General features: G+C 61.4%; 41 protein-coding genes, 2 pseudogenes and 1 CRISPR repeat array (1 of these 44 running past the window's edge). Of the genes and pseudogenes, 15 read left to right on the forward strand and 28 right to left on the reverse strand.

Features of this window, described 5'->3' with window-relative positions; genetic code table 11:
- The first annotated feature begins 32 nt into the window (after positions 1-32).
- Positions 33-1439: a CRISPR direct-repeat array (repeat unit 28 nt; unit sequence CTTAACTGCCGAATAGGCAGCTTAGAAA).
- Between the two features lie 112 nt (positions 1440-1551).
- Positions 1552-2892, forward strand: coding sequence for an LPD3 domain-containing protein (locus AXK11_RS02205; protein ID WP_156469145.1), 1341 nt, complete (start codon positions 1552-1554; stop codon positions 2890-2892).
- Positions 2893-3079: 187 nt separating this feature from the next.
- Here the strand turns inward: AXK11_RS02205 and AXK11_RS02210 are convergent, their stop codons facing one another.
- From AXK11_RS02210 to AXK11_RS02220, 3 genes are all read right to left on the reverse strand, one after another.
- Positions 3080-3673, reverse strand: a complete 594-nt coding sequence (locus tag AXK11_RS02210) for a peroxiredoxin (RefSeq protein WP_082780769.1) — start codon at positions 3671-3673, stop codon at positions 3080-3082.
- 428 nt (positions 3674-4101) lie between these two features.
- Positions 4102-5190: a Gfo/Idh/MocA family protein gene (locus AXK11_RS02215; protein WP_068628910.1), complete on the reverse strand. Its 1089-nt coding sequence runs from the start codon at positions 5188-5190 to the stop codon at positions 4102-4104.
- Between the two features lie 59 nt (positions 5191-5249).
- Positions 5250-6341, reverse strand: a complete 1092-nt coding sequence (locus AXK11_RS02220) for a Gfo/Idh/MocA family protein (protein ID WP_068628912.1) — start codon at positions 6339-6341, stop codon at positions 5250-5252.
- 320 nt (positions 6342-6661) lie between these two features.
- Here AXK11_RS02220 and AXK11_RS02225 point away from each other — a divergent pair, with 320 nt between their 5' ends.
- A complete protein-coding gene (locus AXK11_RS02225; RefSeq protein ID WP_068628976.1) occupies positions 6662-7747 on the forward strand; it encodes a Gfo/Idh/MocA family protein in 1086 nt (361 codons plus the stop codon).
- A 439-nt stretch (positions 7748-8186) separates the two neighbouring features.
- Here the strand turns inward: AXK11_RS02225 and AXK11_RS02230 are convergent, their stop codons facing one another.
- Positions 8187-9632, reverse strand: coding sequence for a replication-associated recombination protein A (locus AXK11_RS02230; protein WP_231865723.1), 1446 nt, complete (start codon positions 9630-9632; stop codon positions 8187-8189).
- A gap of 169 nt (positions 9633-9801) precedes the next feature.
- Positions 9802-10446 carry a peroxiredoxin gene (locus AXK11_RS02235; protein WP_068628914.1) on the reverse strand — a complete coding sequence of 215 codons (645 nt, stop codon included), beginning with the start codon at positions 10444-10446 and terminating at the stop codon, positions 9802-9804.
- Positions 10447-10620: 174 nt separating this feature from the next.
- Between AXK11_RS02235 and AXK11_RS02240 the strand changes: the two genes are divergently transcribed.
- The 3 genes from AXK11_RS02240 to AXK11_RS02245 all read left to right on the forward strand — a co-directional run bounded on the left by AXK11_RS02240 (position 10621) and on the right by AXK11_RS02245 (position 14287).
- On the forward strand, positions 10621-11622 hold the full coding sequence (locus AXK11_RS02240) for a PfkB family carbohydrate kinase (RefSeq protein ID WP_197456764.1): 1002 nt from the start codon (positions 10621-10623) through the stop codon (positions 11620-11622).
- Positions 11623-11839: 217 nt separating this feature from the next.
- Positions 11840-12943: an acyltransferase family protein gene (locus tag AXK11_RS09220; RefSeq protein WP_082780771.1), complete on the forward strand. Its 1104-nt coding sequence runs from the start codon at positions 11840-11842 to the stop codon at positions 12941-12943.
- Between the two features lie 66 nt (positions 12944-13009).
- Complete coding sequence (locus AXK11_RS02245) at positions 13010-14287, forward strand: SGNH/GDSL hydrolase family protein (protein ID WP_156469146.1); 1278 nt, start codon at positions 13010-13012, stop codon at positions 14285-14287.
- 40 nt (positions 14288-14327) lie between these two features.
- Here AXK11_RS02245 and AXK11_RS09225 read toward each other — a convergent pair whose 3' ends face one another.
- Together AXK11_RS09225 and folE2 are read right to left on the reverse strand one after the other, a co-directional pair.
- Complete coding sequence (locus AXK11_RS09225) at positions 14328-15389, reverse strand: acyltransferase family protein (protein ID WP_082780773.1); 1062 nt, start codon at positions 15387-15389, stop codon at positions 14328-14330.
- A gap of 120 nt (positions 15390-15509) precedes the next feature.
- Positions 15510-16484: a GTP cyclohydrolase FolE2 gene (gene folE2, locus AXK11_RS02250; RefSeq protein ID WP_068628916.1), complete on the reverse strand. Its 975-nt coding sequence runs from the start codon at positions 16482-16484 to the stop codon at positions 15510-15512.
- An 84-nt stretch (positions 16485-16568) separates the two neighbouring features.
- Between folE2 and AXK11_RS02255 the strand changes: the two genes are divergently transcribed.
- A complete protein-coding gene (locus AXK11_RS02255) occupies positions 16569-17573 on the forward strand; it encodes an MBL fold metallo-hydrolase (RefSeq protein ID WP_068628918.1) in 1005 nt (334 codons plus the stop codon).
- Positions 17574-17663: 90 nt separating this feature from the next.
- Positions 17664-19124 (forward strand): pyruvate kinase, encoded by a 1461-nt coding sequence (gene pyk / locus AXK11_RS02260; protein ID WP_068628984.1) that lies wholly within the window; start codon positions 17664-17666, stop codon positions 19122-19124.
- A 90-nt stretch (positions 19125-19214) separates the two neighbouring features.
- Here pyk and AXK11_RS02265 read toward each other — a convergent pair whose 3' ends face one another.
- The 5 genes from AXK11_RS02265 to rnhC form a co-directional block, all read right to left on the reverse strand.
- Positions 19215-21332, reverse strand: coding sequence for a TonB-dependent copper receptor (locus tag AXK11_RS02265; protein ID WP_082780774.1), 2118 nt, complete (start codon positions 21330-21332; stop codon positions 19215-19217).
- A gap of 269 nt (positions 21333-21601) precedes the next feature.
- The gene (locus tag AXK11_RS02270) at positions 21602-22006 is read right to left on the reverse strand and encodes a hypothetical protein (protein ID WP_156469147.1); all 405 of its coding nucleotides are present in this window, start codon (positions 22004-22006) and stop codon (positions 21602-21604) included.
- A 479-nt stretch (positions 22007-22485) separates the two neighbouring features.
- Positions 22486-23706, reverse strand: a complete 1221-nt coding sequence (locus tag AXK11_RS02275) for a two-component system sensor histidine kinase NtrB (protein WP_068628923.1) — start codon at positions 23704-23706, stop codon at positions 22486-22488.
- A gap of 60 nt (positions 23707-23766) precedes the next feature.
- On the reverse strand, positions 23767-24543 hold the full coding sequence (rnhB, locus tag AXK11_RS02280; RefSeq protein WP_068628925.1) for a ribonuclease HII: 777 nt from the start codon (positions 24541-24543) through the stop codon (positions 23767-23769).
- 65 nt (positions 24544-24608) lie between these two features.
- Positions 24609-25646 carry a ribonuclease HIII gene (rnhC, locus tag AXK11_RS02285; protein ID WP_068628927.1) on the reverse strand — a complete coding sequence of 346 codons (1038 nt, stop codon included), beginning with the start codon at positions 25644-25646 and terminating at the stop codon, positions 24609-24611.
- Between the two features lie 91 nt (positions 25647-25737).
- Between rnhC and AXK11_RS02290 the strand changes: the two genes are divergently transcribed.
- Complete coding sequence (locus tag AXK11_RS02290; RefSeq protein WP_068628988.1) at positions 25738-26796, forward strand: A/G-specific adenine glycosylase; 1059 nt, start codon at positions 25738-25740, stop codon at positions 26794-26796.
- A gap of 442 nt (positions 26797-27238) precedes the next feature.
- Here AXK11_RS02290 and rpsU read toward each other — a convergent pair whose 3' ends face one another.
- A complete protein-coding gene (gene rpsU, locus AXK11_RS02295; protein WP_068628929.1) occupies positions 27239-27436 on the reverse strand; it encodes a 30S ribosomal protein S21 in 198 nt (65 codons plus the stop codon).
- Positions 27437-27632: 196 nt separating this feature from the next.
- On the opposite strand from rpsU, the gene dnaE reads away from it, so the two are divergent.
- Positions 27633-31403: a DNA polymerase III subunit alpha gene (gene dnaE / locus AXK11_RS02300; RefSeq protein WP_068628990.1), complete on the forward strand. Its 3771-nt coding sequence runs from the start codon at positions 27633-27635 to the stop codon at positions 31401-31403.
- Between the two features lie 270 nt (positions 31404-31673).
- Here the strand turns inward: dnaE and AXK11_RS09975 are convergent, their stop codons facing one another.
- From AXK11_RS09975 to AXK11_RS09630, 3 genes are all read right to left on the reverse strand, one after another.
- Complete coding sequence (locus AXK11_RS09975; RefSeq protein ID WP_197456765.1) at positions 31674-34007, reverse strand: DUF2264 domain-containing protein; 2334 nt, start codon at positions 34005-34007, stop codon at positions 31674-31676.
- Positions 34008-34387: 380 nt separating this feature from the next.
- Complete coding sequence (locus AXK11_RS02315) at positions 34388-36787, reverse strand: DUF2264 domain-containing protein (RefSeq protein ID WP_082780775.1); 2400 nt, start codon at positions 36785-36787, stop codon at positions 34388-34390.
- Positions 36788-37213: 426 nt separating this feature from the next.
- Positions 37214-38857 carry a hypothetical protein gene (locus tag AXK11_RS09630; protein ID WP_156469148.1) on the reverse strand — a complete coding sequence of 548 codons (1644 nt, stop codon included), beginning with the start codon at positions 38855-38857 and terminating at the stop codon, positions 37214-37216.
- 330 nt (positions 38858-39187) lie between these two features.
- On the opposite strand from AXK11_RS09630, the gene AXK11_RS02320 reads away from it, so the two are divergent.
- Complete coding sequence (locus AXK11_RS02320; RefSeq protein WP_082780776.1) at positions 39188-40021, forward strand: class I SAM-dependent methyltransferase; 834 nt, start codon at positions 39188-39190, stop codon at positions 40019-40021.
- 137 nt (positions 40022-40158) lie between these two features.
- On the opposite strand, the pseudogene AXK11_RS10340 reads toward AXK11_RS02320, so the two are convergent.
- A pseudogene (locus AXK11_RS10340) lies at positions 40159-40347 on the reverse strand (hypothetical protein); the annotation flags it as partial.
- Positions 40348-40831: 484 nt separating this feature from the next.
- Between AXK11_RS10340 and AXK11_RS02330 the strand changes: the two are divergent.
- Positions 40832-42520 (forward strand): peptidyl-prolyl isomerase family protein, encoded by a 1689-nt coding sequence (locus AXK11_RS02330; RefSeq protein ID WP_156469149.1) that lies wholly within the window; start codon positions 40832-40834, stop codon positions 42518-42520.
- Positions 42521-42975: 455 nt separating this feature from the next.
- Here AXK11_RS02330 and lpdA read toward each other — a convergent pair whose 3' ends face one another.
- On the reverse strand, positions 42976-44373 hold the full coding sequence (lpdA, locus tag AXK11_RS02335; protein WP_068628942.1) for a dihydrolipoyl dehydrogenase: 1398 nt from the start codon (positions 44371-44373) through the stop codon (positions 42976-42978).
- A 212-nt stretch (positions 44374-44585) separates the two neighbouring features.
- Here lpdA and AXK11_RS02340 point away from each other — a divergent pair, with 212 nt between their 5' ends.
- The 4 genes and pseudogenes from AXK11_RS02340 to AXK11_RS02355 form a co-directional block, all read left to right on the forward strand.
- Entirely contained in the window at positions 44586-44999 is a 414-nt protein-coding gene (locus AXK11_RS02340; RefSeq protein WP_068628943.1) for an RrF2 family transcriptional regulator, read from the forward strand.
- 165 nt (positions 45000-45164) lie between these two features.
- Positions 45165-46118 (forward strand): cysteine synthase A, encoded by a 954-nt coding sequence (gene cysK, locus AXK11_RS02345; protein WP_068628945.1) that lies wholly within the window; start codon positions 45165-45167, stop codon positions 46116-46118.
- Between the two features lie 445 nt (positions 46119-46563).
- Complete coding sequence (gene epsC / locus AXK11_RS02350) at positions 46564-47493, forward strand: serine O-acetyltransferase EpsC (protein WP_068628947.1); 930 nt, start codon at positions 46564-46566, stop codon at positions 47491-47493.
- Positions 47494-48256: 763 nt separating this feature from the next.
- Positions 48257-49216, forward strand: a pseudogene (locus tag AXK11_RS02355) (acyl-CoA desaturase); the annotation flags it as partial.
- 593 nt (positions 49217-49809) lie between these two features.
- On the opposite strand, the gene AXK11_RS02360 reads toward AXK11_RS02355, so the two are convergent.
- The 10 genes from AXK11_RS02360 to AXK11_RS09640 form a co-directional block, all read right to left on the reverse strand.
- Complete coding sequence (locus AXK11_RS02360; RefSeq protein ID WP_156469150.1) at positions 49810-50310, reverse strand: hypothetical protein; 501 nt, start codon at positions 50308-50310, stop codon at positions 49810-49812.
- 25 nt (positions 50311-50335) lie between these two features.
- Entirely contained in the window at positions 50336-50818 is a 483-nt protein-coding gene (locus AXK11_RS09635; RefSeq protein WP_156469151.1) for a hypothetical protein, read from the reverse strand.
- Positions 50815-51315: a hypothetical protein gene (locus AXK11_RS02365; RefSeq protein WP_156469152.1), complete on the reverse strand. Its 501-nt coding sequence runs from the start codon at positions 51313-51315 to the stop codon at positions 50815-50817. The genes AXK11_RS09635 and AXK11_RS02365 overlap by 4 nt, the downstream gene beginning before the upstream one ends.
- Positions 51316-51329: 14 nt before the next feature.
- Entirely contained in the window at positions 51330-51803 is a 474-nt protein-coding gene (locus tag AXK11_RS02370) for a hypothetical protein (protein ID WP_068628955.1), read from the reverse strand.
- A gap of 222 nt (positions 51804-52025) precedes the next feature.
- Complete coding sequence (locus AXK11_RS02375) at positions 52026-52955, reverse strand: RluA family pseudouridine synthase (RefSeq protein WP_231865725.1); 930 nt, start codon at positions 52953-52955, stop codon at positions 52026-52028.
- Positions 52956-53019: 64 nt separating this feature from the next.
- Positions 53020-53616 (reverse strand): TlpA family protein disulfide reductase, encoded by a 597-nt coding sequence (locus tag AXK11_RS02380; protein ID WP_068628960.1) that lies wholly within the window; start codon positions 53614-53616, stop codon positions 53020-53022.
- A gap of 39 nt (positions 53617-53655) precedes the next feature.
- A complete protein-coding gene (locus AXK11_RS02385; RefSeq protein WP_068628962.1) occupies positions 53656-54543 on the reverse strand; it encodes a LysR family transcriptional regulator in 888 nt (295 codons plus the stop codon).
- Between the two features lie 473 nt (positions 54544-55016).
- Positions 55017-55787 (reverse strand): triose-phosphate isomerase, encoded by a 771-nt coding sequence (tpiA, locus tag AXK11_RS02390; protein ID WP_068628964.1) that lies wholly within the window; start codon positions 55785-55787, stop codon positions 55017-55019.
- A 135-nt stretch (positions 55788-55922) separates the two neighbouring features.
- Complete coding sequence (gene pgk / locus AXK11_RS02395; RefSeq protein WP_068628966.1) at positions 55923-57167, reverse strand: phosphoglycerate kinase; 1245 nt, start codon at positions 57165-57167, stop codon at positions 55923-55925.
- Positions 57168-57393: 226 nt separating this feature from the next.
- Positions 57394-57671: the 3' end of a hypothetical protein gene (locus AXK11_RS09640; RefSeq protein ID WP_156469153.1), read on the reverse strand. Its footprint extends 286 nt past the window's final position; 278 of the gene's 564 nt are visible here — the last part of the coding sequence; its start codon lies off the right edge, out of view; its stop codon occupies positions 57394-57396.

Genomic DNA, 57671 nt, shown 5'->3' on the forward strand with positions numbered 1-57671 from the left:
ATATAATCTTTGGAGCCGTCGTGACTGAGCAGCTTAACTGCCGAATAGGCAGCTTAGAAATGCGCGCGTTTGATGAGGTCGTAGAGGTGGCCCTTAACTGCCGAATAGGCAGCTTAGAAAAGAACTGGAAGTCGTGCGCGGTGCGTTGGTCTCTTAACTGCCGAATAGGCAGCTTAGAAAATTCGGGCTTTCTTTCTTCTGGCGCGGGCTGGCTTAACTGCCGAATAGGCAGCTTAGAAAGTCCACGTGCCACTCTTCCACTCCCTGATCACTCTTAACTGCCGAATAGGCAGCTTAGAAAGGCACATACGTCACTCGCGACCCCGTCCACGACTTAACTGCCGAATAGGCAGCTTAGAAACTTGGTTTTAGTCGCCCGCCTGGTCTGTCAGGCTTAACTGCCGAATAGGCAGCTTAGAAATCGCCGACCTCGGAGACGACGACGGTGAAGATCTTAACTGCCGAATAGGCAGCTTAGAAAAAAGGCCAGATCCGCGACTTCCTCCCCGACCCCTTAACTGCCGAATAGGCAGCTTAGAAAAGTCCCCGGCCGCCGCGACCGCTACGCGGCCACTTAACTGCCGAATAGGCAGCTTAGAAACGCTGCCCCCGCGCACCACGGCCGTATAGCGCCTTAACTGCCGAATAGGCAGCTTAGAAACTTCGGAGCCCTGCGCCTGCGCCCACCGCTAGCTTAACTGCCGAATAGGCAGCTTAGAAACGATGATCTGGAAGAGCCACACGCTGGTCTCGCTTAACTGCCGAATAGGCAGCTTAGAAAAGAGTCGCTGGCCAGGGGTGAAGGTGAGGCCGACTTAACTGCCGAATAGGCAGCTTAGAAATGCTGGAGGGCACGGGCAAGCTGGCGGAGCAGCTTAACTGCCGAATAGGCAGCTTAGAAATTCTCCAGGCTGGCTTTGATGTACATGCAGAACTTAACTGCCGAATAGGCAGCTTAGAAAGGTACGCAGTGGATGGGCTGCGCTGCATAGAACTTAACTGCCGAATAGGCAGCTTAGAAATCCCAGTCGTCATCAGCGGCGGCTTGGGCGGCCTTAACTGCCGAATAGGCAGCTTAGAAAAGCGCCATGACCTCGGCGAGCGTGGCCTGCTTCTTAACTGCCGAATAGGCAGCTTAGAAATTGGAAGAGATGAGCAAGGCGGTGCTCAACTTAACTGCCGAATAGGCAGCTTAGAAATCAGGCCAATCAGCAGTCAGCTCCTTTGGTTTCTTAACTGCCGAATAGGCAGCTTAGAAAGATGGGCAGTTCGACGATGTTGCGCATGGCGACTTAACTGCCGAATAGGCAGCTTAGAAACTCGGCCCAACCGTGGGTGAGCAGATGCTCGGCTTAACTGCCGAATAGGCAGCTTAGAAATTCCGCAATAATCCCGCACGCTCAATATCCTTCTTAACTGCCGAATAGGCAGATTTAAAACTATCGCATAGTCAGTCCAGTTGCCGAAAAGCCTTAACTAGTTTGGCGAAGTAACCGGGTGCACGGTGCGCTTTCCTTCGGCGATGGTGGGCAAGGTCGCGCGCGACAAGGGGTGTCTGCTCACAGGATTTCGGCAGGCTTTGACCGGCTATTCCGTGACGGTAGTGCCGATGTACTCGGAGGATACCCGAGGCTATCTGGCGCCTATGATGCGGCGCAGGCCGAGGGCCGCACGAAGCTGGGTTACGGGCAGTGGCTCTCCGTGCGCACACCGGAGTTCAGGCAGCAGTTCGGCGACTGGGAGGCACTGCGCGCGCAGCAGAAGCTGGACGCGATGGAGCCGGTGAGTATCGCGGTGCCAGAGGGGTGGGAGGCGATGAGCAGGGAGCAGTGGCGCTCCGAGATGGTCGGGCGTCTTGAGTTGTTGATGGAGGACAAGGCAAATGGTCGCTCGGCGACTCCCATCGTGCACCCTGAGCTGGGGGAGATCTTTGTAAATCGGGATGGGATCAATAAAACAAAGAGTGCGTCGGCTGATCCTGCAAAAATCCTGGTCGCGGCCCATGTGAAGGATGTGCTCCCGCAGGCGATTTATGCGTACAGCAGGCCGCTGAATAAGCCAAAAAGGGATGTCCGTATTGAGGGTTACGCGACGCTCTACGCAAAGGTAGAGGTGGGCGGGGTGCCCTTGATCGCGGTCTTCACCGTCGAGCGCAAAACGGATGGCAAGTGGTACTACAACACCGTGATGCGGCTGGCGGCGTCTGAAGACGAAAAGACCCGCAAGTTTCAAATAGGCGGCATGACTGGCAAGCCAGTTCAGGGTACGCCCCTTGCGGGTCTGGCTGAAGGCAAGCGCGATGTACTGCGCCGTGTCAAGGCCGAATCGGTGTCGCAGGCGGTGGATCCTGACACGGGCGCGCCGGTGGCGCAGCTCACGGGCAAGGAGTTTGCAAGGGCACCGGGGGCTCTGGCGGATCGTGTGGCCAAATGGTATGCCAAGAATAAAGTCTCCAAAGTTGAAGTAGAAGGGGTTGGGCCAGTGAGCCTCGACAGGCGAGCGGTGCAGAACAGTATTTCTCACGGGCTGGGGAGAGCCAAGGTAGTCGCGTTTGCCGCTGTGCCCAACATCCTGCGCAAAGGAAGAATCGTGCACGAGGAGTCTCTGCGTGGAACCCGCGATGGGGATTACATACATATCGCTGCGCCCGTCCATATCGCCGGTGAGCCTCACATCGTGGATGTAGACGTAAAAGCTGACCGCAATGGCAGCCGGATGTATCTACACGACGTGGAGGCCAGGGAGGTACTCCGGCTATCTGCCTACGCAAGCGAGGGAACCCCGCGCGGTGGTGATGTAGCATCAAGTACTACAGAGCAGCAGTCCGCATCAGCAGATGCCGGAGTGGTCGAGACGTGCTGCGGCCTATCTTCTCTGTCAAGGCCGATATAGAATGGCACCCACCAGCTGCGGCTGATCGGCGAGCAGGGCGCGGACCGGCTGCGGGTGCGCGCCGAGGAGTCGCTGAGCGCGGCCGAGCGCGAGGGGGGCGAGCATGGAGGAGCTGGTCGAGGCGGAGCTGGAGCTACTGGAGGCGCAGGCAGCTCGAAAATTAGCTGTGTGCGAGTGAGCTCGGGGACTAGCTCTCCAGGTTGGCGATTACTTTGAGGACGTCGGCGGCTTGTTCGGTGGTGCTGGCTTTATAGTCGGCCCAGACGACTTTGCCGCCTTTAATCAGGAATGCCTGGCGCTGCGCGTAGTTGGTGCCGCGATATGAGGGGACGCCGAAGGCGTGCATCACTTTCTTATCGGTGTCGGCAATGAGCGTGAATGGATAGCTCTGAGCTTCTTTAAACGCGCGCTGTGCCTCCACGCTATCGGTACTCACTCCGATCACTGCGACGCCGCGGTCTGTGAGCTCTTCGTAAGCATCGCGCAATGAGCAGCCCTGCGCCGTGCAACCGGAGGTTCCTGCCTTGGGGTAGAAGTAAACCAGCGTGTAGCGTTGACCTGCGTAAACACTGGCAAAGTTGACCACAGCCCCGCTATCGCCGAGCGCAACCACAGCCGGTGCAGCATCACCAACGGCCAGAGGTGATTTGGCGCCACTTGCCGCGAAGCCCGGTAGCAGGAACGAGAAAAAGGCGGCCAGCGCTGCGCAAAAGCGACCACGCCCGCGCGCAGAAGAGGTGCCGGACACCGCAGAGTTTTCGGGAGTTTTGGGGGAGTTCATGGTGCGCACCGTAAGCGACGGGGCTGCATGCGCAATTCCCCCCGGTACACTTTTCCAGCCATTTTATCGCGGGGCACATGCGATCTCTCTAAAGATCGCAAAACACCGCCACACGCCCGCGCGGAACAGAGCGGAACGGGGCCGCATGGCGTGACAGAAACCGCCCTCCTCCCGCGCGCGCAGTAGAGGCGCTACAACACATACGCAGTCTTTCAAGGTATGCGCGGGGCCCGCAGCCGTGCTCAAAAAGGCGCGACATACCGCCCAGCTAAACACAAAGCCGAAAACTCCACCTCGCCCGCACGCGAGGAGTGGGGGGCAGGGCGGGCAGTGCCAGCGTGTCTGTCTACCCACCCCGTCCGCCCATTCGCGGGAGCGGGAGCAGGCTCTCAGCGCGGGCGAGTACTCCAGGGCTGAAGGAGCGCAGACTAAGTCGCAGGCGGCGAGATCACGCGGGCCGCGGCTTGGGCTTTGAGGCAGAGCTCGGCGGCTTTGAAGGCGTGGGCCTGGGTCATCGCTTTTTCGGTGCGGTTCAGGCAATCGAGGATCAACTCACCAAAAAAACGGAAGCCGACTTTGCCCGCGACGTTGATGAAGTGCTCTCCCTTTTCATCGACAAGGATAACGTTGTCGCCCGCCGGATCGCGGGTGACGTCGATGTACTTGCGCAGTTCGATATAGCCCTTCGTCCCGAGGATGATCGTGCGGCCATCACCCCAGGTGCCCAGGCCCTCGGGCGTGAACCAGTCGACGCGGATGTAGTTGGACGCACCGTTATCGCCGATGAGCGAGGCCTCGCCGAAGTCTTCGAGCTCGGGCGTATCGGGGTTGGCGAAGTTGCCGACTGCGGCGCTGGCGACAGTCGCGTCCTGCGCCCCACTGTAGTAGAGGAACTGCTCAAACTGGTGGCTGCCGATGTCGCAGAGGATGCCGCCGTACTGCTCCTTGTTAAAAAACCACGCGGGGCGCGTCGGCTTGTTGAGCCGGTGCGGCCCGAGGCCGATGACCTGGATCACGCGGCCAATCGCCCCGCCGTGCACGAGATCGCCCGCGTACATCGCGCTCTCCACATGGAGTCGCTCGCTGAAGTACACCATGTACTTGCGGCCTGTCTCGCGGGTGAGCGCGCGCGCCTCCTCAAGCTGCGCGGCTGTGGTGAAGGGCGTCTTGTCGGTGAAGTAGTCCTTGCCCGCGCGCATGACGCGGCAGCCGAGCGGGCCGCGCTGGTTGGGGATCGCCGCCGCAGCCACGAGCTGCACTTCGGCATCGTCCAGAACCTCGTCGAGGCTGCGCGCGACCTGCACCTGCGGGTAAGCCTTGCGAAAGGCGTCCACCTTTTGCGGATCGGGGTCGTAAACCCACTTGAGCGTGCCGCCCGCCTCGCAGAGCCCGTTGCACTGGCCGTAGATGTGGCCGTGGTCGAGGTGCGCCGCCGCAAAGACAAACTCGCCCGGGCTGACCACGGGGCGGAGCTCGCCCTTGGGCGCGTAGTTCATGCCGTCTTTTTTTTGTGTCATGGGATTTCTTGTTGGGGAGATGGCGGGGACGGAGAGCGAGCGGCTCGCAGCGCGCGAGGCTAGGCAGCAGCAGGCCCGGCGATCACACGCGCGGCGGCCTGGGCCTTGAGCGCGAGTTCGGCGGCCTTGAATGCGTGCGCCTGAGTCATGGCGTTTTCGGTGCGGTTCAGGCAATCGAGGATCAGATCGCCATCGAAGCGCAGGCCGATCTTGCCGGAGACGTTCATGAAGTGCTCTCCCTTTTCGTCGACGAGGATGAGGTTGTTGATCTGCGTCTTGCGGGCGACGTCGGTGTACTTGCGCAGCTCGATGTAGCCCTTCGTCCCGAGGATGATCGTGCGACCGTCGCCGAAGCTGTCCTTCAGTCCGGCAGGCGTAAACCAGTCCACGCGGATGTAGCTGGAGGTGCCGTTGTCGCCGATGATCGAGCACTCGCCGAAGTCTTCGAGCTCGGGCGTGTCGGAGTTGGCGAAGTTGCCCACCGCCGAGCTGGCGACCGTGCCATCCGTCGCGCCGCTATAGAACAGGTACTGGTCGAACTGGTGGCTGGCGATATCGCAGAGGATGCCGCCATACTGCTCTTTGTTAAAAAACCACGCGGGGCGGATCGCCTTACTGAGCCGGTGCGGCCCGAGGCCGAGCACCTGAATCACGCGGCCAATCGCGCCGCCCTGCACCAGATCGCCCGCGTAAACGCCGCACTCCACGTGAGTGCGCTCGCCATAGAAAACCATGTACTTGCGGCCCGTCTCGCGCGCGACGACACGCGCTTCCTCAAGCTGCGCGAGCGTCGTAAATGGCGCCTTGTCCGTGTAGTAGTGCTTGCCGCCACGCATGACGCGACAGCCGATCGGGCCGCGCTCGTTGGGGATCGCCGCAGCGGCCACGAGCTGCACCTCCGGGTCGTCCAGAATCTCGTCGAGGCTGCGCGCGACCTTCGCTTGGGGGAACGCTTTTACAAAATCGGCGACGCGCTCCGGCTGCGGATCGTAGATCCACTTGAGCGTGCCGCCCGCCGCGATGAGGCCGTTGCACTGGCCGTATACGTGGCCGTGATCGAGGTGCGCTGCCGCAAAGACAAACTCGCCCGGCTTGACCACGGGGCGCGTCTCGACTGTCGGAGCCGCATTCATGTTGTATCGTTTTTCCATTGGGTGTGTGGGGAGAAAGGGTTTGGGAAAATCGGGGAGGTGGGGAAAGCCGCGCGAGCGCACCGTCGCTTCAGTGTGTCTACAAGAAGTGGAGGCGAAGTCGGGGGCCGGTCTGGGGCGGGCTTTATGGGAACTTGCGAAAGCGTGTAAAGGAGCCTGCGCCTGTTTTATTCAATCAGCAGGAAACCTGCTCCCCTCGACTGGCTGAACTAACGCGGATACCCGCCGGAACCCGTTGGCTCGCCTCTGGCAGAAAAGTCTGCGGAAAAAGGACTGCGCGCTCCCTTGATGTGGGGGCGCATTTCTCTTGGCTGGCGGGCATGGCAGCTCCCCAAAGCAAGTCCCCTCAACACTCCACGCTGGGCTTCGGCATCATCGGCAGCGGGATGATCGCCCGATTTCACGCACGCGCAATCAATGGCGCACAGGGCGCCCGCCTGGTCGGCGTCGCCAGTCGCAATGCCGAGACCGCGCAAACGCTCGCCGCCGAGCACGGCGCGGCGCTCCACACAACGCAGCTCGACGAGCTGCTCGCGCACCCCGGCCTCGACGTAGTCTGCATCACTACGCCCAGCGGAGCCCACCTGGAGCCCGCCCTCGCGGCGATTGCAGCGGGCAAGCACCTCGTCATCGAAAAGCCACTCGAAATCACTCCGGCCCGCATCGACTCGCTCCTCGCCGCGGCGCAGAGTGCGGGCGTAGTCGTCGCACCGATTTTCCAGGCGCGCTTCGGCCAAAACGCCCAGCGGATCAAGGCCGCGATCAGCTCAGGCCGCTTTGGGCGAATCGCGCTGGCGAGTGCTTACGTAAAGTGGTTTCGCGCGGCCGAATACTACAGCGGCTGGAAAGGCACGCGCCTGCTCGATGGCGGCGGCGCGACGATGAACCAATCGATCCACGCGGTTGATTTGCTCCAATGGTTTGCCGGCATGCCAGCCGAGGTCTTCGGGCGGACGACGCGCCGCGTGCATCTGGGCATCGAGTGTGAGGATACGGCGGTCGCCAGCCTGCGCTACGCAGATGGAGCGCTCGGCACGATCGAGGCCAGCACGGCGGCCTACCCGGGCTGGGAGCGGCGCATCGAGATCTGCGGCGAGCACGGCTCGGTCGCCCTCGAAGACGACACGATCACGCGCTGGGACTTTCGCCACGCACAGCCGGAGGACGCCGCCATCCGCGCTGCGGGCGCGAGCGGCGGCGGCTCAGGCGCGAGCGACCCGAGCGCGATCACCCACGAGCGCCATCAACTCCAGATCCAAAACCTCGTCGATCACCTGCTCGCCCAGCGCGAGGGCCGCGCGCCGCAGCCGCTGGGCATCGACGGCCCCGAAGCACGCAAAGCCGTCTCGCTGATCTGCGCGCTCTACGAATCAGCCGCAACAGGCCGCCCCGTAACGCCCGCGTAAAAGTGCCACTACGCGTGGAGCGGCCCTGCGCGGGCGGCGGGGGACGATGTCCCCTTCCATTTTTACTGTATGGTTTGCTTGGCGGGCGTTCCGCCCGCCAAGCAAACCATACAGTAAAAAGGTCCCGACCAAAGGTCGCGGTCGTTGACCGATTTTCTGGCGAGGCCCTCGCTGGGGCCTCGTCCGGTGCTGCACTTCTACCCGTTAACCAACGAAATCGGGCCAAATGGGTTTCCCGCTCCATCCGCATTTGATGCCCCACTCCCTGTCGCAACGCGACAGGGGGATGGCCCGTTAAATTTGGGAATCGTGCTTCGGCACGCAGTGCCGAAGCCGATTCCCAAATTCAATGGCACGTGGCGCCCCGCCACCGCCCCACGCGCAGTGGAGTCTTCGACCGTTTCATTTGCCGAGGCGGCGTTGCGGCCTCGTTGGCGGATCAACGCGAGCCGGTTTTCATCGCGGCCTTCAGCTCCGCCCAGCGGGCGAGCCGCTCGGCGATCTTGGCCTCCCAGGCCACCCGCTTCGGCGTGTAGAGCGAGAGTGGTTTCTCCAAAAAATCCTGCCCCGAAATATTTTCCGGATAGTCGTGCGAATAACGGTAGTCGCGCCCGTGGCCGGCCTCCTTGTTCGCCTTGCCGCTCTTGTCACGCAGGGCCAGCGGGACGGGTTGCATAGGGCCTTTTTTTAACGCGGCACGAGCGGCAGCGATTGCGAGCGTAGCCGAGTTCGATTTGGGCGCAGTGGCGATGTACAGCGTGGCGTGAGCGAGCGTGAGCTCCGCCTCGGGCAGCCCGATGAAGTCCACTGCTTGTTGCGCAGCTACAGCGAGTGGCAGCGCCATCGGATCGGCAAGGCCCACATCTTCGCTGGCCAGAATCACGAGCCGGCGCGCCACGAAGCGCGGGTCTTCTCCGCCTGCCAACATCTTCGCCAGCCAGTACATCGCGGCATCGGGGTCGCTGCCGCGGCAGCTTTTTATGAAGGCCGAGATCGTGTCGTAGTGCTCGTCCTCATCGGCATCGTAGCGGATGCGCCGCTCGCGCGCGAAGACCTCGATATCCGCCGCAGTGATCGCCGCCGCTTCGTCGAGCCCGAGCACGATCACCTCCAGTGCATTGAGCGCGCGGCGCAGGTCTCCTTCGCAGAGCGCCGCCAGGTCGAGCAGGATTTTCTCTTCGGCCGTGCAGCGGCGCGCGCCGAGCCCGCGCTCCGTATCGGTGAGGGCGCGCTGCATCACGGCCGCGATTGCGGCAGGCGCGAGCGGCTCCAGGCGGAACAGGTGGCTGCGCGAGAGTAGCGGCGGGTTCACATAAAACCCGGGGTTGTGCGTCGTCGCCCCGATCAGGCGCACGTGGCCCTCCTCCACGTCGGGCAGCAGCAGGTCTTGCTGCGATTTATTAAAGCGGTGCAGCTCGTCGATAAACAGAATCGTGCGCGCGGCGGGGTTGGCCCGCGCAGCGGCGAGGATCTGGCGCAGCTCGGCCACGTTGCTCATCACCGCGTTGATGCGCACGAAGCGGCCGCCCGACTCGGCGGCAATCGATTCGGCTAGACTCGTCTTTCCGCAGCCCGGCGGGCCGTAGAAAATCAAGCTGCCGAAACGATCTTGCGCGACCAGGCGCGGCAGCAGCGAGCCCGCGCGCGTGATGTGCTCCTGGCCGACCACCTCAGCGAGACAGCGAGGGCGCATCCGCGCCGCCAGCGGCTGCGTGCCGGGAGAGGCACCATGCAACGCGGCACGCGGCGTATGCGATTCGGTCAGCTCGCCCTCTGCCGCAGGGCCGCCTCCGGCCTCGGCTGACTTCCCGCGCGCGATATCGGCGCGACCAAAGGGCGGCGGCGCAGGCGCGAAAAACTCGGTCTGATCTTCGGGGAAAGACACGGGGCGCAAGCTGGCTTCGCCACAGCGTCAACGCGAGCCCACAGCCCGCAAAAAAAAGCGGACGTGGATTCACGTCCGCTTTTGCGCGGTGGCGACGCGCGCGTCACACATGCCGCGCCGCCAAGGGGGGAAGAGCAAACTGCTGCGGCTCCGTCAGGTGGAAGCTCGCTTAGTTGCTCGCCAGATATTCGGCGACGCCCTCGCGGGTGGCACGCATGCCGGATTTGCCGCGCGTCCAGTTGGCCGGGCAAACCTCGCCGTGCTCCTCGAAGAATTGCAGCGCATCGACCATGCGCAGCACCTCGTCGACATTGCGGCCCAGCGGCAGGTCGTTGATCAGCGAGTGGCGGACGATCCCCTTGCGGTCGATCAGGAACAGCCCGCGGTAGGCGATCAGCTCCGCCGTCGCGTTGAGCGTGATGCGGCCATCGAGCTCTTCGTCGAACTCGTACTCGCCAGTCAGCACGCCGTAGGCCGCCGAGATCGTCTTGTTCGTGTCGGCGACGATCGGGTAGGTGACACCCTGGATGCCGCCCTGATTCTTCGGCACCTGCAGCCAACCCCAGTGCGATTGCTCGGTGTCGGTCGAACAAGCGACGACAGCCGTGTTGCGCGACTCAAACTCGGACAGCGCCGCCTGGAAGGCGTGCAGCTCACTCGGGCAAACGAAGGTGAAGTCCTTCGGGTAAAAAAACAGGACGACGTATTTCTCGTCCAGGTAGCGACTCAGCGAGAAGTCGCTCACGATTTCGCCGCCATTAACGACGGCCTGTGCAGTAAACGCGGGTGCGGGTTTTCCAATGATTGCGGTCATAAGTGGCGCAGAGAGGAAACACCCTTGCGCACATCCGCAAGTCTGTAGCCGATGCTACGAACGCAGATTTCCCGTATCACCTTTCGCAGCAAAATCGGGGGGGGCAGTGCCCGCGTGAGCGAAACCTTGGCAAAGACCGCGCGACCAATAGAAGCCTCTGCGCCCCAAACAGCCATGAGTGATCTTAAAACGGACTCCCCACAGCAAACCACCACCAGCAGCAGCAACGCGGGCGCCCCCCATCCGCCCACTGCCACCGATGCGCACGCCGCGCGAGCCGCACACGCGCCGCGCGCGAAACGCGGGGCTACGCTCCTCTGTTTTGGCGAGCTGCTCTGGGACTTCCTGCCCGACGGGCTCTTCCCCGGCGGCGCGCCCTTCAACGTCGCCTACCACCTCCACCAACACGGCCTCGACGCGCGCATCCTCACCGCGGTCGGGCGCGATATTTTGGGCGAAGAGTTTCTGCGCCGCATCAAGGCCTGGGGACTGCCGACCGACACCATCGCACGACACCAGGAGCTGCCCACCGGCTATGTCCGCGCCGAGCTCTCCGCGAGCGGCGAAGCCCGCTACGCCTTTGCCGACAACGTCGCCTGGGACCAGATCCCCATCAACGACGAGGCCCAGCACGCCGCGATGCACGCGCGCGGAGCCGTCTTTGGCTCGCTCGCCCTGCGCTCCATTTCCAACCGCAACTCGCTTGAGCGCCTGCTCGCGATCCTGCCTGCGGACGCGTGGCGCGTCTTCGACGTCAACCTGCGCGCCCCGCACGACGATCTGGAGCTCGTCGACCGGCTCGCCCCCAAAGCCACACTCGTAAAACTCAACGCCGCCGAAGCCGCCCGGCTCGCGCGCGACGCAGCCGACGAAACCCCGGGCCGCGAAGAGGCCGACGCCCGCACCCTCGCCGCCCGCTGGGGCCTGCGCCGCCTCTGCATCACCTGCGGCGCGCGCGGCGCAGGGCTGCTCCACGAAGGCCAGTGGCACTACGAACCCGGCCGCCCCGTCGCCGTCGCCGACACCGTAGGCGCAGGCGACTCCTTCCTCGCCGCACTGCTCGCCGCGCTACTGGAAGGCGAAACTCCGCAACGCGCCCTCGCCCAGGCCGCCCGACTCGGCGAATGGGTCGCCAGCCAGCGCGGCGCCACCCCCAGCTACGCCAATCGCCGCTAAACTCGCGCCCCTCCCTCCAAGCCACCTGCCGACTCAACGCGAAGACGATTTTCGGTAATTCCCCGCAGGAAAGCAGAAAGCGTGAACACCTGACTCCCCACTGCGGAACCAGCACGACCAAGAGCGCCTCACCCGAAGCCGCAAGTGCCCCTGCCTCTACAGTGTCTTGGGCGCGGTTTCGTGGCACCGAGAGGCCGACGGCCTGTCTGCGCCGCGCATGCCCACCGAGCAGATAAGTTCTCCCGCCGCGCCCACTGCCTTACCGCAAAAGACACGCTTTGCCGAAATAGACAGCCTGCGCGCAATCGCATGTGCGCTGGTGATCATTTCCCACACTTTCGCCCTCTTTGAGAAGGTAACAAGCAATAACCCAGAGCTGCTTGCCAGATTGAAATGGGGAGGAGGACTGATGGGTGTTTATATATTTTTTGCGATTAGCGGATATGTCATTCCCAGCTCACTACGGGGAGATAGATCCTCCGGCTTAAAGCGTTTCGCAATACGGAGGTTCTGGCGCCTTTACCCTCCATTCTGGGCAAGTCTGCTAGCTTTTTATGCTGGCAATGCCTCTAAGTACACGATCAGTAATCTTGCGTTTGGTGTCACGATGTTCCCTGGCCTTTTCAACGCCAGACGTATGGGAGGCTACTTCTGGACTCTAGAAATTGAGCTCTTTTTTTATGTAATCATCACCTTAGCATTTCTAATCTTCGGACGACTAAACTTAAAAGTAACTACAGCACTCTTTCTCTTAACGCTTATTTGGTGCTGGTCTTGGTTTAAGCTCCCCGGTGAAGGAGGATACTGGACTCGCCCTTCTCTCTGCCTCACTGTCATGCTATGGGGGAGCTGTTGTCGTAATTTTATAAATAAAAAGGAGCGGTGGGGCTCTCCCAAATGGGGAATTTCTTTAAATACTCTATCTTTGGGAGTCTCCACAGGGCTTGTTTCCATATGGCCCACCCAAGGAGCCTATTTCAGCTTCCTATCGGAAGGTTTCCACAGTGCAAAAATCTCATTGGCAGTGCTCTCTGGCATATTGGCATTTCTATTTTTTGCTATACTCACACCAATCCGCTGTGGCTGGTTAGCGCGCATAGGGAGATGGACATACTCAACCTATTTATTCCACGGAGTAATCCTATACTCTATATTAGAAAAGTGCACCAAGGCATTATCCGGCTGGCCAATGCCGGTTTACATGGCAGGAACACTACTGCTATCTTTTACGCTCGGAGCACTACTCTATCGCTACCTGGAGCAGCCCAGTGACCGGATCGGCAAACGGTTATCGAGCAGGGATAGAAACATCACCAGATAGCTGAGATTGGGGCTTGAGTGCCAGCTCAGGAAGTTACTCAATCCCGGTCTCATCCCCTGTTTCTCTATGCTTATCCCCCCAATTGCTCCTCCCAAACTGCTCACTGCGACAATCGTCCTCAGCTTGCGTAGCTCACTACTGCAACTCCTTGTTATTTGCCTCATTGCACTGGCTCCTCGCTTACATGCCACGATTGACACCCAGGCCGACGAGCACTTTGTCGCCACTTGGGCGACCACGATACTCCCCATTAAAGCAGAAGCCCTTGACGACACCATACTGATCCAAAACGTCCGAATTTCCGCAGGGGGTGATCGAGCGCGCCTTCACCTTAGCAATCTCTACGGTGAGAGTGAACTAGTCATTGCGGCCGCATCGCTCGCACTCCTCCCCGAAGGCCATACGAAGGCAACTGAGCCCAAAGCGCAGCACACCCCGCTCACCTTTGGTGGCCAAAGCGAATTTACAATCCCCGCCGGGCAAAATGCGGTGTCCGACCCAATTGACTTTCCCGTTTCCGCACTCAGCGACGTCGCCATTACATTGCACATTAAGAAAGCCCCAGAAAGATACAGCGGCCACGGTAGCGCCCCAGCCGTATCAAGGAGCTTTTATCGCTCCACCCAAGCCCCCCACTCCGCTCAATACGAGCGCGTGAGACGCTGGTTTTTCATTCACGCTCTCGATGTTACCACAACCGCTCCAAGACAGGGTGCCATTGTGCTTCTGGGTGACTCCATTACCGACGGCGGAGGAGGTCCCGCCTCCCACTTGCGCTGGGGAGATGAACTCGCCCGTCGTTTACACGGCACAGGAAAGACAAACGGCATCGGGGTTGTTAATAAAGGTGTTTCGGGCAATCGCCTTCTACGCGAAGGTGGAAGAGCTCCCTCTGCCCTAGATCGCTTCGAGCGCGACGTACTCCAGACGAGTGGTGCGCGTTGGGTCATTGTCCATATTGGCATAAACGACTGCGGTACCCTCTCTCGCCAAGACGAAGGCCCGCCCCCTACCGTGTCAGAATTTATCGCCGCCTACGAACAACTGATTGATCGTGCACACGCCGCCGGGCTCAAAGTTTACGGATCAACGCTCCTGCCCTTCAAAGGCGCGGGGTACTGGACAGAGATTGGAGAGGAGTACCGCAAAGCGATTAACGAATGGGTACGCAATCACGCTCCTTACGATGCCATCATCGACTTTGATGCCGCCCTACGTGACCCGGATGATCCTGACTACCTCGCTGAGCACTATGACGGGGGCGACTACTTGCACCCCTTCGTAACAGGTCTCCACGCAATGGCACACGCCATTGACCTTGGACTGTTTGATTTAGACAAATAACAGTCCTCCCCCCAAGGCTCGAAGGCTAGCAAATGATCAGCTAGCTTTCGCCCGATAAGCGTTTTCCGATTCGGTCGCTAGGTTGCTCAATCCAGCGATAAAGCAGGCCGCCCAGTGAAAAGGACAGGACTAGGGCTCCTGCAACATAGGCTGGCAAAGACCATCCGACAAACCTTCCCGGCAACAAATAAAGTGCCACTCCGTGAAATAGATAGGTTGAGTATGTCCAGCGCCCCACACGGGCCAGCCAGCTAATACGAACAGGAGTTAACACAACCCAAAACAGAAAGCCAAGTATTGCAGCAAGTATCACCACAGCAGCCTTCACATGGTAGAGCTCTCCTGACAAAAAACTGAAATAAGCTCCTTGAACAGGCCATATAGAAACAAGACCTGTCGCAACACCGATCAATATGGCCCGGATGGACACCTGTACCCTCCCCAGACTCCAATATCCTTTCTTTTGGACAAAAGTCCGGCACGAAGCCCCAAAAAACATAAGGGCAAGAAACACTGAGAGACGAATCCAGTAGCCCCCTGCACCGGGAAGATTGGGCCAAGCCCAACACCAAGCGAGGGAGGTGGTGAATAGTGCTACAGTTAGTTTTGTGCTCAACCGGCCAAAAATCAGAAATGCCACGGCGACTATTACATAAAAAAAAAGTTCAACCTCCAAGGTCCAAAAATAGCTTCCGACAGAGCTTATACCAAAGAGACCAGGAAACATTGTCATGCCGAAAGCAAGCTGCTCCCCCGAGTACTTGGAGGCATTGCAGAAGTAGAGAGCAAATAAGCTGACCCAAAATGGCGGCCAAAGTCGCCAAAATCGCCGTATTGCAAATCGCTTAAAACCAACAAACCGGGCCCCACGTAATGAGCTGGGGATGACATAGCCGCTAATAATAAAAAACACTAACACGCCTAATACGCCTCCGCCTCGTCCCGCCCCACTAAACAACTCTACCCTGTGACTACCTCCAAAAACCGCTGCTGAATGAAAAATAATCACGAGCGCACATGCAATTGCGCGTAAACTATCCACTTCGCTAAAACGAGTCTTTTCCTTGGGTAAAACTGGAAGCTCAGTACGGGAAGAGTCCATTAAAGCGAAATATACAAATTGGGCAATCGCAGGTGACTAAAAAAAATAACACAGCCAAATCAAAGTACGACAGCTTAGGCGACAAATGAGTGACCTATCAGACAAAAGTCTCTGTGAGCCTCAGCACAGTAGTTGGGCGTAGTCCATGAAGTCGGGCTGGAAGCCGCCGGGCACGCCTTTGGTGATGGTGCTCACGGCGTCGTGCGAGTGCAGCGACTCCAGGTGGGTGCAGGCCACGCGGAAGTCGGCGATGCGGCGCTCGCGGTCGAGTTCGGCGTAGAGCAGCCGCGCGGCGTCTTCGACAAACTTCAAATAGGCACCGTTGAGCTCGGCAAAGGCCTGCTCGTCTTCGCGCTTCACCATCACTTGTGTCTCGGTTTGCAGCGCGCGCAGACACAGCGCGTGCAGGTCCTCAATCGCGAGTTTCTTCCCCTTCTTCAGCTCCACGCTCACGCGCGCCTTGCTGCGCTGCGAGTGCGGTATGCCATAGGCCCCGCGTTGCTCGCGCGCATGCTCGCTGAGCTCGGCAGCGCAGGGACAGGCCGAGGAGTAAACGAAATCGAAGTGGATGTAGCGCCGGTACTCGCCGGTCTCCGTCAGCACGCCTTCAAAAGCAGTCGCATAGTACTGGTAGCCCTGCATCCCGCTGCGCAGGCTTTCGCGCAGCATCGGGTAGGAGAACGCGAGGCGCAGCCGCGCGGACTTGGTCTCGATCTTGCGCAGGTAGCTCTTGAGCACGCGCCCGATCGACTCGCAACTCACCGGCTCGTCCTTGTGCGCGTAAAATTCGCGGATGATCCGGCTCATGTTGATGCCCTTCGCCTCGGCCTCCACGGAGACCGTGCCCGTGACGCTGGTCTCCAGCGTGAGCAGCTCGCCCGCAGCCGTCTGGTAGCGCAGCGGCAGCCGGAAGTTGTGGATGCCGACTTGCTGCTGCGGCCGGTGCTCGCCGCGCGGCACCACGTGCTCCGCCTCCAGCACATCGGGCATTGAGTCGCGGTAGCTGTCGCTCGCGCGAAACTTCGTGTCGTAGTTGCGCGAGAGCTTCGGCCGCTGGCCCTCCGCCGTGCGGTGCAGATACATCTGTTTTGCCATAGGACGGGGGCGAGTGACGGGTGCCTCCTACGTACAGGCAAATAAAAACTCGAAGCCCCCTGCCCGCCTCCCAACTTTCGCCCGATGCGGTTTTGCATCTTAGGCAGTGGCAGCTCGGGCAACAGCGCCCTACTCCAAACAACTCACGCAAACGTACTCATCGACGCCGGCCTCTCCGCACGCCGCCTCGGCCTCCTGCTCGCCAATCACGGGCTCTCGCTGGAGCAGATCGACGCGATCTTCCTCACCCACGAGCACGGCGACCACTGCGCCGGAATCGACGGCCTGAAGAAGCACCCGCACATCCGCCTTTTCGCCAACCTGCCCACCGCGCGCGCCATCCAGGCCAAGCTCAAGCACCGCCCCCACTGGGTGCACTTCGAGACCGGCGCGTGCTTCCACTACCGCGACCTCGCCATCACCAGCTTCAGCGTCCCGCACGATGCGCAGGAGCCCGTCGGCTTCCGCATCGAAGTCCGCCCCGAGGGGATTGCGAGCGGCGACGGGGCAACCGACAGTGCGCCCCCCGCTACGGACCCCGGCACCGCGCCTCTTGCCGGAAACGCCCAGAATACCGCCCGCTCGCTCGTGTGGCTGACCGATCTCGGCTACGCCCCGCCCGGGCTGCATCAACACCTCGCGCAGTCGGACATCATCGTCGTCGAAGCCAACCACTGCCCCGAGCTGCTTAAGGCCGACACCAAGCGCCCCTGGTCGCTCAAGCAACGCATCGCAGGTCGCCACGGCCACCTCTCCAACCACGCCACCGCCGAGCTCCTCGCCGCCACAGCCAGCCCGCGCTGGCGGCACATCTACCTCATCCACCTGAGCCGCGACTGCAACAGCCCCGAAGCCGTCCACGCCGCGCTCGGCCCGCTCCGCGCCCAGCTCGCCCCGCAGGGCTGCGGCTTCACCATCGCCGCGCCTGGCGAAGGCACCCCCCTCCTAGATTTTGGCGAGATGCCCCACGCGGCGGCCACCGCCGCGCCCGCCCGAGCCCCAAGCGCCGAACGCGAAAACGCCCGCGCGGCATACGCGCCCCAGCACGCCCCGCTATCTCCACTAACCCCCGTGCCCGCGCTCGCCTGATAAACCAGCGCGCACGCCGGGCCCGTTTTCACTTCGTGCCCACTTTCATCCAAACGCACAGCGCACATCATGCCTCAAAACCCGCTCTCCATGCTCGCCCCGCAGCCCACTGCCCCCAAACGCCGCTACCGCTCGCGCCGCACAAAGATCATCGCCACACTCGGCCCCGCCACCGAGAGCGAAGCCACCCTCGAAGCGCTCATCCGCGCCGGCACGGACGTCATCCGCCTCAACATGGCGCACGCCAACCACGAGTGGACGCGCAGCATCCTGCGGCGCATCCGCGCCATCAGCGCACGCGTCGGCCGCGACATCGCCACCCTCATGGACATCAAAGGCCCCGAAATCCGCACGGGCGATCTCGACACGCCGCTGGAGCTAAAGGTCGGCGAAATCTTCGACTTCACCGTAAAGCCCGGCTCCGACCGGCTCGACGCCGAAGAGGTCCGCTCCGTGGACGTCAACTATCGCGACCTCGTCAACGACATCCGGATCGGGGACACCGTCCTCGTCGATAACGGCCTGATCACCCTCGAAGTTTTAGAGAAGCACGACGCCCACATCCGCTGCCGCGTCCTCGTCCCCGGCGAGCTCAAGTCGCGCCGCCACATCAACCTGCCCGGCGTCACCGTAAACCTGCCCTCGCTCACCGATAAAGACCGCGCCGATGCCACAGTCGGCATCGAAGAAGGCATCGACTTCATCGCCCTGTCCTTCGTGCGCAGTGCTGCCGACATCGCACTCCTGCGCGACTTCCTCGCCGCGAAAAAATCCAAAGCGCGCATCGTCGCCAAAGTCGAAGACCAGTCCGGCATCACCAACCTCGACGAAATCGTCCTCGCTGCCGATGCCCTCATGATCGCCCGCGGCGACCTCGGCATCGAGTGCCCCCTCGAAGAGCTCCCCATCATCCAGCGCCGCGCCGTGCGCGCCTGCCTCAGCCACGCGCGCCCTGTGATCGTCGCCACCCACATGCTGGAGTCGATGATCACCCAGCCCATCCCCACCCGGGCCGAGATCACCGACGTCTCCAACGCCGTCTACGAACTCGCCGACTGCGTCATGCTCTCCGGAGAGACCACCATCGGCCGCTACCCGCTCGAGAGCGTCCAGACGCTCGACAAAATCGCCCGCCGCATCGAACACGAGACCGAGGGCCTCCCCGAAAGCATCCCCCCGTTTAACGGCGAACGCATGAAAGTCCTGCACTCCGCTGTCGTCCTCGCCAACCAGCTCCCCGACTCGAAGATCCTCACCTTTACCCGCCACGGTTTCATGGCGCACGGGCTCGCCGCGCTGCGCCCCGCCAAGGCCCCCATCCTCACCTTCACCCCGCACGAGCAGCTCTTCCGCCAACTGCGCCTCCTGCGCGCCGTCGAGCCCTACCTGATGCCCTTCGCCGGCGAGCCCGACATCACGATAGAAAACGCCATCGCCGTCCTGAAAAAAACCGGCCGCGTCACCGCTGGCGACAAGCTCGTCGTCGCCACCGACATCCTCTCCCACGACCGCCTCATCGACAGCGTGCAACTGCGCACCGTCTTCGATTAAAGACGCGCGAAAGCGCGCGCGCCGGACAACGAGCGCGCGCCGATCCCCCCCTCACGAAAACCGGCGAGCGCCCGCGTACCGATTGCCGTTCTAGAAGCTCAGGTTGAGCGAGGCCCACAGCGTGCGGCCCGGCTCGTTGATTCGCGTCGTCGTCGGGTAACCCGCTACGGTGGCTCCAGCACGGCTGAGGTGCTCGGCGTAGGTTTTGTCGAAGACGTTATCCACGCCCGCAGTCAGCGTCGCCCACTCGGTTACCCGCCAACCCGCGTTTAGCGAGTACACGGCAAAGCCCGGCGTCGCGCCGATGTCCTGTCCGGCAATCGTGCCCTGCCCCGCGGCCACGCGGTTTTGCGCCGCGACAAATCGGGCCAGCCCGCCGACCGACCACTTCGGCGCAGCGTAAGTCAGGCTGAGGCGCCCCTCCAGCGGCGGTTGCTGCGCGAGCGGCGTCCCGTCGCTGCGGTTGCGCCCGCGCACAGCCGCGAGGCTCGCATCCGCCTGCCAACGCTCCGCCCACGTGTAGCCCAGCCCCGCTTCGCCGCCCCACGACTCGGCATCGACACTGCGCACCGCAGTCACCGTGCGCATTCCCTTCTGCACGCCGTTTTGAAGCAAGATGAAGTCGTCCACACGATTCGCAAAAACCGCAGCGAAGGCCCTGAAGTCGCCGCTCGTGTAGTTGAGCCCGAGGTCGAGCTGCGCGGTCTTTTCGCTGTGCGTGCCAAACGCGCTGCGCGAGCCGAGGCTCTCGTGCCGGATCAGCTCCCAGTAGTCGGGCGCGCGCTCCGTGTAGCCGATCCCCGCGTAGCTCGTCAGGCCGGCGGCATCTTGCTCGCCGTGTTCGTAGCGCAGAAAACCCGCCCCGAGTGTCGAGCGCCGCTTCTGGTTTGCCGTGGGGTTGGGCACCGCACCGCCGCCCATCATCCCGCCCGACAACACCTGGCGCCGATCACGGGCACGCCACGTATCGACCCGCCCGCCGAGCACGACCCGCGAGCGCGGGCCAAAGGCCTTTTCCGCTTCGCCGAAGAGCCCTGCGCTCTCCGCCGTCGCGTCGTCCACCCAAGTGCCCGTGTCGCGCGAGCGGTGCCTCCCGTCGCGGAAGTCACCGCCCAAGCTCAGGCCCAGCGACTCGCCCAGCGCGAGCTCGCCCAGCACCCGCCCACTCCACACTTGATGGCCCGGGCGGGACTCCATCGCCATCATCCCCGGCGGGCGCAGCCGGAAGTTATCCATGATGTGATCCGCCGAGTTGTAGGCGACCTGCGCCTCCACGCGGGAGACGCGCTCGGTGAGGTTTCGCCTCTCCACGCGCAGGCTGAGGTTTTCCCGATCCAGCTTCGTGGCGTCCATCCCCCCGTGTCCGTAAGCCGCTTCGCCCTGGCCAAGGTTCCCCGAAAGCTCGACCAGAGTCTGCTCGTCGGGAGTCCAGCCCAGTGCCGCCTGGAGGCTCGCACGCTCGTATTGCGAATGCACCCGGCGGCCATCCCCGTCCTCATAATCTGCCGCGCGGGTGTGATTCAGCGCGAGCTCGCCATAGCCCCAAGACTCCCCCGCGCGGACATTGAGCGTCCCATCCCGGCGCCCGAAGCTCCCCATCGTCGCCACCGCCTCGGCCTCGATCGTGCGCTGCGCGTAGTGCCGCGGCTCGCGCTCAAAGAGGACGACGCCCGCCGAGTTTCCCGGGCCGTAGAGCACGGACTGCGGCCCCTTGAGCACCGTCACCCGATCAAAGGCTCGCGGGAAAACATAGGCCGTCGGCGGGTCCATCCGGTTGGGGCAGCCGCCGAGCACGCTCTGCCCATCGAGCAGCAAATCGAGCCGCGAGCCCGCTTGCCCGCGCAAGGTGACCTCGCCACCCGCACCGCCTTTTCGCCCGACAGAGATGCCCGCAATCGTCTTCAAGCTATCCGCCCCATCTTGCGCCGGGATCGGCTGCGCAGGCGCGCGCAGGGAAGAAACCACCGTGAGCGGCCGAGAGGCCGCGCGCACACTGGTGACCACCAGCGGGTCGAGAATCTCCGCCGCGTCGCTTCCGGCTGTCGGCTCCGACTCGTGACACTCGCAACCCTCATCGGCTGCGGCGGCATGAGCATGAGCGTGAGCAGGCGAGCGATTGGTACCGTGCCCGCCCGAGTGATTGTGAGACTGTGCGGCTGCGCTCAGCGCCACCGCCAAAGAACTTAAAATTCCTAAAAAAGTTTTCATTATAATTTCCCAAGATTTTATTAATAATATAGTTATAAATTCGGAGTGCCGGGGGGGGCGCTCCTCTCGCGACACACGCGGTGGGCCCCAAAGCCGGCTTCCGTGCGAACAGGAAAAACAACGCCGCGCGGCGTGCAGCACACTCGCATCAACCGCAGCGAGCCAAAGACGCCGTCATGAAAAGTCGCAGCGACAGGCCGCAGCATTATCGGCAAGCCAGCCTGATGCGCCGCCCTGACGAGCGGCGCGCGTTTATGAAACCAAACAGGCTAAGCCACCGACTTTCGCGGCGGGGGCGATGGAGGCGCGCCACGCTCCGCAGAGCGCGCGACCTGATCGCCAGACGACCACTTGCCCGCAGCGAGCACGGGCACTTCGGCGACTTCGATTTCGACCGCCGAGTAAACGCTCAACATCGGCTTGTCCGCCTTTCGGCTCGCAGCCGTGTTGGCGGGCAAATCGGGCGACTGCCTGGCCTCATCGACCGCCGCGCAGAATTCGCACAACTCACCGCCAAAGGTGTTTTCCAGTGCCTCCCCCAAAGTCGCGCCCGCACTCGTCGCTTGCACAAACATCCGCCCCCAGGCCAAGCCTTGCACCAGATCCCACTGCGCACCCGTTGTCAGAAACGCGGCGAGCAAAACGGCAATAAGCTGGAAACGCTTGGAAATCACGAGGGGAAGCAGAGGGTAGCCATCCACATGAGCCGCACACGCGACAACGCAAGAGCTGCGCCCTGCCTAATCCGTAAGCGCAGCCACTTATTAGCCCCGCACACCGGAGCCATTAGCCTGCATTTTAGAGCAGGCTGCGCCGGAGTTCACGGTCTTCATCCACTACGCGTGGGGCGGCAGGCGGTGCCTGCACCCATTTACTGTGCGGTTTGCTTGGCGGGCGTTCCGCCCGCCAAGCAAACCGCACAGTAAGGACCTCCCGACCTCCAGTCGGGCAAGAGATTACTCATAAACTCAAAAATTCGCCCCAATGGGTTCCCGCTTCATCCGCGTTTGATGCCTCACTTCCTGTCGCAACGCGACTGGAGGAGGTACCGTTAAATTTGCGATTTTGTTCGGGCGCACAGCGCACGGGCAAAATCGCAAATTCAATGGCACGTGGCGCCACGCCACCGCCCCACGCGTAGTGGAGAAAAGAGTTACGGGGCGAGCATGCGGATGCGGCGATCTTTGCGGGGGAAGCGCAGGGTCACCACGGTGCCCAGCCCTTCCTTGCTCTCGATGCCGATCTGGCCGCCGTGCTCGCGCATGATCCGTTGCACGACCATCAGGCCCAGCCCGTGCCCGCCTGCCTTTGTGGTGTGGTAGGGCTGGAAAAGGCGCGTGAGGTCTTCTTGCTTGATGCCTGCGCCGCTGTCGGCGAAGGCGAGGTACACGGCCTCGTCGTCCGCGTGTGTCTTGATCCGCAGGTGGCCGCCGGGTGGCATCGCCTCTACCGCGTTTTTAATCACGTTGAAGAAGACCTGCGTCACCTGGTTGCGGTCGGCCATGACGGGGGCGAGCCCGGCGCTGGTCTCGGCCTCGACTTCGATTTCGCGGTCGGCCAGCTCGCGCTGCTGAAAGGCGAGCACCTCGGCGAGGAGCTCGCCCAGATTGGTCTCGCGCAAGTCGGGTGGCTGCGGGCGGATCGCTTCGAGGAAGTGGGTGATGATGCCGTCGAGCCGTTTGACCTCCGCTTCGCAGATGCGGATCGAGTCGGCCACGGCATCGACCTCGCGCGCGGCAGGTGCCTCGCCTGCCAGTCGGCGCAGCTTTCGGTTAATCAATTGCAGGTGGATCGTGAGAGAGTTGAGCGGGTTGCCCAGCTCGTGCGCCACGCCTGCCGCCAGAAGCAGGATTGAGGAGGTGCGCTCGTTTTCGATCCGCTCTTCGGTGCTCTGCTTGGTGCGCGTGATGTCGGTGAGGATCACGGTCGAGCGCGGCGCACCCGCATGCTGATCGGCAAAGGGCACGAGGTAGAGTTGCACGGTGCGCGGCTCGGGATAGCTGAGCTCAAACTCGCGCGTCATGACGGGCAACGCGGCGGCACCAGCCTCGCCCGCTTGCGGCGGCGAAGACGAGGCCTCCGCCGCTACCTCAATGCCGAGCGAAGCCTGAAGCCCGGGGACGAGCCGCCACAGCTCTTTGCCCAGCAGGCTGTCGTCGGCCTGGCCGAGGAGCTGATGCGCGGCAGCGTTGGCGTACTCGATCTCGCCGCTGGGCGAGATGACGAGCACGCCTTCTTGCAGGGTGTTAAAAATCCCCTCGAAGAGGCTGCGCTCGCGGGCGAGCCGCTGCACGAGGTTGGTGAGGTTTACCGAGTCGAGCATGTCGATACGGCCCAGGACTCGATCCAGAGAGGAATGTTTAATCGGAGGCATCGGGGAGGAAGCGGTTCTGGTTACGGTTACGTGGGAACAGAGTTCCCACATAAGAGCCGCTCAATCGCTCGATACTGAAGCGAGAAAGTCGCCTTGGCCGGGATCGACGCGGCGCGCGAAGAGCTTGCGCAGGAAAACCTCCCGATGCTGCGGCGAGCGCCCGTGGGCGAGCAGAGCCTCGCGGTGCTGCTCGGTGCCGTAGCCCTTGTGCTGCTCGAAGCCGTACGCGGGAAACTCGCGCGCGAGCTCCCGCATGAGCCGGTCGCGCTTCACCTTGGCGACTACGGAGGCCATCGCGATACACAGCGAGCGGGCGTCGCCCTTGACGATGCCCACGTGCGGATAGGGGAAGTGGCGCAGCGCGAGCCCATCGATCAAGATCTGCGCGTTGGCGGGCGGCTGGTAAGCGCTCAGTGCCTCCGGCCCCGAAAACAAGTCCGGCTCCGGCGGGCGCTCGGGTGCAAAGGCCGAGGGCGGATAGAGCCCCTCCAGCGCGCGGCGCATCGCGAGCTTGGTCGCGCCCAGGATGTTGAGCTGCGCGATCTCGTCGACATCGGCCAGGCCCCAATGCAACCGCAACTGCGCCTGACCGGCGAGCACCTCGAAGTCGAAGCACAGGGCCTCGCGCTCAAGCGCGCTCAGCTGCTTCGAATCGTTCACACGGCCCGCGTTGGCGAGCGCCCAGCGCCCTTCCAGAAAGTCGCGCGTGACGAGCACCGCGGCTGCCACCACTGGCCCCGCCAGCGCACCGCGCCCCGCCTCGTCCACGCCGATCAGCCCCGCGTAGCCTGCGATTTTTTTAAGATCAAAACTGCGAAGCTGTCGCCGCCTGGCCATCGTGCTCGGGTTGCTGCCGCCTGTTCTGCCGGTCGTCGCGCGGGAGGAGGAGCTGGTGGGACGCGTCAGCCCTGGCGCTCCAGCTTCGGTGCCGGTGGCCGCAGCGGCAGCTCGTCCAGTTTGCCGAGGTCGGCCACCACTTCGTAAGCGGTGCGGAAGTGCAGTTTCGCAAAGTCGCCCAGTGCCCGCGTGCCAAACTTTTCGATGATCTGCGCGGCCTGTTTTTTCACCAGCGGGCCTGCGCCCTTTTGCAGCGGCTCGCCAAACTTTTCGGACAGCGTGTGCATCTGCCGCACATACTCGGCGCGCGCGATGATTGAGGCTGCCGCGACGACTGGATCGGCCTCCGCCTTCGGCCGCATCTTCAGCTCAAAACCGACCGGCAGCTCGTCCTGGAATTTCCGCAACTCGCGCTGCACGAGCGGTTGCTCGCTGAATTGGTCGAGCAAACCCCACTCGACAGGCCGCACCTTCAGTGCCTCCGCCAGTGCCTTCGCGTGCTGCCAGCCGAGGAGCCGGTTCAGGTTCGCACTCGGGCGCGACATCAGCGCGTTGTACTTGGCCATCGTTTTACAAAAACAGGTACGCACGACCACGCCGCTGCTCGCCCGGATCAGCCGATCCAGTGCTACGATCCGCCCGTCGGTCATCTTCTTGGAGTCCTGCACGCCGGCCTCGCGCCACGCCTCAATCGCGTCCCGATTTGCGATAACGGTGGCCGCAATGAGCGGCCCGAAGAAGTCGCCCTTGCCGCTCTCGTCGAGCCCCGCATGCGGCTCAAACCACTCAGGATGCTGGAGCTCCTCGTAGCCGAGCTGCGCCTCGCCGGTGATCTCTGGCTCTAGCACGTTTTTGACAAAGTCCTCCGTGCCCTTGCCCGCGATGACGACCTTGTCGCTCGTGTACGCGGCGATGTTGAGCCGCGCCTCAGCCGACTTGAATGCGAAGTGCGTGTAGGCCAGCTCCACGCGCTCCCAGCCGCGCGACTCGCAATACGCGCGCAGTTTCTGCTGCTGCGACAAATCGAGCTTTATCGTGTAGAGACTGAGAGTTTTGGGCGCCGGAGCATCACCTGCCCCAGCACTCGCCGCGCGTTTAGCCATGCCTCACGACTAGCCACGGTTTCGCCAACAAGCACAAAGAGAAAATGCCCGCTGGCGCGGACGCCCGTTTTCGCCCTTGCTCGCCCGCCTCTTGCCCGACCGCCCCGACAACCCTCAAGCCGCCCTCATCGCCGCCGCCGCCCCATTTCGCGCAGCCCTGCTCGACTGGTACCGGCGGCACGCGCGCGTACTCCCGTGGCGCAACGCGCCCTCGCTCTACAAGACGGTCGTCAGCGAGTTCATGCTCCAGCAAACGCAGGTCAAAACCGTGCTCCCGTACTTCGCACGCTGGATCGCCGCGCTGCCCGACTTTGCCGCACTGGCAGCCGCGCCCGAAGCCCAAGTTCTAAAACTCTGGGAGGGCCTCGGCTACTACAGTCGCGCGCGCAACCTCCACAAACTCGCCCGCGCGCTGGCCCCGCTCCCCGAACCGCCGCGCCGCCCCGAAGAATGGCTCAGCCTGCCGGGCATCGGGCCCTACACCGCCGCCGCGATCACGAGCATCAACTTCGGCGCGCACGCCGCCGTCGTTGATGGCAATGTCGTGCGCATCCTCGCCCGCCTGAGTGCCGACGGCACACCCTACCGCGACAGCAGCACCGCCGCCAAGACCTTCGCGCCGCTCGCCAGCGCACTGCTCAACACCGCCGCCCCGGGTGATCACAACCAGGCCATGATGGAGCTCGGCGCGACCCTGTGCCTGCGCCGCAAGCCGCTCTGCCTCACCTGCCCCGTGCGCACACTGTGCGCCTGCCACTCGCGCGGACTTGAGCCCGAAAACTATCCGCGCCTCGCGCCCAGGCAGATCGAGAAACTCACGGTCGCGCGGGCTTGGTGTGTGAAAAACGGGAAGCTCCTCCTGCACCGCACACCGGCAAAATCCCGACGGCTCGCCCACCTCTACGAACTGCCCAGCGCCGAACAACTGGGAACCCGCGCAGGCGATTTTTTTGGCACAACGGCAAAACCCCTTCTCACCAAAAAACGCGGCATCACCCGCTATCAGATTACGGAAAACATCTTCGCCGCCGAAGCGCCCGAGCCGCTCCCCGCCGACTTGGAGTGGATCGCTCTCGACGAGCTGGAAGCCATCACCCTCTCCGGCCCACACCGCCGTTGGGTGCGCGAACTCTTGAGGGCAACGCCCTAAGTCGTGTGCTCAATAGATTTGAAAAGGCCCCACTACGCGTGAAGCGGTGGCGGGGCGCCACATGCCATTGAATTTGCGATTTTGTCTGGGCGCTTCGCGCCCAGACAAAATCGCAAATTTAACGGGGCATCCTCCCTGTCGCTTTGCGACAGGCGAGGAATCCCAAAGCGCGGATGGAGCGAGAAACCCATTGGGGCGCAGCGAAAAAGTTTACGGATAAACGTTGCTCTGACGCGCGTCGGCAACGACGACGCGCAAAAAGAGACGGTCGAAGACCGCGACCGGAGGTCGGGAATTCCTTACTGTGCGGCTTGTTCGTCGGGCGTTCCGCCCGACAGAAAGCCGCACAGTAAATGGAAGTGGTCACCGACCACCGCTGCCCGCGCAGGGCTACCCCTCTCTCCCGCCCCACGCGCAGTGGGTGGGACTGGCGACTCCAGTGCTACTCGGCGTAGCGGCGGCGCAGCATCTGGGTAAAGGCCTGCACCTTGTTCTTGCGACGGCGCTTCTCGCAGGGCTTCTCGTAGTAACGGTTTGCACGGACGCCTTTGATGATGTTCTCGCGGTCGAGCTTCTTCTTCATCCGGCGAATCGCACGGTCGATAGGCTCGTTTTTGCGGATCTTGATTTCGATGGGCATGGAAGAGTGGCGGAGTCGTTACTGGGAAGCGGGAAAAGTCGGGCAGCAAGCGACAGCCACCCGCGCCCGTCAACGGTTTTTTGGGGGGCCGCCAGCCGCTTCCCCCGCGCAGTCCGCAGGGGCGCGCGCAAGCGGCGGCCAAAGGCAGCCTTGAGACTTGCGCGCACCCAACCTCGGTTTTGGGCTCTGCGGCCAAGTGTCCGCGACCGATCAAAACTTCGTCCACCTCCACGTCCACACCGACTACAGCGTACTCAACGGAGCCTGCCGCATCGACCGCTTGATGAAGCGCACCACCGAGCTGGGCATGTCCGCTCTGGCAATCACTGATCGCGGCAACCTCTTTGGCGCGATAGCGTTTTACGAGGCCGCGCGCGCCAAGGGCATCAAGCCGCTCATCGGTTGCGATATGAATCTCGTAGAGACCTCCCGACTCGAAAAAGCGGGCCACGCCGATGATGCCAAAACCGAGGGGAAAACCACTTTCCAGCAAGGGCTGCTCGCGCGCGACCTGGAGGGCTACCACAACCTGCTCAAGCTCGTGTCCGATGCCCACCTGCGCGGCTTTTACTACAAGCCGCGCACGGACATGGAGATACTCGCTGCGCACGCGCGCGGTTTGATCGGCTTCACTGGCGGCCTCGCCGCGCTCATCCCGCAGCACCTTTTGCATGATCGCGAAGAGGAGGCACGCCGCGCTTGCGCGCGCTTTGTCGATATCTTCGGTCGCGAGAATTACTTCGTCGAACTGCAAGACCACGGCATCCCCGAGCAAAAGAAAATCATCCCCGGGCTGCTCCGGCTCGCCGAGGAATTCGACCTGCGAGTCGTCTGCACAAACGATGTGCACTACATCAACGCGAGCGACGCCAGCCCGCACGACACGTTGCTGTGCATCCAGACCGCGGCCAAACTCAGCGACCCTGGACGCTTCAAATTCAGCACCACGCAGTTTTACCTGAAATCGCGCGACGAGATGGCGCGCGTCTTTAGCGAAGTGCCCGAGGCGCTCAGCAACACACAGCTCGTGGCCGACATGTGTAACCTCGAAATCCCCTACCCCAAGGGCTCCGAGCGCTACCCCAAATACCCGCTCCCGCCCGAGATCCGCAGCGAAAAAACGCCCGCCCAATATCTCCACCAGCTCTGCGTCGAGGGCCTGCGAGCGCGCTACCAGGTCGACTACGAGCAAGTCTGCACCGAGCCCGCCGCGGCCGGGCGCCTCGACCTCATCCACAATCGGCCCGAGGGCCAAAAACCGCAGCCGCCCGACTACGCCGGACTCACGCGCGAGCAGGAGCTCGTCGTGCGGCTCGGCTACGAGCAGGCGATCATCGAAGTCACCGGCTTCGTAGACTACTTCCTCGTCGTCTGGGACTTCATTTACTGGGCCAAGCAGCGCGACATCCCCGTGGGCCCCGGACGCGGCTCCGGCGCGGGCTGCCTGGTCGCCTACCTGCTCGGCATTACCAACATCGACCCGATCCGCTTCGGCCTGCTCTTCGAGCGCTTCCTCAACCCCGAGCGCGTGTCGCCGCCCGACTTCGACATCGACTTCTGCATGCGCCGCCGCAGCGAAGTCATCGACTACGTGCGCGACAAGTACGGGCGCGATTGCGTGGCAAACATCATCACCTACGGCACCCTCGGGGCAAAGATGGTCGTACGCGACATCTCGCGCGTCCATGACCTGCCCTTTGCCGAGGCCGACCGGCTCGCCAAGATGATCCCCGACGAGATCAACATCGAGCTACGCGACGCGCTCAACCGCTCCGCCGAGCTCAAAAACGAGTACGAGCGCAACCCGCTCGCCAAAAAAATCATCGACCAAGGCTTCGTCCTCGAAGGCCTCGTGCGCAACACCGGCAAGCACGCTGCGGGCATCATCATCACCGATCAGCCGCTCGATAACTTCGTCCCCCTCACCCTCCAGGAAGGCGACGTCACGGTGCAGTTTTCCATGAAAGCAGTCGATAAGCTCGGCCTGCTGAAAATGGACTTCCTGGGCCTCAAAACCCTGACCGTCATCGCCGACGCCGTCGCTCACGTGCGCCGCACCAGCCAGCCCGACTTCGACATCGACAGCATCCCGCTGGACGACGCCCGCACCTACGAGCTGCTCAACGCGGGCAAGACCGTCGGCGTCTTCCAGCTCGAATCCGGCGGCATGCAAAACGCCGCCCGCCAGGTCGGCATCTCCAACATCGACGACATCAACGCCATCTCCGCCCTGTACCGCCCGGGCCCCATGCAGTTCATCCCCGACTACGCCCGCGGGAAAAAGCAGCCCGACACCATTTCCTACCCACACCCGCTCCTCGAAGACATCCTGCGCGAGACCTACGGCATCATCGTCTACCAGGAACAAGTCATGCAGTGCGCCCAGCTCATCGCCGGCTACAGCCTCGGCGAGGCCGACATGCTCCGCCGCGCCATGGGCAAGAAAGACGCCGCCGCGATGGCCAAGGAGCGCGAACGCTTCGTCCGCGGCGCGCACGAAAAACACGGCATCCGCGAAGCCAAGGCCGACGAGATCTTCGAGCTCCTCAACAAGTTCGCCCAATACGGTTTTAACAAATCGCACTCCGCCGCCTACGCGCTCGTCGCCTATCAGACCGCTTACCTGAAGGCCAACTACCCCGTCGAGTTCATGGCCGCCGTCCTCACTGCCGAGCTCGGCAACGCCGACAAGGTCGCCCACTTCATCGCCGAATGCGAGGCGATGGGCCTCACCGTCCTGGGCCCCCACATCAACGAATCGCGCGAGAGCTTCACCCCCGTCGGCGCGAAGATCCGCTTCGGCCTCGCGGGCATCAAGGGCGTCGGCGAGGCGGCCTCCCAGCGCATCATCGAAGAGCGCGAGCAACACGGCCCCTACAAAGACTTCGACGACTTCATCGCCCGCATCGACTCGCGCGCGGCCAACAAACGCGTCCTCGAACACCTCATTAAAACGGGCGCCTTCGACTACACCGGCGCGCCGCGCCAAGTGCTCTTCGAAGGCATCGACGCCGCACTCGCCCAAGCCGCCGCACTCGCCCGCGACCGCGCCGCTGGCCAAAACAGCTTCTTCGACATCCTCGCTGCCGAGCCACCGCCCGCGAGCGCTGCCCGAAAAACGGGCGGCGGCGACGGCAGCCCGACTGCGAGCGCGGCAGGGCAAACCACAAGTGCTGGCGACGCGCAAAACCAGCCCGCCGCAGAGGGCGACTTCAGCACCGCACAGAAACTCCAATTCGAGAAAGAGCTCCTCGGTTTCTACGTCTCCGGCCACCCCATGAACCTCTACAACGGGCTGGCCGAAGCGATTGACACCTACCCCGTCGAACAACTCTTGCAGCTTAGCGAACGCCGCGACTTCCGCCTCTGCGGCATCGCCGGAAACATCGTCCGTCGCCTCTCGCGCAAAGACAACCGCCCTTGGGCCGCCTTCACCCTGGCGACGCGCCACGCCTCGCTCGCGCTCAACATGTTTTCCGAAGCCTACGACCGCTACGGCAGCCACCTGAGCTCCGAAACGCCCATCCTCGTCCAGGGCAACGTCATGATCGGCGACGAAGGCCCGCGCCTCAACATACGCGAGTGCTACCCGCTCGACACCGCACTGCCCGCGCACATCCGCGCCATCACCTGGCTGCTTCACCCCGAGCACCCGCAGCTCCCCGACTTTCTCCAGCAACTGCGCGCAACCCTCGACGGCCAAAGCGGCGACACCCGCCTGCACCTCGGATTCCTCTTCCCTGCCGACCAAGCCTCCGCCGCCTCGGCAACGGCAACGGAAATGGCGACCGCCACACCCAACGCGCCGCGCGTAGCCGCACTCGCCGACATCAGCACCGCCCTTAGCTGGCGACTCGACCCGCAAGCCTTCCAGCGACTCCGCGCCCACCCCGCCACCGCCGGCGTGCAAATCGAAACCAAGCCGCTGGAGCTCAAAAACGACCGCCGCTGGTCAACCCGCAGCTAGGCCACGCGCGCCGCCAGCCAGCCACGCATCGTAGCACCGCAGCTCCACAACCACGCTGGGGAGGAGCAGGCAGGAGAGATTACAAGCCGCCGAGCTCGCGAAGCTGGAGGGAGTCCTTCAATTGGAGCCTGTTGAAGGAACAGCCAGTACAGCCTCGCGGCCAAGCAAAAGGCCCGTGCGCTGACACACGGGCCTTTGAGTGAAACACTGTGGAAGGGGCGAACTACCGGGCCACGGCTGGTTCGCAACGACGGCGGCGGGGCTGTGCGCTCACTGTTTTGTGGCGTCCAGCTTGGTGATTTCGCTGGCGGCCAGCAACAGCGCACCGACGCCATAGAAGTGAGTCTCTTCCTTACTCACCGCTGTGGGGCGGGCGCTGACCCGCTGCACGTAGCCCAGTTTACCATTGGGCTCGACTGCGCGCTTTAGCGCAGACCAGCCCTTTCGCATTGCGGGCTCAAAGCGTTCGCGGTCGAGCAGTCCGGCATTGATGCCCCAAGCCAGACCGTAGGTGAAAAAGCCTGTGCCGCTCGTCTCAGGCGGAGAGCCCTCGGGAGACAGTAACGAGGGCGGCCAGTAGCCATCATCCTTTTGCAACTCGATCAGACGCTCGGCCATCTCGACAAATATCCCGCGCATCCGCTCCGCATCGGGGCTGCCTGCGTCCAGCAGGGGAAGCGAGCGCGCCATCCCCGCGAATACCCAGCCATTACCGCGGGACCAGAACTGCTTGTGCCCCTGATGGTCAGGCAGCTCGAAGAAACGCTTGTCGCGGTAGTAGAGACGCTCGACCGGATCGTAGAGAAAGTCGGTCGTCGCCCACCACTCGCGCAGGGCGTGATCGCGGTAGCGCGCGTCGCCCGTTTGATTGGACAACTCAAACATCGCAGGCGGCGCCATGAAGAGCGCATCACACCAAGTCCAGACACCTCCCGAGGCACCGGGGTTCAAGTCTCTTATGTGGCCGCGGGGTTGCTCGGCCAATGTCTCCTCGAAGACTCCAATCGTCGGCTCGAGGGCGGCCTTGCCCGCACCATTGCGCACAGCCCACAGGTAAACTTGGGAAATCGCCTGATCATCCCCATGATACGGCTCCCCGACTGGCCGCCAGCTCTCTTTGGCGGGCTGCCAATTGTTGCTGCGGCCCATCTTCATGATCGCCTCGCGGATGTCGGCGGGCGCGCCATCCGTATCCGCAAGCGCGGTCATACCGATCCAGAATGCCGCATGCTCCCAGCTCTGCAGGGCTTTTATCGCACCGGCTTGCGTCAACTGCCAGCGCGCGGAGCGGACGGCGAGCTCCAGCGGAGATTCGGGAGCTGGCAGGCTGCGCAGTGAGTGGTCGAGCTGAACGCTGCGCTCGCCGCCCCAGACGCGCTCCCAAGACGTGGGTGCATGTGGGTCACTCCAGAACGGATCGTCGGGCGGCAGCCCGAGCGGCAACAGGGCCACACTGCACAAATAAAGGCTGCCCGTGCTGATATAGTGTTCGGCCAAGAAAGGCTGGCTCCCCACGAGGCCGAGCCGCAACCAACCCTCTTCGTCAAAAGTACCCGGAGCTTCAAGAGTGCGCCGAATCGCACGGGTGAGCGCCGTGCGCGCAGCCGCGGGGGGGACGGAGCCCGGCAACTCGCGCCGCAGCGCAATATCGGCCAGAGTTTGAAGGGCACCAGCACGATACACAATCGAGCGCCCCGTTGCAGGGAAACTGCCGTCGGGCGCGATAAGCCGCTCCTGAACTTCCGCGTAGCGCCGCGCCACAACACGGGCCTCTCTTTGATGCTGGCGAAGCGCTTCAGACTCGTGGGCCACCTCGTCCAGAACACCGAGCAACATCGGCTGGATCACATAGGAGTTGTAATAGTCCCAGCGGAGTTGAGGGCCATCCCCGTAGGTCCCGTCACCGAGGTACCATTTCTGGAAATTTTCTAACGCGGGAAAAAGGCGCGAGTCGTCGCGAGGCTCGCCACCTCGGGCAAGGGCAACCTCAACGAAAGCCGAAAACAACTGCCAGTTACCCGAGTTGGCGAAGGGGACCTTGCGCGACTCTTTCAATCGGGCGATGAGATTTGCCTGAACACGAGGCTCCAGCTTTTCCCAAAGTTCGCGCGGGGCTCTAAAAGTCGCCTGCGCAAGAAAAGCCGCATCAACCAGCGGCTGCCAGTTTTCTGAAAAATTCATCCTGTCTGGAGAATCGGGGTCGGTCGCCGCATCGATTGCGCGGCGCGCAGCTTCCGCGAGCCGTCCGCGCAGTTGGCCTTCGGGCGTGTCATCGGGCCCGAGCTCCAACCAAGGGGCGATGCCGACAAGAAGCCGACCAAGCGCCTCCAGATGCGCAAACTCGTCACGACCATGAACGTCGCCCCCGGACTCGTGCGTCGCCCGAGTTTCGATTGGCATCCTCAACTTGAACTCGCGCGCATCAAGCGCGTCAAAAATCGGCTCGGCGAGCTGGGTCGCCCAAGCCACCCACTGCGCGCGAATCGCCACCGGATCAGTTTCTTCATTCAGATTTGCAGGCGACGCCTGCGCCTGGCCAAACAAAGGAAAACCAAGCAGCGCAAGGAGCAGCGCACGAATTGACGAAGAACTGCCTCTGGCCAAGAGACGCGCCCGTGCGTGAAACGGCCCGGCAAGAAATTGGAACAACCCCACTACTGGGGCAGCTCTAAAGAGCAGGGAATAACCTATCTTACTCATACGGATTTAGGGGATCAGGGATTTAGGGAACGAAGGGGGGGATATTCCGCATACGAAAATGCGGGATTCCACGTAGGCCGCACGGTTCAAACGAAATTGCAAGATGCCAACGTGCTCAATTGAGCGAAAAATAGTTAATGCCGCATCCGCCCGCAGGGCCTTCCCCCAGAGCAAAGGGCCCGGGTGCTGTGATGCACTCGGGCCCTTTAAAAAATGACTGCGAAGAAACGCGCCACTTGGCGCGGGCTTAACTCGCTACAACAAAGGCAGGCTTAGCCTGCTCACTATTTCGCAACGTCCAGTTTGGTGATTTCGCAAGCAGCCATAAGCAGCGCACCCACGCCATAGTAATGAGTATCGTCCTTATCTACTTGCCCCGGGCTGCTGGCGACCCGCTGCACGTAGCCCAACTTGCCATTCGGCTGGACTGCGCGCTTTAAAGCAGACCAGCCCTTTCGTGCCGCTGGTTCGAAGCGTTCGCGGTCGAGCAGGCCGGCGTTGATGCCCCAAGCGAGGCCGTAGGTGAAAAAGCCTGTGCCGCTGGTTTCGGGCGAGGAGCCTTCCGGGGACAGTAGCGATGGTGACCAGTAGCCGTCTTCCTTTTGCAGTTCGATCAGACGCTCGGCCATCTCTACAAACAGCCCGCGCATCCGCTGTGCATCAGGACTGTTTGTGTCCAGCAGGGGCAACGAGCGCGCCATCGCCGCAAACGCCCAACCGTTGCCACGAGACCAAAAGATCTTGTTTCCTCGTTCGTCGCGCTGATCGAAAAAACGGTTGTCGCGAAAGTAGAGCCTCTCAACCGGGTCGTAGAGGAAGTCCGTGCAGGCCCACCATTCGCGCAACGCATGGTCGCGGTAGCGCGCGTCACCCGTTTGTTTGGACAGCTGGAACATTGCAGGCGGTGCCATAAACAGCGCATCAACCCACGACCAACGATCCTGAGGCTGGGGGTTTGGCGAGTAAGATTTATCCCGCAGGGTAAGGGCCAAATGTACGCGAGGGTGCTCGGCCACCACTCGATCAAAAATTGACTTGGTCGGCTCAAGCGCAGCTTTCCCCGCGCCATTACGTGCCATCCACAAGTAAGCTTGGGTCATCGCTTGGTCGTCAGCATGAAATGGCCGATCATAGATCTTTTGCCAGCGATAGTGGCGCCCTATCTCCAAGACCGCCTCGCGAATGTCGGCAGGGGTGCCGTCCATATCGGCCAGGCCAGCTAGTCCAATCCAAAACGTAGCATGCTCCCAGCGGCGCAAATCCTCCTTTGTGCGATCCAGATCAGCTAGTTGCCAGCGGGCGGCGCGAACTGCAGGCTCCAGCGGCGTTTCAGGTGCTGGCAGGTTGTACAGAGCTCGGTCAGGCCAAACGTCATTTTCCCCGCTCCAGATTCGCTCCGAAGACGTCGGGGCGTACGGATCGCTCCAGAATGGATCGTCGGGCGGTAGTCCGAGCGGCAGGAAAGCTACGCTGCACAGATAAAGACTACCGGTACCAATGTAATGCTCGGCAAGCAGGGGTTGATGGCCAGCGAGGCCAATGCGCAGCCAGCCCTTTTCGTCAAAAGTGCCCGGTGCATCAAGTGTGCGCCGGATAGCACGGGTAAGTGCAGTGCGCACCGCCGCAGCTGGGGGAGCGGGACGGACGATGTGGATGGTATTTCCGTCTTCGGTGCGCGTGACCACGGGCTCTGGCAATTCGCGCCGGAGCGCGATGTCTGCCAGGGTTTGAAGGGCACCGGCACGGTAGGTGATTGAGCGTCCGATCGCAGGGAAGCTTCCGTCGGGGGCGACAAGCTGTTCCTGTAAAACCGCATAGCGTTGCGCCGCAGCAAGGGCCTCTCTTTGGAACTGACGGAGGGCTTCGCTCTCGTGGGCTACCTCATCCAGGATGCCGAGCAGCATCGGCTGGATTACATAAGAGTTATAGTAATCCCACCGGAACTCGGGACCGTCTCCATAGGTTCCGTCGCCGAGATACCATTTCTGGAAGTTTTCCAGGGCGGGGAAAAGGCGCGAGTCGTCCCGAGGTTCGCCTCCCCGGGCGATGGCAAGCTCGACGAATGCCGAGAATAACTGCCAATTATTCACTCTAGGTTGTACGTTGCGGGTCTCTTTCAGGCGAGCAATGAGATTGGCCTTAACCCGAGGCTCCAGCTTTTCCCAAAGTTCGCGCGGTGCCCGGAAAGTCGCTTGCACTAGAAACGCTGCATCAACGAGTGGTTGTCCGCCCGTCAAAAAGTTCATCTGATCGGGAGAGTCAGGATCGGTAGCTGCATCGATCGCCCGACGGGCAGCCTCCGCCATTTTCCCGCGCAACTGCCCCTCTGGCGTGTCGTCTGGACCAAGCTCCAGCCAAGGGGCGATCCCAGCGAGAAGCCGACTAAGGGCTTCCAGGTGGTTAACGGCACTGCGGTCAAACCCTGAGACTGGTATGGGTGCGTGGGTAGCCCTTGTTTCGACCGGCATTCTCAATTTGAGCTCACGCTTATCGAGCGCGTCAAAAATCGGCTCGGCAAGTTTGGTGGCCCAAGCCACCCACTCTTGCCGGATCGCTGCCGGATCAGTTTCCTCGTACAATGCCGTAGAAGTCCCAGCACGTACCGGAATACTTGTTTCTGCAAAAATAGTGCAGCCAGTCGCGGCAAGCGATATAACAAGAATTAACAATCGATGAATAGCCATAGGGGAAAGGGGGCAAGCCTGCACTGTGGAATGTCCCAATGCAGGCGGACAAAGCCCTATATGCGTAATGTCCCGAAAGCCAGCGGAAAACTACGGTCTTCTACCTTTTTTAGGAAGCAGCCAGTACGTCCCTACTTGGGGTAGTGAGAGGTCGTTTTGAGCTGGGTGGCGTTGCTGCTTGATTGAATTCGCAAAATGAGAGCAATGGTACGATAAGTAAAAAATATCACCGGCAACCCCGGAAGGTGCTGGCACTACACAAAACGCCGCGTACAAACCCAGCCCCGACTTGTACATCTCCCGACAAAGTACGCATCTGCCCAAATTGCTCGCGCTCCAAGATGGCATAGTCTTCCCTACATTACCTCTTTTAGGATCTCCTAAGTAGAGAAACAAGGGACTTATTTAAGCATCACCAAACTAACTCTATTCCCCCTCATTCCTAGAATATCCTGTTTGCCAAAATACCCAGTCATCAACAGTATAACACGTCCACTCATCTTCAGTATAGTCGACAAACCGACTCCTCAGGTTCCTCTGGGACCATATTGGTTCAGCGATTGTGATTTGGGAAACACGCCCCTTATAAGAAGGGGCTACTTTAATTCCGTTGCCATAAGTAGGAAAAATATGGGTTGAGGGATGCCTCACAAAGTCTAGCTCTAGAGCTAATGCAGGGTTTGATATAGCAATAATCGAACTACGATGCGTGGCTATTAATCGAAGTTCATTTATTACTCTGGGAGGTGTAATAAAGGCAAAGCCCTGCACGCCAATGTATGCAGGAGGCGAGCGCCCCTCCACAGCCTGGACCGACCGGGAAAACTTCAAAACCCCAAAGATCATAACCCCAAAAACAAATACCTGAGTCAGAATTGAGAACTTCCTTTTCTCAAATGCATAAACGACAACCACAGCAGACAAGAGAATACCCGCTTGTTGGTAGTACCGGTCCCTTAGGGCAACAGAGTACCCCAAGATGTAAAAAGTAGAAAATACAACGACGGTAGTAAGTGCGGCAATCCCTGCAAAGCGGAGGAGAGGCCTCCTCTGAAAAACAAAGTACACATAGAGTATTATGGCAAAAGGCGAAAGCCAAACAAAAATTGAGGCAACTAAGAGCCATACATCATCATACTCCTTATGTAAAAACCTGATACCAGCCCTAACTATGGGCTCCTGAAAGTTGGAGACTGAGGTCAAGGGTGACATAGGGGTGTAGGCCAATATTTCCCTTAGGCTATACCTATGCTCCCAACCTTGAAGCGGAGACCCTTCACCACTTAAAAAACAGTGCCTTAGTATAACATATAACAGACCTACTATAACCAAGGGAAAAGACACCCTTATTACGTCTCCTATTCTTCGGGAAGCTCCACCTAACCCTTCCAGGCTTAAGCCAACCAATCGCTCCGACCAAAGAAACAATAGTATACAAATTGCATAAATAGCAAATGAATACTTAATATAAGATCCTATTACAAAAAGTATCGGCAGAGTACAGACTAATAGTATGCTTCTATTCCTGAGTTTCCACGCGATAACCGCAACCCAAGGCCATAGGGCCATAATTAGCGGTTCTCCCCCCCAATAGCCAATAAAGCCAGTCAAGTTTTGTGAGGAGCACCCAACAGCTGCGGCAATCCAGGGAAGGCTCTCGCCAGGAGCCCCCAGCTCGGCAGCCAACACGGCTGATCCAACACAGCCCGAGAGGGAACAAAGAAACGCCAGGAGCAGAGCAGCATGTGCCAAAGAGAGGCCGGCTAGATTTAACAGCCCGTGGAAGAGATATTGACCAGGGGGCCACCAAGTTACGGCGACCTCGGTTGTCTGTGCGATGTTATTGGGATCGGGAACGGATATTGTGTTCCATGTTCCTCCATTCATAAAGTTAACCCATGCTCGCAACCCCGCGGCGGGATCGAAGCCTACCTGAGGTGGAACAATGAGAAATCCGACTATCATCCCGAACAATGCTGGGAAGAGGGCTGCAAGAAAGACGCGTTTGGCTGGAAATGGCTCGTCTCCTAAGAGGGACAGAGCTGATTCTTGATCGCTATCAATGGGCATAAACTTACCGGGCTAGCTTTGCGTTGTGAGTGAAAGGTGGCTTACAGAGAGTCCGCACGTCCCCAGATAAGTTCGCAGCACCTCCCGGTTTATGACTTGAAATACCAAAAACCCCTTAGGCACGCTGCGCCAGCAACTGGGCGGCTGCCTGTTACAAAGCGTTCTTCATGCGCCTCCACTTCCTCCTCCAAACGAAACCACTTCAGCGCTTTAGTTTTCCGATATAGGCAGCGCTTCACGCGTAAGGCACTTGCCTTGGTCGCCTTAGCGGGGCGCACGCTTGAAAGACTCGCCAGGCCTTCCCATTTCCCCGCAGCAGCTAAGCTCAATATGCATGTCGACCCGAAAGGCACAGCCACTTCAGTGGGGGAAAAGCAGCCCGCCTCCCAGCCTCCCATTCGAGGCGCGACTGTGCGCGCGGATTTCAACGATCTGCGCGCGGTCATCCACTACACCAAAGCCGCCCACGAGCTCGGTCTCTGGGCCTCTGAGCAACGACTCATTGAGTGCTATTTCCCTAAAAAAAACGCCCGACTCATTGAGGCGGGTTGCGGGGCGGGCCGCGTCTCAGTCGCACTCGCCGAAGCGGGTTATACGCGGCTCTACGCTTTTGATTTTTCGGAAGAGCTCCTCGCTCAGGCCCACAGCCTCGTCTGCGAACGCCGCCTGGAGAAGCGCCTCACCCTCTTCCATGCCGACGCTACGCGCGTCGCCGCACACCCCATTTTGCAAGGCACGGCTCCTTTCGATGGAGCGCTCTTTCTTTTCAACGGGCTGATGCAAATCCCGCTGCGTCGGAACCGTCGGCGCGCCCTGCGTCAACTCGCCGCTCTCTGTCGCCCCGGCGCACCGCTGCTTTTCACCACTCATGATCGCGAGGACTCGCCGGAGGAACGTGCCCTGTGGCGGCTCGAAGCCGCACGCTGGACACGCGGCAAACAAGATCCCGCCCTGCGCGAGTTCGGCGACCGTTATTACGAAGACGCCGCAATCGGGCGCACCTTCATGCACTTGCCCACGCGCGACGAAATCTTGGCCGACCTGAAAGCCACCGGCTGGCAGCACCACTTCGACGCCATGCGCCGAGACATCGCCCGCGAGCCCCGCCCGGTCCGCGAGTTTTCCGACGAATGCCGCTTCTGGGTCGCTCATCAGCACTCTTGAATCAGCCGTATCCGCGGATAAAATCCCACAAGCGGCCTATATAAAAGAAGGTGCTGTCTTGACTTTGGGTTATAGGTTGGCCCATTTTTTGACAGTTTTGATCTGTTGAGAAGGGGGAGCCGTAGTTGAATCGGAACTCACATTCTTCGAGAAATAAAAGGAAGTGCTTTCTGGGGATCCCGTTGTATTTGCGCAGGACTCGCCTGGGTTGGTTCCAAGAAGCTTTCGATGCTATTGATGTGGTTGCCCTGTTTGGAGACAAAGGTTTTGGCATGGTTGACGCGGTGGTGTCGAAAGCCCAGAATATCCAAGATATTATAGCTTGAGAGGCTGTCAGCATAGACTAATGAATCGCCTTTAGCTCTTGTTTTTAAGGTAGTTAAAAGAGTCTAACTAGAGGAACCTGCCTTGGAGATTGTAGCCTTTGCCGCCTCGTTTGAGGATTCCAAAGACGCAAATCTTATCTGCTACTCCACGGCCAATCTTACCTTTGCGTACCCCGCCAAAATAGCTCTCGTCGCACTCGAAGATCCCGAGCTCGGGCTCCACCTCTGCCATATTGGAGGCGATAAGTATCCGAAGCGTGTGGTAGAAAAGAGCTGCTGCGGTGAACCCCAAACACATCTGCTACAGAAAGGCGGCGAGTCGCGGACTCGATTCTGGTGATCGACGATAAGTGACGCGGCTGCGGCCCCCATTTCCGGCGCGGCGGCAGTGCTACCGCGCCTTTTAAAACGGCCTCGAAGATGCCTTGCGTGAGGCGGGGCGGGGCCTAGCGTGGGCGGCTTTTCTCCCCCATTTTTCCTTCTCATGTTCACCTGGATCCAGCGGTATTTTCAGAAGCATTTCGGCATCATCATCGTGGTGATTTTGGCAGCGATGGCTGTGCCGCTCATCGTCGTATTCACCCCCTCTGCAGGGGGTATTGGTCGCGGCGGCCGTTTCGCGCAAAAGCGGGTCGTCTTCGGCTACAACCTCGCCTCCGCCGAAGACCAGTCGCGGCTCATCGGTGACGCCAGCCTGAGCATCATGCTGCAGATGGGCTACGTGGGCGTAAACGACGAGCAGCTCCAGCAGTACGCCCTCCAGCGTGCCGCCGCCCTGCACCTCGCCGAGCAGCTCAACCTGCCCGCGAGCACCGAGACCGAGATCGCCGACCACATCAAAGCCCTGCCCATTTTTCGAGCCGAAGACGGCCGCTTCAGCGCCAAGCACTACGCCGAGTTTCGCCAGTCGCTTCAGGGCGGCTCGCGCCTCAGCGAAGCCGAAGTCAGCCGCGTAATCGCCGACGACATTCGCGCCGACAAGGTCCGCAATCTCCTCGCGGGGCCCGGCTACGTACTCGACAGCGACATCGTCGATCAGCTCCAGCGCGTGGACACCACCTGGACGCTGCAACTGGCGCACATCGACTACGCCAGCTATGCACCGCAGATTGAGCCGACGAACGACGAGCTCACCCGATTTTTTGCGGACAATACCTTCCGCTACCAAACCCCGCCGCGCGTCGTCGCCAGCTACGCGCACTTCCCCGCCAGTCGCTACCAATCTCAAGTCAGCACCAGCGAGGACGAGCTTCGCGCGGTCTTCGACTCGATGCCCAGCCGCTTCGCCAAGCCAAAGCCCGCCGCCGCCAACGACGGCGATACGCAGGCCGCCGCACTCGAACCCGCCGGCCCCGGGGATTTCGCGCTCGTGCGCTCGCAAATCGAAGCACTCGTCCTCAGCGAAAAGGCGCGCCAGCTCGCCACCCGCGCGGCCTCCGACCTCACGCTCGCCCTTTACGACGCAGCCCTCAGCAACGACCCAAGCGCGCGCCAAAGCCTCCTCGCCACGCACCAGGTCGAAGAAAAGACGCTCGCCCCCTTCACCGAAAACCGCGGGCCCGCCGAGCTCGGCAACCTCGGTAACGTCACCGCCGAAGCATTTCGCCTCAACGCCGAGCACTTCTACTCCGATGCGATCCCCGTGCAGGACGGCGCCGTCGTCCTCTTCTGGAAAGAGCTCCTGCCCACTTACACGCCGCTCCTGAGCGAGGTCCTCCCGCAAGTCCGGGCCGACTACATCGAAGAACAAAAGCGCGAAAAATTCGTCGCGCTCGGTCGCCACGTAAAAGCGCAAATCGAAGCCCGGCTCAAAGCGGGAGACGACTTCGCCGCAGCCAGCGCCCGAGCGGCCTCAAGCGCAGGAGTCGCGATTGAAACGTCGACTGTGCCCACCTTCTCGCTAGGGAAGCCGCCTCAAGAGGGGAGCTTCACTGCGTTCAACCTGTTGGAAAACCTGGAGCAAGGCCAAGTCTCGGACATGACGCTCAGCAACGCGCGCGGCACCTTCGTCTACGCCGCCAAACGCGAAGTCCCTGACCTGAGCGCCGCCAACCCGCGCTTCGACGAAATCCGCCAGCAACTCTCCACACTCACATCGGGCGTAGGCGTCGTGCGCACGCTCACCGACCTCGTCGAACAAGAACTGCGCCGCACCGAGCCCGCCGCCAACTGACCGCGCTCGCCGAACCTTATCGGTTCCTACGCTACGCGGCAACTGGCTCTTTTTGCCCTGTGCGGGCAGCGGGGACGGTGTCCCCTGCCATTCAAATTTGGGAATCGTGCTTCGTCGCTACGCGACGAAGCACGATTCCCAAATTTGAATGAACTCCCTGAACGCAAATGAGCAGGAACCCATTGGGGCGAAGTTTTTGGTTAACGGGTTAAACGCCTGCCCGACCAGAAGTCGGGGGATTTTCGTATAAATTTGCGATTTAGCCCGGGCGCGCAGCGCCCGGGCTAAATCGCAAATTAGATGGAAGTGGCGCCCTCCCCCCGCCACCCACGCGCAGTAGAAAACTCTTTTATTTGGTCGCTGCTTCGGTACCGCTGCGGCCAAGGGCTTCGACCGGTTTTACAGGCGGCGAGTCGTTGGCTCGCCGGGCAGCGGTCGCGCGGGAGGCGCGCGGCTCAGATGTGGATCGCTTCGCCGAGGGTGGCTGCGGCGGCTTCCATCAGGGCTTCGCTCAGGGTCGGGTGCGCGTGGATGGTGCGGTGCACTTCTTCCACGGTCGCCTCCATTTCGATGGCGAGGCCGTACTCGGCGATGAGCTCGGTGGCCTCGGCACCGATGATGTGCGCGCCGTAGATTTCACCAGTTTTCGCATCGGTGACGACTTTTACAAAGCCTTCGCTCTCGGCTGAGGCGACGGCCTTTCCGGATGCAGTGAAGGGGAATTTGCCGACCTTGTAGTTGAGCCCTTTTTCCTTCGCGGCGCGTTCGGTCAGCCCGATGCTCGCCACTTGCGGTTGGCAGTAGGTGCAGCCGGGGAAATTTTTCACACGGCGCGGCACACCGTGCCCAAAGATGCCGTTGACCGCACTCAGCGCCTCAAAGGTCGCCACGTGTGCGAGCCAGGGCGGCCCGATGATGTCGCCCGCGGCGTACACGCCTTTCACGCTGGTCTGGTAGTCGTCGCCGACCTTCAGGTAGCCGCGCTCCAGTTCGGGTTTCACCGAGGGGGCGAGCGCGCCGTCCAGGTTGGGCTCGACGCCAATCGCCGAGAGCAGGACTTCGGCTTCGAGCGCGGTCTTCTTGTCGCCACTCACGAGGTCGAGCGTCACCGCGTTTTTCCCGACGCGGAAGTTCTCGCACCTGGTGTTCGTGTGCACGGCGATCCCGAGTTTTTCAAAGGAGCGGTGCAGCAGTTTGGCGACTTCTTCGTCTTCGACGGGCAGCACCTGCGGCAGCATCTCGACCAGCGTTACTTGCGCGCCGAAGGAGCGGTAAAGATAGGCGAACTCCACGCCGATCGCGCCCGCGCCGACGATCACCACTGACTTGGGCAGCCGCGGCGCTGCCAGCGCTTCGCGCGAGGTCATGACACGCTCGCCGTCGTACTCGAGGCCCGGGATGCGGCGCATCTTGCAGCCGGTCGCGAGCAAGATGTGACTCGCCCGCAGGAACTGCCCTTTGTGCTCGCCCTCGGTGATCGTGACCATGCCGGGGGCGCTCACCTGGCCGCGCCCGACGAAGTACTCCACCTTGTTTTTCTTGAACAAAAACTCGATGCCCTTGGCCATCTGGCCGGAGACGCCGCGCGAGCGCTCGACGACTTTCGCGAAATCAAATGACAGCCCCTCGGCGCGCAGTCCGTAGGCCTCGGCCTTTTGCATTTTCTGGAAAAGCTCGGCGCTCTTGAGCAGCGCCTTGGTCGGGATGCAGCCCCAGTTCAGGCAGGTGCCGCCTGCGCGCTCGGCTTCGATGCAGGCCACTTTTTTGCCGAGCTGCCCCGCGCGAATCGCTGCGGCGTAACCCGCCGGCCCTCCCCCGATGACGACCAGATCGTACTGCGTTGTTTCAGCCATGTTTGTAGTGGGTTTTGTCAATTTGAGCGAAAAACTGGCCGCCACGCTGGCTCCACCGCCTGCCCCGTCAAGGGTGCACTCGCCTCCCCGCCGGGCGAAAGCACAGCGGCTGAAACGCAGGCCCAGTAAAACCTCGACCGCATGAGAGTACGCCGGAAAACGCCCGCTAAAAGGTTGCCAAGCCCAGGTGGAGCGCATTCTTCACTCACTTAGTGAAGATTTCGGTAAAAGTAGACTATGCCTGTCGCGTGCTTGCCGAGATGGCCCGGCTCCAAGGCAGCGCGGAGCTGGCGCAAATCGACCACTTGGCAAAAACCGAGGCCGTGCCGGCCAATTTCCTCGCCCAAATCTTGAGCGAACTGCGCAACGGCGGGCTCGTCACCAGCAAGCGCGGGATCCAGGGCGGCTACGCGCTCGCCCGCCCGGCCGACCAGATCTCGCTCTACGAAATCGTGAAAACAATCGACGGCGATCTCCTCGAGCTCAGCGGCAATCACAAAGGCCGCAGCGGAGCGCGGATCAAGGACGCGTGGCTCGCCCTGCGCGACACCCTCGACGCTCAGGCCAAGCGCATCACCCTCGATACCTTTGTCATCAAAGAGACCTCCGACATGTATCACATATGAGGAGGTTTTTTTGGAAAAACTCCCTCGCTCCCATCGTCCAAAAATCGGCTCATCCACACGCCCCCGTATCAGCAAGTGCCGCAGGCACGCCCGCCTCGCTCCCATTCTTCCGACTCTCACCCACAAGCTTGACTCAGTCTCAAAACTCAATTCACAAGTATTCCCATGTCCTCACTAATCTTTAATGACATCGTCTCCACCATTGGCAACACCCCTCTGGTGAAGCTAAACCGCAGCGCGGCCGGCCTCGCGGCCGACATCTACGTCAAAACCGAGTTCTTCAACCCGCTCGCCAGCGTGAAGGACCGCATCGGCCGCGCCATGATCGAGGCCGGCGAGCGCGACGGGCGGATCAAGCCCGACACCGTCATCATTGAGCCCACCTCCGGAAACACCGGCATCGCACTCGCCTTTGTCTGCGCCGCGCGCGGCTACAAGCTGATCCTCACCATGCCCGAGACGATGTCCCAAGAGCGCCGCATGCTCCTACGCATGCTCGGCGCCGAGATCGTCCTGACCCCCGGGGCCGAAGGGATGAAAGGCGCGATCAACCGCGCCGCCGAGCTGCTCGCCGAGCACGGCAACCGCGGCTTCACCCCGCAGCAATTTGAAAACCCCGCCAACCCCGAGATCCACCGCCGCACGACCGCGGAGGAAATCTGGGCCGCCACTGGCGGCAAGATCGACGCCTTCGTCGCGGGCGTGGGCACGGGCGGCACCATCACCGGCGTCTCCGAGGTCATCAAGGCGCGCAAGCCCGACATGAAGGCCTTCGCGGTCGAGCCCAGCACCAGCCCCGTCATTTCCGGCGGCAAGCCCGGGCCACACAAAATCCAGGGCATCGGCGCAGGCTTCATCCCGAAAAACCTCAACACCGCGATCATCGACGAAGTCATCCAGGTCAGCAACGAAGACGCACTTGAGACGGCACGGCAGACGGCGCTGCTCGACGGCATCCTCGGCGGCATCTCCACCGGCGGAAACATCTGGTCTGCGATCCAGGTCGCCAAGCGGCCCGAGTTTGCGGGCAAGACCATCGTCACCGTCGCAGCCAGCTTTGGCGAGCGCTACCTCTCCACCGCACTGGCCGAGAAAGCGCGACTCGAAGTCGCCTCGTAAGCAGCGCGGCCACTACGCGTGGGGCGGGGGACGGTGTCCCCTGCCATTTACTGTGCGGTTTGCTCGGCGGGCGTTCCGCCCGCCGAGCAAACCGCACAGTAAGGGATACCCGACCTACGGTCGGGCGGTCGTTGACCGATTTTATGGGCGCGGCCTCGTTGGGCCGCGCTAGAACTGCGTTTACCGGTTAACCCAAAAAATCCGCCCAAATGGGTTTCCGATCCATCCGCGTTTGAGGCCTCATTCCCTGTCGTGAAACGACAGGGAGGAGTCCTTTAAATTTGGGAATCGTGCTCTGGCGCTCCGCGCCGGAGCCGATTCCCAAATTGAATGGCACGTGGCGACCCGCCACCGCTGCACGCGTAGTGCCTGCCCTGTGCCGCGCGTACACTTACTGGAAGCTGCCTTGTTTTTGCGAGCGGCCTGCGCAGAGTCAGCCACCCGCATGAACCTCGACCCGATCCAAGACGCGCTGCTCACCTCCTACGAACGCGACGGCGGCATCAACCACCTGGATGGCGTAAACCTGCCCGCGCAGGACTCGGTAAACCAGCTCGCCGTCGATGTCATGCACCTGCTGTTTCCCGGGTATTTTGAGGAGGCGGGGTTGACCCGCGCACAAGTCCCGCAGCACGTGCGCACGCTCCTCGCGCAGATCCGCGACCACCTCGTCTGCAATGTGGAAAAGTGCCTGCGCTTCGCCGATGCGGGCGCGCCATCCCCCAGCCAGGCCGCCGAGCCACTCGTCGCCGAGGCCCTGCGCCAGCTCCCCGAGCTGCGCCGCATCGTGCAGACCGATGTCGTCGCCGCCTATCACGGCGACCCCGCCGCGCACAGCGTCGAGGAGATCATCCTCGCCTACCCCTGCGTGCTCTCGATCTCGGTGCAGCGGTTTGCCCACATACTCTACCGGCTCGGTGTCCCGCTGCTCCCGCGCATGCTCACCGAGTTTGGCCACGAACGCACGGGCACCGACATCCACCCGGGCGCGCGCATCGGCACACACTTCTTCATCGACCACGGCACCGGCGTCGTGATCGGCGAGACCGCCCGCATCGGCAATCACGTGAAACTCTACCAAGGCGTCACCCTCGGCGCGAAATCCTTCGAGGTCGATCCCGACGGCAACCCCGTAAAAGGCATCAAGCGTCACCCCGATATCGACGACCACGTGACCATTTACGCGCACGCCACGATCCTCGGTGGCGACACGCGGATCGGCCAAAACTCGATCATCGGCTCCAACGTCTGGATCATGAACTCCGTGCCCGCCGACTCGGTCGCCTACTACAAAGGCGAAAACCTGATCGTGCGCTCGCGCAACGCGCAGGACAAATTTGTCGAGACCGCCGAAACCCTACACTGGGTAATCTAGCAGGCAGTTGCTGGATAAATGGAACCCAAGGCCGAAGCCCCCCTCCACTACGCGGAAGATTTTGCCCTGCGCGGGCAGCGGTGGCGGGGTGCCACGTGCCATTCAATTTGCGATTTTGTCCGTGCGCTTTGCGCCCGACCAAAATCGCAAATTTCGCTCCCCCTGTCGCGCTCCGCTGCGACAGGAGATGGAGCTTCAAAACGCAAATGGAGCGGAAACCCATTTGGGCAAGATGAAGCGATTTGCCGGTGAATCACCGACTAATGATTGGGCCCCTTCTACTGTGCGGCTTGTTCGTCGGGCGAAACGCCCGACAGCAAGCCGCACGGTCTTCGACCGTTTTATTGAGCGCGGCGTCGCGGTCGCAGACCGGGCCGCCGCGTCAGAACTGCGTTTACCGGTTAACCAACGAAAATCGCCCAAGCGGGTTTCCGCTTCATTCGCGCCCAACTCTGGGGCCGTTGACGAGCCGCCAGACGGGAGGGCGAGCGGCTCGCCAAATAGAACGGGGCTGCGCCCTTCGTAACGCGACAGCGAAGGTCCCTTTCAATTTGGGAATCGTGTTTCGGCACGCAGGGCCGAAACCGATTCCCAAATTCAATGGCACGGGGCGCCCCGCCCCCGCCGCCCGCGTAGGGCTAGATCTCCCGACGCCCCCGCCCTTGACCCAAAATCTGCGTAGGCCCCACGCATTATCCGCAGCGTAAGGGGCCTTGCGTATGTCAGGCCGCGCGGGTTTGCTCGGCGGCTTAGTACCTGATTTATGCTTGATTCCACGCCTCCGCCGGCGCCCGCGGCACGTCCCGCCCGCGCCTCTCTCCTGCGCCGCTGCGCCACTGCGATTGTCCAATGGATTGACTCCGACTACTGTCCCGAGGGAGCCGAGAAAATGCGCAACGAGCCCGACCGCGTGGACTGGGTGCGTGTGATGCCCTTTGTGTTTTTGCACCTCGGCTGCCTCGGCGTCATCTGGACTGGTGTCAGTGCCTTCGCCGTCTACGCAGCGATCGCCCTGTACTTCATCCGCATGTTTGCGGTCACCGGCATCCACCACCGCTACTTTTCGCACAAGACCTACAAAACCTCGCGCTTCGGCCAGTTCCTGCTCGCCGTCTTTGCGGGCACCACCGTGCAGCGCGGCTCGCTCTGGTGGGCCTACCACCACCGCCACCACCACCAGCACAGTGACGGGCCGGACGACGTGCACTCGCCGCACGTGCACGGTTTTCTTTGGTCGCACATCGGCTGGATCACCAGCCGCCGCAACTTCCCCACCGACTACAGCAAGATCAAGGACCTGGCAAAATTCCCCGAGCTCGTGTGGCTCAACCGCTTCGATCTCGTCGTGCCCGCGCTCTACGCCGCCGCCATGTACGGCCTCGGCGCCCTCCTCGCGCACGTCGCCCCCGGGCTCGGCACCAGCGGACCGCAAATGCTCGTCTGGGGCTTCTTCATCAGCACCACCTTCCTGTTTCACGGCACCGGCTGCATCAACTCAATGGCGCACATCATGGGCCGCCGCCGCTTCAAGACCAGCGACGACTCGCGCAACAGCGCCATCCTCGCCCTCATCACGCTCGGCGAAGGCTGGCACAACAACCACCACCGCTACCAATCCTCCACCCGCAACGGCTTCTACTGGTGGGAGTTCGACCCGACCTACTACCTGTTAAAACTGCTCTCCTACACCGGCTTCATCCACGGGCTCAAATCCGTCCCCCAAAGCGTCCTCGAAGAAGGCGCGCTCGCCGATCACCACAGCTCGGTGGCCGCTGCGCGCAAAGCCGCCGCGCAAACCCTCGCCGCCCACATCCCCGCGACCGCGCTGCGCCGCGTCGTCCCGACAGCAGCGGCCCTCGCCGTCGCCACCGCCACCGCCAGCGCCAACCCCGCCCTGCTTCCCCAAAAGAAATCCGAATCAATCATTCAAAAAGACCCCTCCGGCGAAATCACTCCAGAGCCCCAAGCAGCCGCCAACGCAACGGCGACTCCCGAAGCTCACGTCGCGTCCTGAAAAACACGCGCTACGGTGACAGCCGTTTGAGGCATTTTTCCTACACACACCCCCGTAAGCATAGACCCGCCGCCCTGCTCGCCGACCTTCGTCCAATTCCCCGCCTCAAAACCGCGCCACTTCAGCGCGGTTTTTTTTGTTTGGAGCAAATCCGTGCGAGCTCGAACCGAGCGAGGTACACACACGCACGGCCAGCCGCCCCACACTCAGCTCACCGCCCCAATGTGACTTTCCATTCGGGCGAGTTGTTTTGGTTTACCAGAAAACGGTGCTCCAAAAAGACCGGACTCAATCCGCATGCGCTATAACCCCTCATTTTCACGCAAGGGGCGGAAAAATGCCTCGTTCAGTTTAGGCACTCCGCTTGGATAGTCCTCTGGGGAATAATTATCAAGTCTATCATAAATTTCGATCAGAGCCTTTTCCAAGCGACTGTCTTCGGGGTTCACTACTTCTGCAATATAGGCAGCCCCATCCTTATATCGCGTCACGCCCACCAGCCGTATCCGCGTCCCGCTATATAGAGTCCCCCAATAATATCTGCCATAGTCATTAAGCCGCCGACCGCCTATCGTGCCTCCCGTCGCCGCAGTCATCCGGTACCACACTTCGCGTCCACTTTCTCTGAAAATCACAATCGGTTTCTCGTAAGAGTATACCCAGTATCCTTTTTTAAGCGCAAACTCGGTGTCGATCAACTGACTATCAGACAGTACACTCAAACTATCAGCCCGTGGAGTCGGCGTTACCGTACAGCCCATGAAGAATAACGAAAATAACCCAACGAGAATGAATGATTTCATGGCGTAGTTCTGAAAAGAGTAGGCATTAATTATTTGGAGGGCCAAAGAGGGCCTCATTCAGTCGAGTCGTTTTCATGTCGTGCCCTTGCCGTGAGTAGTTTTTCCGCCCCGAGTAGATTTCGATAAAAGCCCCTTGGAGGCCCTTTTCTTCGGTTGCCTCGACTTCAACCACATAAGAAAGCCCGCCTTTCCGACGTATTGCACCCCAAATGTTTAGCTGACTCCCCGCAGGAAGAATTCCTAAAAATTCGCGATCCCGCCCGCCTATCCTGCCAGTAGATGCTGCGGTCATTCGCAGGGATAGCGGGATGCCACTCCCACTAAAGGTGGCAATTGGCTTGGGGTAAAAATAAACCCAAAACTCCTCATTGAGCACAAACCGGGTTTGCTGAGGAGGCGCCTCCCCCAGAGACGCGATATGCTCCACCACTGCGACTCTCGACGATACACAGCCCGCCCCGAGCAGAGCGAGCAGTGCGGAAAAGAGAATGGCCCACTTTGCTTTCATGGTGCCTTGGGGGCTTCTTCTTTATGAAGCCAGCGACTGCTGAGGTCCCAATACCCGTTTTCATCCTGAACATAGAGGGCGGGGTCTTCCGTATACGCTCGAATCACGGCCTCCGCTCCCTGCAAGATCTCATCGCGCGATTCTTCGATCTTTACGATATAGGCCACTTTTTTAGACTCCACTCCCTGTTTGATCGAAGTCACCCGCAGCCGATCCCCTTTGGACAATCTCCCCAAAAGTCGGCTGTATCGGTTATTTACATGCCCTCCCTCCGTAGAAGGATAAAGGGAGTAATAGAAGCCCTCGCCCGAGATAAAGTTCCCCCTCTTCTTATCATCCTGATGCTTATAGATACTGAAAGGAGTTTTCAGCACATAAGCCGTTCCGAGTACATGGCGATACTCCTCGGGATTATCGCGCAGTGCCTCACCCATGTAAAAACAGCCCACCAGCCCCAGCGAGGCCAGTAAAAATGCAGCAAATGTCAGGGTTTTCATAAATAGCAGCAGGTTCACTCTTCAGGGTAAATAAAATCAGTGAATAAGTCGGGATCGAGCTCGACCCTTTTCTCGTTCAGCGGTTCGTGGCTAAACAGCTGTTTCCCCCAAGTAACCTTGCGCATTGAGGCGGGATGTATGAAGAGGGTTGCGTCACCGACCCCAAGGGCATCGCCTCCTTTGGGTTTAACGGTATAAATCCAATTCCGCTTGTTCTTCTTTATCAGGGAAACCACTTCAAACCGTGCTCCAGCAGGGAAGCTGCCGCGATACTGCCACTTCCGACCTCCGATACCTCCCCCCCTATCCGAATCCATCACATAATGATTGTTTTTCCCATAGGGCGGCTTCCCCTTTATTTCGTAGACCAGAAAGTCCGTTTTTATGGAAAACGTAGTCCCAACTGGAAGCTCTGAGCGAATTTCACCCGTTACAGCAAAGACCTGGCCCCAGAATCCCAGAAAAATGATCAAGATCAGTTTTTTCATTTTTCACTCCTTCATATTGAGGGTTCCAAACCCGGCTTCGTTCAGCCCGGGCGTACTGCTGGGGTAGCGGGGATGAGCAGTGCCGCCAGATAAGTAGACCTACGGCCGGAATGTCCAATCGTTTCTTCAGCGCAGCAGCGCTGCCCCAGAAAAACGCGCAGAGTGGGGCAATCCCCCCACCATGAGCTCCCGAAGCATCGCGCAGCGAGCCCCGCACAACAGTCAGCCCCGACTGCTGCGGGCGAATTTGCGCAGGTTGCGCTGGGCGATTTCAAAGGCCTTGGGCAGGGGGGCGGTGAGTGTGAGCGGCTCGCCCGTGTCGGGGTGCCGCAGCGTGAGGCTGCTGGCGTGCAGGGCCACTTGCTCGATCATCGGGCGCTCGCCCGGCTCTCTCCCTCTTTTGCCTTGGCCGTCTCTCCCGCTGCGGCCGCCGCCTTTGTAATCGCGCTTGAAGTCCGAGAGCAGGAGCTGCTCTTCGGGCAACCCATAAACCGGGTCGTTCAAGATCGGCAGACCCGCCGCCGCGAGGTGCACGCGCAATTGGTGCCGCCGGTTGCTGCGAAGCCGGCACTCCAAAAACGCGAAACGCCCAAAACGCTCCAGCAGCCGGAACTCGCTCAACGCAGGCTGCCCGCCGTTGCGGCGAAACGCGCGCATCCGCTCCGGATCGGTGGCCTCGCGGCCGATCCACCAATCAATCGCAAACTCGGCGGGCACTCCGCCGCCCGGGTCGCGCGGCCAGTGAGCGGCCTCAATCCGGCTGCTCGTCGCCCCCGCGCCCGCCCCGCCACCAGCGCGCGCGGCGCTGCGCTCGCTCTGTGCGCGGCGCACGACCACGACTGCGTGGTAGAGCTGCTCAACGGATTTCGACTGAAACTGCCCGCTCAGGAAATCCAGCGCGTGCTTCGTTTTTGCAAAAACGATCAGCCCGCTCGCTGCCGGATCGGGCCGATGCACAACCGTGAGCGAGCGCGTGTCACGCGCGCCGCCGCCGCCTGCCGCAAGCCTCTCTGCGGCAGCCTCGCGCGCGCCTTTATTCACGCTCTCAAGCAAGTGCCGTAGACCTTCTGCCGTTTCCGCCGCCGATCCCGGCACGAGCGAGGGCTTGTTGAGGACGAGCAATGCGGCGTCCTCAAAAACGACTGACGGCACAGCCGCGCGGCGCGCGGCGGCAGGGCAAGGTGGGAGGCGGCTATCCGGCATCTCGGTCACTGGCTCACGCGCGCTCGTCCAAGGCTGCGCGAACGAAAGTCTCGTACTCGGCGGTCTTCATCGAGCCCAGCTTGTGGTGGCGCACGTTACCCGCGCGGTCGATGAGGAAGGTCGTGGGGATCGCGCGGATGGAGCCCGCGATTGAGCCAAAGGCGTTGACGATGTCGCTGCTGCCCAGCGCGAGCGGGTAGTTCACGTGGTGTTTGGCGGCGAAGTCGCGCACCTTGCCCTCGTTATTCGCGCCTTTATCGAGCGATACGCCCACGATGACCAGGCCCTCGGCAGCGTACTTCTTTTGCAGCTCCACGTAGCCGGGGATCTCCACCACACACGGGCCGCACCAGGTCGCCCAAAAATCCACAACGACGACCTTGCCCTTGAGCGACTCGGAGCTGATCGGCGTGCCGTCGAGCGCGACCAGCGACCACTGCGGCGCAGTCCCGTAAAACGAGAGGATCCCCATCTCACCCGCTCCGCTCGCCTCACCGGTGAGCGGCGCTACGCTCTGCTCGGCCTCGGTCCGGTGCAGCACAAACAAGCCCAGCACCGCCACGAGGAGCAAAACCGCCGCAAAGCGCAGCCAGGACCGTGAGTTTTTCATCATGCTCCAAGCGGGTGGAAAATCCGCCGCGCGTCAAACTCAGGCAGTTATCGGGTGCCCCAAAGTCTCGATAAACTTGCGCATCGCAGGCGTCAGCACGCGCCCCTTGCGGTGCAGGATCGCCAGCGGCCGCGTGAAGTTTTCCTCGCGAAACGGCACCGCGGCGAGCGTGCCCTGCTTCACCTCCTGCATCACCGTCGCGTAAGGCACGATCGCGATCCCGTGGTCGATCTCCACGGCGCGCTTCACCGTCTCGATATTGTCAAACTCCATGACCGGATCGAGCTCGATGCGGTGGTCGCGGAAGATCATGTCGACCGCCTTGCGTGTCGGGATGTCGGGGTCAAAGCCGATGAATTTTTGCCCCACCAGATCCTTCAGCTCCACATCCACGCGGCGCGAAAGCGGATGCGTCGGATGCGTGATCAGCATCAGGCGATCCTCGCGAAATGGCACGATCTCGATCTGCCGCGTTTTGACCGGAAAGGCCACCAGGCCGAAGTCCACCGAGTTGTGCAGGATGTCTTCGTAAACGAGATTCGAGCGGCGGTACTCCACCCGCACATTCACCGAGGGGTAATCTTGCAGGAATTTTTTGATGTACGGCGGCAGCTCGTGCAGCCCGATCGAGTAGATCGTCGATATGCGGATCGTCCCGCTGATGACCTTCTTCAGCTCCTGAAGCTCGCAGAGCAGCTTCTCGTACGCGTGCAGCATGTCCTTGGCCGATTCGTAAACCTGCTGCCCCTCGCGCGTCAGCTGGAACTGCTTCTGGCTGCGGTCGATAAGCAGAGATTTAAAGTGCCGCTCCATCGCACGCGCCTGCTGACTGACAGCCGACTGTGTTATCCCGTTTAGTCTGGCAGACTTAGAGAAGCTCTTGGTTTCGACCAGATCGGCGAAGATTTTAAAATTCTCGATTTGCATAGCGAGCGCAGCTGCCACCCAACATAAACCCTCCTAATCCCCAATCAATAATATTAGCAGCAGCAATCCCTGCGCACTCATTGCGCAAGATACGCTGATCCTCCCACCCCTCCCGCTATCCTCCACTGCGCGTGGGGCGGCGGTCAGTGACCGCTTCCATTTAATTTGGGAATCGCGCTTCGACGCGTTGCGTCGAAGCGCGATTCCCAAATTTACATGAACTCCCCCTGTCGCGTTGCGACAGGAGACGGAGCTTAAAGCGCGAATGAGGCGTAAGTCCCATTGGGACTAAACGGAACAATGTACGGGTAAATTTCTGCCCGACCGGAGGTCGGGTGTCCTCAACTGTGCGGTTTGTTTGGCGGGCGTTCCGCCCGCCACAAACCACACAGTCAATGGCAGTGGCGACCCGCCACCGCCGCCCGCGCAGGGCTGCCTCTGGCCCCACGCGCAGTGGGAGCCTCCCCCTCCTCCTACTTAACAGCGGCGGCCGCTTCGATGAGCTCCAGGAAGCTGCGGGCTTCGAGGCTGGCGCCGCCGATCAGGCCGCCGTCGATATCTTGTTGCGTGAGGAGCTCGGGCGCGTTGGCGGGCTTCATCGAGCCGCCGTAGAGGAGCCGGATTTTGCGCGCGATGGTGTCGTCGAAACGCGTGACCAAAAGGCTTCGGATAAAGGCGTGCACTTCCTGCGCTTGCTCGGCGGTGGCGACCTTCCCCGTGCCAATCGCCCAGACCGGTTCGTAGGCGATTGTCACACTGGCGGCGTGCTCAGCGTAGACGCCTGCGAGGCCTGCTTCGACCTGGGTTTGCACGACGCGCAAGGTGTCGCCCGCTTCGCGTTCGGCGAGGGTTTCGCCCACGCAAAGAATCGGGCGCAGCTCGTTTTTCAGCGCGGCGAGCACCTTCGTATTTACGACCGCATCGGTCTCGCCAAAGAGCTGGCGGCGCTCGCTGTGGCCGAGGATCACGTAGGTGACGAAGAGGTCGCGCAGCATGGGTGCGGAGATCTCGCCAGTGTAGGCGCCGCTGAGCTCGGCATGCATGTTCTGCGCGCCGAGCTTTATGCTGGAGCCTTCGAGCTTGCGGCTGACGGTTTCCAGCGCGGTGAAGGGCGGGCAGATGAGCACGTCTACCTCGGTTTGCGAGGCGAGCGGAGCGACGAGATCGGCCACGAGGTCGGCGGCCTCGGCGCCGCTTTTGTTCATCTTCCAATTACCGGCGATGAGTTTTTTACGAAAGTTCATGAGAGTGCGTGTGTGTTGAAAAAAAAGACCGTGTGTGCGGGATGCGAGGAACTCGGGAGGAGCGGAGGGCGAAACAAGCGCAGGCCGCCGGATAGCGCAAATGCGGGCGGCGGGAGCGCTGCTCCGCATTCGCCCTCAGCTTTCGAGGAAGACGACGCCCGGGAGTGCCTTGCCTTCGAGGAACTCCAGGCTGGCGCCGCCGCCGGTGGAGCAGTGGGTGACCTTATCGGCGACGCCGAATTTCTTGGCGGCGGTCGCGGTGTCACCACCACCGACGACGGTGGTCGCGCCGCGCGCGGTGGCTTCGGCGACGGCAGCGGCCATGGCGCGAGTCGCCCCAGCGAATTTCTCGAACTCGAAGACGCCCGCCGGCCCGTTCCAGATGATGGTCTTGGCGGAGAGAATCGCCTCGCGATAGCGGGCGATGGATTGCGGGCCCGCGTCGAGCCCCTCCCAGCCGTCGGGGATGCCGCTGGCATCGTCGGCGGCGCGGGTGTTGGCGTCGGGCGAGAAGGAATCCGCACAAAGGTAATCGCTGGGGAAGATCAGCTCGACGCCGCGCGCGGCGGCCTTGGCGACGAGCTCGGGCACGAGGGCCGCACCGGCTTCGTCGAAAAGGCTCGCCCCGATCGGCATCTGGTTGAGCACTTTCTTGAACGTGTAGGCCATGCCGCCGCCGATGATGAGCTTGTCGGCGCGTTCGAGGAGGTTGTTGATGAGCGGGATTTTGTCGGCGATTTTGGCGCCACCGAGGATCGCGAGTAGCGGGCGGTCGGGCGCGGCGAGGACTTTGTTGAACGCGTTGAGCTCGGCCTCCATGAGGAAGCCCGCGGCCTTTTCGGCGAGGGCCACGCCGACCATCGAGGAGTGCGCGCGGTGCGCGGTGCCGAAAGCGTCGTTAATGAACACGTCGCCCAAGCGGGTGAGGCTTGCGCGAAAAGCAGCCACGGCGGCGGGATCGGCCTTGAGGGAGCTGCCATCGGCGGCCTTGGCCTTGCCTTCCTCCTCGATGTGAAAGCGCAAGTTTTCCAGGAGGACGACGCTGCCCGGCGCGAGCGTGGCGCAGGCGGCCTCGACTTGCGGGCCGACGCAATCGGCGAGCAGCGTCACCGGACGGCCAAGGAGCTTCTCCAGCTCGGCTGCGACGGGCTTGAGCGAATACTGGGGCACCGCCTGGCCATTGGGCCGCCCGAGGTGGCTCATGAGGACGACCGAGGCGCCTTGGTCGAGCGCGTACTGGATCGTGGGGAGCGCCGCGACGATGCGTTGGTTATTCGTGATCGCGCCGGTGGCTTTGTCCTGAGGGACGTTAAAATCGACGCGGATGAGGGCGCGTTTACCGGTGAGCGAGAGGTCTCGGAGCGTTTTGAATTTAGCCATGTTGGAAAGTTGAGCGAAAGTGGGGGGAACGGCGAGCGCGTGTGCGGCAGCCCGCACCTAAAATCGGGCGCGGCAAAAACGGGCCAGCGCGAGGCCGGTAGAAGAAAGAGGAGAGCAGCGCGGCGCTGATCTCCTCTTCGTAGTTTCGTGTGCTCACGCGCACGCCGAGATGGCGTTAAAATATTTTAAAAAGATAAAACCTCTTTTTTTGAAATTAAAAATCTACTTACCTCACATCAGAGCATATTACAACTCCGCCAAGTCCGTTATGGCGCAAGTAAACTATTTCTCCCTTGGAGAAATCTTTAGCAAGTTCCTCTAATATTCCTTCAACACAAGATTTGGAATAACAAACTTTGATAAAGGTCAACCCAGGCGGGCAATCCTCATCAAGTACAGGTGCACTTCCTTGTTTGTCACCTGACTTACCTTCTACGACATTGAAGTCTACAAAGCTTAATTCGTCACCATTATGAACAATATTATACGAAATTGAACCACCCT

Origin of the sequence: Cephaloticoccus primus (genome assembly GCF_001580015.1) — a bacterium.
Taxonomy (GTDB): Bacteria; Verrucomicrobiota; Verrucomicrobiia; order Opitutales; family Opitutaceae; genus Cephaloticoccus; species Cephaloticoccus primus.

What these genes read in the sequence shown, in the direction of transcription:
- AXK11_RS02365 (WP_156469152.1), bottom strand. Translation starts at nt 51,315, where the DNA reads ATGAAAACCCTGACATTTGCTGCATTTTTACTGGCCTCGCTGGGGCTG.
- AXK11_RS02245 (WP_156469146.1), top strand. Translation starts at nt 13,010, where the DNA reads ATGCTTATCCCCCCAATTGCTCCTCCCAAACTGCTCACTGCGACAATC.
- rnhC (WP_068628927.1), bottom strand. Translation starts at nt 25,646, where the DNA reads ATGGCTAAACGCGCGGCGAGTGCTGGGGCAGGTGATGCTCCGGCGCCC.
- pgk (WP_068628966.1), bottom strand. Translation starts at nt 57,167, where the DNA reads ATGGCTAAATTCAAAACGCTCCGAGACCTCTCGCTCACCGGTAAACGC.
- AXK11_RS02255 (WP_068628918.1), top strand. Translation starts at nt 16,569, where the DNA reads ATGCGGTTTTGCATCTTAGGCAGTGGCAGCTCGGGCAACAGCGCCCTA.
- AXK11_RS02320 (WP_082780776.1), top strand. Translation starts at nt 39,188, where the DNA reads ATGCATGTCGACCCGAAAGGCACAGCCACTTCAGTGGGGGAAAAGCAG.
- AXK11_RS02215 (WP_068628910.1), bottom strand. Translation starts at nt 5,190, where the DNA reads ATGACACAAAAAAAAGACGGCATGAACTACGCGCCCAAGGGCGAGCTC.
- AXK11_RS02210 (WP_082780769.1), bottom strand. Translation starts at nt 3,673, where the DNA reads ATGAACTCCCCCAAAACTCCCGAAAACTCTGCGGTGTCCGGCACCTCT.
- AXK11_RS09220 (WP_082780771.1), top strand. Translation starts at nt 11,840, where the DNA reads ATGCCCACCGAGCAGATAAGTTCTCCCGCCGCGCCCACTGCCTTACCG.
- AXK11_RS02380 (WP_068628960.1), bottom strand. Translation starts at nt 53,616, where the DNA reads ATGAAAAACTCACGGTCCTGGCTGCGCTTTGCGGCGGTTTTGCTCCTC.
- AXK11_RS02315 (WP_082780775.1), bottom strand. Translation starts at nt 36,787, where the DNA reads ATGGCTATTCATCGATTGTTAATTCTTGTTATATCGCTTGCCGCGACT.
- rpsU (WP_068628929.1), bottom strand. Translation starts at nt 27,436, where the DNA reads ATGCCCATCGAAATCAAGATCCGCAAAAACGAGCCTATCGACCGTGCG.
- lpdA (WP_068628942.1), bottom strand. Translation starts at nt 44,373, where the DNA reads ATGGCTGAAACAACGCAGTACGATCTGGTCGTCATCGGGGGAGGGCCG.
- AXK11_RS02220 (WP_068628912.1), bottom strand. Translation starts at nt 6,341, where the DNA reads ATGGAAAAACGATACAACATGAATGCGGCTCCGACAGTCGAGACGCGC.
- AXK11_RS09630 (WP_156469148.1), bottom strand. Translation starts at nt 38,857, where the DNA reads ATGCCCATTGATAGCGATCAAGAATCAGCTCTGTCCCTCTTAGGAGAC.
- rnhB (WP_068628925.1), bottom strand. Translation starts at nt 24,543, where the DNA reads ATGGCCAGGCGGCGACAGCTTCGCAGTTTTGATCTTAAAAAAATCGCA.
- AXK11_RS02370 (WP_068628955.1), bottom strand. Translation starts at nt 51,803, where the DNA reads ATGAAAAAACTGATCTTGATCATTTTTCTGGGATTCTGGGGCCAGGTC.
- AXK11_RS02235 (WP_068628914.1), bottom strand. Translation starts at nt 10,446, where the DNA reads ATGACCGCAATCATTGGAAAACCCGCACCCGCGTTTACTGCACAGGCC.
- AXK11_RS09635 (WP_156469151.1), bottom strand. Translation starts at nt 50,818, where the DNA reads ATGAAAGCAAAGTGGGCCATTCTCTTTTCCGCACTGCTCGCTCTGCTC.
- AXK11_RS02240 (WP_197456764.1), top strand. Translation starts at nt 10,621, where the DNA reads ATGAGTGATCTTAAAACGGACTCCCCACAGCAAACCACCACCAGCAGC.
- AXK11_RS02265 (WP_082780774.1), bottom strand. Translation starts at nt 21,332, where the DNA reads ATGAAAACTTTTTTAGGAATTTTAAGTTCTTTGGCGGTGGCGCTGAGC.
- AXK11_RS02275 (WP_068628923.1), bottom strand. Translation starts at nt 23,706, where the DNA reads ATGCCTCCGATTAAACATTCCTCTCTGGATCGAGTCCTGGGCCGTATC.
- AXK11_RS02330 (WP_156469149.1), top strand. Translation starts at nt 40,832, where the DNA reads ATGTTCACCTGGATCCAGCGGTATTTTCAGAAGCATTTCGGCATCATC.
- AXK11_RS02360 (WP_156469150.1), bottom strand. Translation starts at nt 50,310, where the DNA reads ATGAAATCATTCATTCTCGTTGGGTTATTTTCGTTATTCTTCATGGGC.
- epsC (WP_068628947.1), top strand. Translation starts at nt 46,564, where the DNA reads ATGAACCTCGACCCGATCCAAGACGCGCTGCTCACCTCCTACGAACGC.
- AXK11_RS02225 (WP_068628976.1), top strand. Translation starts at nt 6,662, where the DNA reads ATGGCAGCTCCCCAAAGCAAGTCCCCTCAACACTCCACGCTGGGCTTC.
- AXK11_RS02385 (WP_068628962.1), bottom strand. Translation starts at nt 54,543, where the DNA reads ATGCAAATCGAGAATTTTAAAATCTTCGCCGATCTGGTCGAAACCAAG.
- pyk (WP_068628984.1), top strand. Translation starts at nt 17,664, where the DNA reads ATGCTCGCCCCGCAGCCCACTGCCCCCAAACGCCGCTACCGCTCGCGC.
- folE2 (WP_068628916.1), bottom strand. Translation starts at nt 16,484, where the DNA reads ATGGCAAAACAGATGTATCTGCACCGCACGGCGGAGGGCCAGCGGCCG.
- tpiA (WP_068628964.1), bottom strand. Translation starts at nt 55,787, where the DNA reads ATGAACTTTCGTAAAAAACTCATCGCCGGTAATTGGAAGATGAACAAA.
- cysK (WP_068628945.1), top strand. Translation starts at nt 45,165, where the DNA reads ATGTCCTCACTAATCTTTAATGACATCGTCTCCACCATTGGCAACACC.
- AXK11_RS09225 (WP_082780773.1), bottom strand. Translation starts at nt 15,389, where the DNA reads ATGGACTCTTCCCGTACTGAGCTTCCAGTTTTACCCAAGGAAAAGACT.